This is a genomic window from Runella defluvii (genome assembly GCF_014195535.1).
GTDB lineage: Bacteria > Bacteroidota > Bacteroidia > Cytophagales > Spirosomataceae > Runella > Runella defluvii.
Genome location: NZ_JACIBY010000002.1, coordinates 172,622 through 228,113, shown reverse-complemented (window position 1 = coordinate 228,113; position 55,492 = coordinate 172,622). Strand labels below are relative to the sequence as shown.

The window sequence follows — 55,492 nt, the reverse complement described above, 5'->3', positions numbered from 1 at the left end:
ACCCACACAAAGCGTGCCCGTGGATTCTCAAATCCACGGAAGAGGTTTCTCAAAACCTCGTAAAAGTAAAAACGCATTTCTTTTGGCTTTGGGAAGAAACATTCATCCACTACAAGCCTATGAACCAAAAAGATAGCAAAAACGTCGTTCGCCGCGAGTTTTTGAAAGGTAGCGCAGTAGCAGCCGCCAGTTTCATGATTGTGCCTCGGCACGTATTAGGCAAAGGGTACACCGCCCCCAGCGACAAGCTCAATATCGCGGCCATAGGCTGTGGTGGAAAAGCTGATTACAACATCCAACAAGCCTACAACAACGGCTCGGACAACATCGTGGCGCTTTGCGACGTAGATGACCGTCAAGCCAAAAAATACCGCGAGAAATTCCCCAACGCGCCTTATTACAAAGATTACCGCAAGATGTTGGACAAAGAAGCCAAAAACATCGACGCAGTGATTGTCACAACCCCCGACCACATGCACTACGCCATTGGTAGTGCGGCGATGCAATTGGGCAAACATATTTACCTCGAAAAACCCCTCACCCACGACATTTGGGAGGCACGGATGCTCACACAGCTTGCGCAAGAGAAAAAACTCGTGACCCAAATGGGAAACCAAGGAAGCAGTGGCAAAGGCACGCGCCAAACCGAAGCGATTGTACAATCGGGGATGATTGGGGAAGTACATACCGTGGAGGTGTGGACTGACCGACCCGTTTGGCCACAAGGAGTAAAATCGCCACGTGACAAAAAAGAAACGATGCCCATTCCTGCCGAAGTTGACTGGGATTTATGGCTCGGGACTGCTCCCTACCGCGAATACCACGAAGCCTACATGCCGTTCCGTTGGCGCGGCTACTGGGATTTTGGTACAGGGGCATTGGGCGATATGGGCTGTCACTTTATGGATGTGCCGTTCCGAACCCTAAAATTAGGGTACCCGACATCAGTGGAATGTTCGGCGAGTTCGGTATATAGCGACTTTTTCCGCGAAGCATTTTTTGAAGACATTGGGCCGCAAGCCACTTCGGTTCACCTCAAATTCCCGCATCCAAGCGCTAAGAAGTTTTCAGAGTTGAGCCTTTCTTGGTACGACGGGGGTATCAAGCCCAAACTCCCCGAGGGCTGCGATTACGAAAAAGTATTTGCCGACAACGACGGTGGCGTGATGTTTATCGGAACCAAAGGGGTATTGGCTTGTGAGCTCTTTGGCGAAAACCCTAAATTGTTTGTCAAAGGACAGCTACAAGACGTGAAATTCCCTGCTCCGACTCGCCCACTCGTGGAAGGAGATACCGCAGGCCACCAACAACAGTGGGTTAAAGCGTGCAAAGCAGGCTATGGTACGTACACCAGCTCATCGTTTGCCGAGGCAGGCCCGCTTACTGAAATTGTTTTGATGGGAAATTTGGCCGTTCGTAGCTACCTCTACCGCGAAAATGGCAAGTTTACGGGGCGTAAAAAACTACTTTGGGATGGTCAAAACATGAAAATTACCAACTTCGAACCTGCCAACGCGTTTGTAAAACGTCAGTATCGGGAAGGATGGAAATAGGAATAATGTCGAGGGTAGAGTGCAGAGTGTCGAATTGAATCCACTTATTCGACACTCTACATTCTCCCCTCGACACTCCCTTACACTGCCTCCACAGGCTTGACCCTGCGGGCGATGAAGATACTTAACGTGATGAGAATCATTGCCCCGTAGCCTACCCAGTCGTAATGCAGTAGTTTCCCGTCGGGAGCTTTCTGAATGACAATGCCAGCCAAATACACCGCTACGGCCTGCATTAATAGCTGCAATGAAGAATTAATCGCCATAAAACTCCCCCGATGCTGCGGTAACACCACCGACGACGTCATCGCTTGCGTAGGCACTAAACGTCCGTTTGAAAAAACAAAGAAGATGGCGGCCGTACCCAACACAATCACGAGGCTATTGGTCCACATGTTGGTAATGAGCCACATCGGTAAGGTCGATAACAGCGCAAACACCACAAAAACGGGGTATTTCCCTTTGCGGTCAGCAAGTTTTCCCACTTGGGGAGAAGTAAAGAGTGTCAAGGCTCCGCCTACTGCGTAAATCAAGTACAGTTGGTTTTCACCAAAACCCGCATTGATGGTCAAGTAAGGCGAAATAAACGGAATGATGCTGAAGTGCCCCAGCATAATCACGCTCGTCAACAACAACGCGCGCAACTGATTGGAATCCTGTAAAATATGCGTTACCGCTTCCAACGGGTGGTGTTTCGTTTGGGTACGTTCTTTCAAATGGCCATCCAGTTGTGGTACGTACATCCATATCAATCCAATTACGGCTACTCCAAGTATTCCCACAAACCAAAAAGGGGCATGCCAGCTAAACTCCGTCGCTAGGTATAATCCCAACGGAACTCCCACGACTGATGCGACCGAAAAAGCCGTCATCACGACGCCCATCGCACTCGCACGGCGTTCGTACTCAAACACATCGCCGACAATGGACATCACTTGTGCGCCAAGTACGCCTCCAAATACGCCTGCCAGCGTTCGGGCGGCTATTAATAGCCAAAACGTGGGCGCCATGGCACAAGCCAGCGTCCCGACGACAAACCCGATGTAGGCCGTAAGCATGATTTGTTTGCGCGGGAAACGGTCGGCAATGAATGCTACCATAAAACCCGATAAGCCCGCGCTAAAACTATAGGCAGATACCAACAGCGCAAACTCTTGCGGTGAGATGGAAAAATACCGCATAAGCTGTGGGCCAAGCGGCATCATTATCATAAAGTCCATGATGTGCGTGAAATTCAAACACGCCAACACAAACAGGAGCAATTTTTCTTTTTGAGACACTAGGCTGTTACGTGCTTAGGCACAGTTAATCGTTATTTGTTAACCGTTAATTATACTGGTAGCTATTTACTGGCGAAATTCAATTTAACCCCACACCTAAAGTCGGTTCGCCGATGTGGCATGGGGTTTGAGGGTGGATGCACTTCAGCAATCTATGCTTTTCAATTATTCGGCCAATAGTTTGCTAATCAGTGCATTAAACTCTTCGATAAATTGGTCGTAGTACTTGCCAGTCCCAGGTCCTGAGAAACCCGTATGGATTTCACGAACGCGGCCTTTTTTATCAATAAAAATGGTGGTTGGATACCCAGCCACTTTGTTAAGTGCTGGCAATGCTTGTCCCGCGTTGGCATCGTTGGTCCCTGCCAATACGAGCGGATAGGGTACGCCAAAACGCTTAGCCATAAAGTCGATTTTGGGGCCTGACACTTTCATGTCGGGCGAACGTTCAAACATCAATCCTAAAATTTCGACCCCGCGCGAGGCGTTCTTTTTGTACCAAGGTACCATAAACTTCGTTTCGTCCATGCAGTTGGGGCACCACGTTCCTGACAGTTGCAGTACCACTACTTTGCCTTTGTATTTCTCGTCTTTGAGGGAGATTTTATTCCCTTTGGTATCAGGAAATGAAAAATCGAGGGTTTCGTACCCAGGTTTTAGGTACGTAAGTGCCGTTGGAGGAGGCAAAGCTGCTTTGTCGTCGCGGGTAGAGGTAAACGGCTGATACCCCGAAATACCTGACCACATTCCACCACGGATTTTACCATTAGGCAAAATGGCCGCCCGAAACAAAAACGCGTGCGAACCATCGTAGCACGACATAAACAAGCTATCGCCCACAATGTCGCCCGCTAAATAGCGATAATCACCCGTTGGGGTCAAAAACGTTCCCGCTAATTTGCTCCCTTTTTGTTCTAAAATTCCTACTGCAAACGATGAATCCTTGCGTTCAGGGCGTTGGAAATAAGTAGCGTATTTGCCCGATACGTTGTGCGAAGTCGCTTGTGGTTTTTTGGCAAAATGATACATTTCTCCTTTATCGGCTTTGAAAGGCAACACCGACACCCATACGCCATTTCGGTTTTTCTTCCACGAACCTTTCATTTGATTACCAGCCACTTTTACCACCAAATCCGAATCAAAGATGAGCATCGGAATGTGCAACGAATCGCCTTCTAAATAGGCTTCGTCCATTGGTAGGCGTTCGGCTCCGTTGATAACAACGGCCTCGTAGCGGCCATTGGATTTGGGCGTGATTTCTAGGCCAAATACCACTTCGTTGTGTCCTCGAAGTAGCGCTGCCCGCCACGTACTTTTAGGAATAGAGGTTTGTGAAAAGCTGGAAAGTGCGAGAAAAAAGGCAAAAAGGCCAACTACTGTTTTTTTCATTGTATGAAGCTTGTTAATGTGGGTGTTACAAAAAGGCAACAAATTTCTCTCTCAAAAAGTTGTGCCCAAGAAAAACCCCGTCCCAAAAATTACTTTTGAAGCGGGGTGTTGTGGTTCTCTTCTGGTTGTGAGCAACCAGAAGCACCTGAGGTTGCTCATAACCTCAGTTGAAAAGAGTTTTTTTAATTCTGTTTAATTACTTTTTGTGTTTCGGTGCCTTCGTTGGTTTTGATGTGCAACAAATACGTGCCTTGTGAGAATTGACTCATGTCCACCTGAGCATTATTGCTACGCGGTGTTTGATTGAGCAGGGTCATTCCGTTGGTAGTCGTCATCCGAATGTCCTCAATGACGACATTGCTAGGCACTTTTATCGTCAACAAATTCATCGTTGGGTTCGGATATGCTATGACTTGCGTTGTGGTCGTAGGTACCGATAAAATCACAGGGGCGGGGTTTACGCGGAACGAAATAGTGACGTTGGGGGCGGCATAAAATGCCGAATTTCCCGTTTGGTAGGCCACAATCTGCACGGTTCCCGTTGTTCCTGTCAATATCACCGTACTTCCCGAAAGCTCCGCAGGCCCCGACACCAAGCTAAACCCGACGGGTAGCTGAGAGGTCGCCGTCGCGCTGATACCAAACGGCGTATCTTTGGTCGTCCTATCAGCTACCGACGAAACATTGATTGTCTGGTTTTGTTTTTTCGGTAAAGTACGCGTTCCTACGCCATACCACACCATCCATTTGGCATTTCTGACAAAGGAGGTAGAACTTCCTTTTGGGCTAATTTTGTCGGTATTTAAGTCAATAATTCCCACATCGTCGCGCCCGCTAGTGAGGGTATTAAATATCATTTTGACGTCGGTTTTAGAGTATTCAGGATACCCAATGGTATTATTTTCGACGATACCCGCGAGTTCACCACGGTCGATGTTCGCTCCAATGATGTAATTATTGCCGTCGGGGTCAATGTAGTCAAACGCGACAATGTTTGGGCTATTTTTAGCAAACGTCGGATTCCCGATACTTTCCCCTTTTTCGAGGTTAGAAATAAGCTTATTGATGGTTCCTGGGCCAAAATCGCTTTTGGCATTGTCCCACACTTTGATAATTCCTACGTCCCAATAGCCAATTTTTCCGCTGTTGGTGCCCGCCGCGATACCCGCCGTGGCTAGTTCGTTGTAGGCATCGTAAATGATGTATTCGCCCGTGGCGTCCCACTCAAACGAATCAGCGTATTTTACTTGTGAACTTTGGACGTTTTGGGCGGAAGTGGGGTTGTAAAGGGTAAACTTCTTCCACGCTTTTTTGGTATAGCTGTATATCCAAAGGGATTTGTCTTGGTTTACCGTAATGGCGGCCAATGCTTCTCCATTTTTGGAAACGGCTACGTTTTCCCAAATCGCCTCGTTCGAAATCACCGTTTCTGTTACGGTTCCCTGTAAATTAATGGCTTTGATAAACTTATCGTTGGTGGTTACGTAGTAAGCAAACTTCCCATCGTCGGTTACGCTTGGTTTGTGGGCAATGGCTGCTGTTACCAAAGGAGTAAATTTCGATAAATTGACGGGTGCGTTGTACAGTTTTTTATCGCCCGTAGCATACATCAACAAAAAGTCTTCGCCTGGATTGGTAGGGAGTGTTTGGTTGGTAGGCGTCGATGAATTGCTTCCTGCATCGGTAATCCCTACGGCGTCAAAAGCAGCTTTGGCGGCCGAGACTTCCGCGCTAGAGGCGCCGTACAAATCGGTAGCCGCCTTGACCACCGCCAGACGTAAATCAATAAAACGTGACAAACGAGTCAGGTAGAGCGTGAGGGCACGGTAATAAACCTGTTCAGCTTTTTCGCGCGAGGTAGCGGAGGCAAATTTGAAAAAGGCCCAGTTGGGAATCCCCGAGTTGATGTGTACGCCGCCGTTGTCTTCCGTGCCTGTGTAGTACTCGTTCATGTTTTTGGGCTGGTAGCCGTTGTCACGCGTTCCGCCTTGGTTGGGGTTGGCCAAATCGCGTAAAGCACCTGAGGTATAAACGGTTGTCCGCACTACATCCTCCCCAATCGTCCAGTTGCGGCGATCCACCATCGTGGCAAATACATCGGCCATCGATTCATTGATAGCCCCCGATTGCGACTCGTATTCCAAATTGGCGGAATTTTGAATCACGCCGTGCGTCATTTCGTGCGCCGCTACGTCAAGTCCGCCCGCCAGTGGCTTAAACGCCGATTTTCCGTTGCCATACACCATCAGCTTATCACTCCAAAAGGCATTGTCCATGGCGCCTTTTTCGTCGTTCATGTTGATGATAGAAATAATCGTTCCGCCTTTTCCGTCAATAGAATTTCGTTTATGAACCGTCTTAAAATACTCAAACGCTGTAGCGGCATTGAAATGCGCCGATATCGCCGTTTTGTTATTCCACGAATTGTTGGAAGAAGTAATGTGAGCTAAGTTGAGGTTTTCATTATCGATGGATGAGTTTTGCGCGTCGATGGTCAATATACCTCCAATCGGACTGTCGGGCAAGGACGAAAGTGAGGCTTTAAACATGGCTTTACCGTCGGGGCTAATCCGACTTGCATCCAATAAATAATAACGGTTTTGGTGCAAATATGCATCAATCGACCGACTGACGTTATTAAGGTCAGAAGCGGTCGCTTTTACTGGGCCATCAAGCGAGCATAGGTTATTGTATTTTTTCAAGACTTCTCCCGTGTGCGCATCAACAAAACACACCCAATGTTCCAAGAAGTTGGGGTGGATTTCAATGCGGTAGGTGAGGTGTGTTGTTTGGTCAGCATGATGATAGACAAAAAGCTCAGTTTTGGGCTTGTCGTACTGCAATAGCTTTTTCTCGCCAAAGGTCATGGTGCGCACTACCGTTGTTTTGGCTAGTTCGTCTAAAGCCACTTTTTCGGCGGCTTGCAGGGTTAGGTTTGCCACGGTATTTGCCAAGGTAGGTGTTGGAAAAAACTTACCGTTGAGCGTCGTTACTTCGTCGCGGTTGGTATGAAGCACTACCTCGCCGCCATATACAGGCACACCTTTGTGAAATTGTTGTAAACGAAGGTGGCTTTGTCCCAACTCATCGGTATCAATTTGTTTTAATTCAAATTGTTGGTCAGGATTTTCTATGCGCAATAATCCTTTGACCGACGACAAGTAATCAAACGCTTTGGCTTCGGCCGATGTGCTTGCCTTTCGCGCCGATTTCAGCATCGTTTTCGGGCGGCCTTCGATATAAATGGGCAAACCCGTTGCAGGGTCTTTGACTACCCGAATTCCTTCACGTAGTGCCGTGAACTCATTTAGTTGGCTTGCACTACCGTCGATGACCGCCTTTTCGATGGGGTTAGTATTTCGTAAATACATCGAATTGTCCACATCCTGGGCACCTAGCTTACGCGCCAGCTCGTCGGTGGTTGTCACAGAAGTTCGTGACGGTTGTTTTAAGTTCGTTTGGGCGCTTGCCGAAAAAATCAGCCCTCCCAAACAAGCGAACGTGCATAGATATTTTTTCATGGGGTACGAAGTTTAGGTCGTTTTTATGAGCTGATTATAGAAGCGTTGTACATAGGTTGAAACTTTGCGTTTGGAATCTCCCCACGTCACTTTTTCTTTCAACCTCTTTTTGGGGTTATTGTACTCAATAAAGTAGTAAACATTGCCAGGGCTATTGAACTTATACTTGTCCAACTGGAGCTGGTCAGCCGACTGGAAAAATTGTTTTGTTTGTTTGTCGCTGAGAGTCTTGTGCAATTTGAGCGAATCAGTGGCCCGTTCACGCACCCATAAATCTCCGTTTTCGTGCAGGACGAAGCTGCGCGTTGTTCCCGCAAATCCGCCCCCTGCCCCAAACGTTACCTGACGTTTAAACAAAGTAGAAGGACTCGGAAGACTTTGGGCGGAAGTCTGAACTAAAAGCCCCACAATGAGGCCAAGCGTAGCGACACCCGTGGTAAAAATACGTATCATAAAGCTGGTAGAGAAAGTATTTATATTTACTCAAACTTACTTCATAAGTCGCACAAAACCAAAAACGTAAATTAAACTATCATTCGACAAAAACGACGGTTGGTAACTGTTTTTTTACCATTTACGTAGTAGTTAGTCTGTTTACCCAATTAGATAAGATACCTTTGTGTTTTGTTTCAACAGCCGTTATCTCTATCTATGTATTTCCAAAAATCTACTCTTTATCTCGCAGCTATTCTTCTTTCAAGTTTTGCTAGTAATGCCCAAGAAAAATCCACGGCCATCGGCGGTGCTGCGTATCAAGAAAAATACCAGCACGTCATCCGTAAAGCCAAAGGGGACATAAAAATCGACGGTGATTTATCAGATCCTGCGTGGCAAGGGCTAGAAATTTCCAAAAATTTTGCCCCCCATTGGCCCCAAGACAACGTCCCTATCAAGCGCGACACCGAGGTACGGATGACTTTTGATGACAAGTTTTTGTACGTGGCGGCCGTCTGTCGCGATACCAATAAGCACGTCATTCAAACCCTCAAACGCGACGGTGACTACTGGAGCTCCGATGCTTTTGGTATCATTTTAGATCCCATCAATGAGCGCACCAACGGGTTCTTTTTTGGGGTAAGTGTAGCCAATGCGCAGTTTGAAGACTTATTGGCGTTTCAAACGGAGGAAATGACGGGAAGCTGGGACAATAAATGGTATTCGCAAACCAAAGTCTATCCTACCTACTGGACGGTCGAAATGGCGATTCCTTTCAAAACCCTTCGCTACGACCCTAAAAAGACCAAATGGGGCGTCAATTTTGAGCGTAATGACCTTAAAAACAACCAATTTTCGACTTGGACGTTTATTCCCGTCAATTTCAACGGATACGATTTAGGCTATACTGCGGCGCTTAATTGGGAAACACCTCCGCCTGCGGTCAAAGGTAATGCGTCGATTGTGCCCTACATTACGGGTGGTACTTCCCACGACCACGTGGCAGGCACGCCCACCAAAGGTACTTTCAACGGCGGTTTGGATGCCAAGTTGTCGGTGACGCCTTCGCTCAATCTTGATTTGACGGTCAATCCTGATTTTTCGCAAGTAGAAGTCGATCGACAAGTCACAAATTTGACGCGTTTCAACATTTTCTTTCCCGAACGACGGACGTTTTTTCTCGAAAATGCTGACCTTTTTGGCAATTACGGTATTCCTCCCTTTCGGCCTTTTTTTTCGCGTGCCATCGGGCTCGACCGCAATGCCCAGCCGCTACCGATTTTGGCAGGAGCGCGTTTGAGTGGCAATTTAGATAAAAACTGGCGCGTTGGCCTTATGTCGATGCAAACGGCGGCTAAAGGGGAAGACCCCGCCCAAAATTTTACGGCTTTTTCGTTCAACCGAAAAGTACTAAAACGCTCACTGGTCAAGGGCTACGTGTTGAACCGTCAGGGTTTTATGACCGAAAACGAGCGCTTGCAAAACCCGATGGGGGAGTATGGACGAAATCAAGGGTTGGAATTTAATTACTCCAATACCAAAGGTGATTTGAACGTGTGGACGGGCTACCATTGGTCGCAAAAACCCACCGTTACGAACGACAACACGGCCAAGCAATTTGGGGCAGGATATTTTGGGCGTACGGTTAGTTTTTTTGTCGATTATTTTGGCATTGGGAGCAATTACTACGCCGACATGGGTTTTATCAATCGCCTCGAAAACCCGACTTATATTGTTGACCGCTTTGGAAAAATCCAGTCAGACACGACCATTCGTTTAGGGTTTCACCAAGTGTATAGTGAAACGCAGTTTAATATTCGTCCCAAAGACAGCAAAGTCAATAATCACGCGTTTGGGGCTGAAAATTTCTTTGTGTGGAACCCCAACGGAACGCTCAACGAATACACTTTGGGCTTAACTTACGACGTTCAGTTTCAGAATGCGAGTTCGTTTGGTTTACGTTTTGACCACAACGACGTATGGGCGCTTTTCCCGTTTTCATTTACCGACAGCGACCACGCGCTACCGTCGAGTAGGTACGTATTTAATCAGGTCAATGCCACCTACAGCTCCGATTATCGGAAGAAGTTCTACTTTACGGCGGCAGTACGCGCAGGAGGGTTTTACAACGGCACGCTCCAGCAGTATTCGCTCGAAATGACGTACCGCGCCCAGCCTTGGGGGAATTTTTCGATGAATTTTGAGCAAAACGACATCAAATTGCCCACGTTATACGGTAGCGACCGTTTGTTGTTGGTTAGCCCAAGGGTGGAAATCAATTTCTCTACGAAACTGTTTTGGACAACGTTTTTACAGTTTAACACCCAACGCAACAACTTCAACGTCAACAGTCGTTTGCAGTGGCGGTACAAACCCATGTCCGACTTTTTCTTGGTTTACACCGACAACTACTACACCGACCCGCTTTTCAGGAATAAAAGCCGTGCCATTGTGTTTAAACTCAATTATTGGCTAACACTTTAGGAGGGAAGCCTGAGCCAGTTTAGGCTAGGCTATCCCCTCAGCATTCCACCCAACGCCCTTCTTTCAAGCTCCGAAGGGCGGCAAAAGAGGCTTGGGTAGTATTGACAATTTCGTCAAAAGGAATCAGGGGGGCACCGCCGCTCTGAATTCGTTCCATCAATGCTTGAAACTGCGCTTTGTGCCCTTTGTCTTGCGTAGTTTTGAGTTTTGAAAAGCCTTTAAAGCCGTATCCTTCCAACGTACGAAAGTTGTCCAAAACCAGCGTCCGTTCCTGCGAATACACCTCTACTCGCTCTTTAGAGTAGGCTTTGTTGCCATTGGAAAAATAATTGATGACGCCCGTTGAGCCATTTTCGTACCTCAATAAAATACTGGCGCTATCAGTTGTTTCAGTTGGGTTTGTTCCCATAGCGTTCATACATACGGCTGTAACTCGACTACCTGTTAAGAACGTAATCAGGTCGATAAAATGACAGGCTTCTCCCAAAATCCGTCCTCCGCCCACGGCGCGGTCATGCACCCACGACGAGGCAGGAATAAACCCTGCGTTCATGGTCGCAATCACGTTCATCGGGGCATTGCCTAGCAGCGACTTCATTTTTTGAGCATGAGGCGAAAAGCGGCGGTTGAAGCCCACTGTTACACTCGCAGCAGGTGCAACCGATGTTTTTATCGTGAGTAATTCGTTCAATTCATCCTCAAAAATCGCCAGCGGTTTTTCTACAAACACGTGTTTTCCCGCCTGCAAAGCCTCAATCGTCAGGCGTGCGTGTTGGTGGTGGCGGGTGGTGATAAGTACCAAGTCCACCTCATCGTCGGCCAACATTTCGCGGTAGTCGGTGGTACTGAGGGCAATACCGTGTTTTTGGGCCAACGCTGTCCCCGAAAGTCCATTCGCACTCGCAATGTATTTGATGTTTGATGGACCCGCTCCACCTTTTAGGGCAGGAAGCAAGGTCATTTTGGTAAAGTTACCCGCCCCGATAATCCCAACAACTCCTTTTTTAGCTTCAAAAACCGTGTCATTATAACGAACGGTTCGGGAAAGCGAAGGCTTTTCGGGATACGCCAGTAGCGAAGCAATCGTGCCACCTTTGCTCATATCACCGTAAATAGTGGCATAATTTTCCAGCGGAATTACCTCTGTAATGAGCGGTTTCACGTCCAACTGCCCCGATTCCAGCAATTGAAGGAGGGTTTGAAAGTTTCGATTTTCAGTCCAACGAACAAACGGCAGCGGATAATCAACGCCTTTTTGTTCATAATCGTCATCGTAACGACCTGGCCCGTACGAGCAGGAAACCTGAAACGTCAATTCTTTTTCGTAAAATTCGGCTCGGCTCAGTTGAAGTCCAATAACCCCTACCAAGACAATTCGCCCCCGCTTCCGCGACATACGCGCGGCCTGCGAAATAATCTCGTCGGTTTTGGCAGAAGCCGTTATAATTACGCCATCCGCTCCGATGCCGTGGGTATAGCTTTCCACAAACTTCACGGGGTCGTCGCCCAAGCGTGGATTGCACGGAATGATGCCTTTGCTCGCCGCTATCTTTAACTTTTGTTCGTCCAAATCCACCCCAATTACCCGACAACCATTCAGGCGCAGCAGTTCGGCCGTGAGCAACCCAATCAGCCCCAGCCCAATCACCACCACCGTTTCACCCAGAGTAGGATTCAGCAACCGAACTCCTTGAAGACCAATCGAACCAATGACCGTAAACGCCGCTTCATCGTCGGTGACATTGTCGGGAACTTTGGCTACCAAATGCCTCGGTACGCACACAATTTCGGCATGAGAGCCATTGGACGCCACGCGGTTGCCCACGCGCAAGTCGGTCACTCCTTCTCCAACGGCAATGATTTCTCCTACGTTGCAGTATCCTAACGGCAAAGGCTGCCCCAATTTGTTAAAAACAGCTTCAAGTGTCGGCATTAAGCCATCCGACTTAATTTTGTCCAACACCATTTTGACACGCTCAGGTTGTTGGCGGGCTTTTTCAATCAGGTTGGCTTTGCCAAATTCGACCAACATCCGTTCGGTTCCCAACGAAACGAGACTACGTCGGGTGTGAATCAATACCGCACCGCGTTTCACCTGAGGGGCGGGCACTTCCTCCAAAATCGTCTGTCCGTTTTGGAGGTTTTGAATTAGTTGCTTCATGGGGCAAAAATACAAAAGCTACCTTATTCTAAAATTTGTAACCCTATCAATTACAAATACTCCTCACAAAAAGCGCCGAATTGCGCATAAAATCGCGTTGGGTGGCAAAGGCCGCTAGTATGTTCCCCAAATCAAAGAGTAGTATCGGCAACAAACCCTCTTTTTTTGAAATTTACCGTAAAAAACGCCATTTTCGCCACTTCAATAGTAAAACCCTAAAAAACTAACTATGAAATCTTCGGTTCGGATACAACTGATGCTCATGATGTTCCTCCAATTCTTTACGTGGGGATCTTGGTACGGACAAATGAGCGTTTATCTTGGTAAACAGCTCAACGCCACGGGCGACCAAATCGGGAATGCCTACACTGCATTCTCAATTGCTATGATTATTTCGCCTTTTATTGGTGCTGTAGCCGACCGATATTTCGCGGCTCAAAAAGTACTTGGCGTGCTCAACCTTATCGGCGCTGGGTTGCTATTTGTGCTTTCGCAAGTGACTGACGCAAGTAATTTTTTCTGGTATATTTTGTTGTACTGCTTGTGTTTTGCGCCCTGCATTGCGCTTACCACGTCCATTTCGATGCGTCAAATCGAATCGCCCGAAAGAGATTTTCCTACCATTCGAGTGATGGGAACCGTGGCTTGGATTGCGGTTACTAACCTCATCGGTTTTTTGAACGTGGGCGATAAAGCTACTATTTTCCAAATTTCGATGGGAACGTCGTTGGTGCTTGGTCTATTGGCTTTTACGCTTCCTAACACTCCACCTCGCGCTACAGGGCCTGTTAACATTGGTCAAATCATCGGAGCAGATGCCTTTTCATTGTTCAAAGACCGTTCGTTTACCATTTTCTTTATTTCCTCGGTCGCTATCTGTATTCCATTGTCGTTTTATTATGCCTTTGCGAACCCCTCGTTGCGGGCATCGGGCATGGAGTTTGTCGAAAATAAAATGTCATTGGGTCAAGTATCGGAAGTAGGTTTTATGCTTCTTATTCCGTTGGCATTTAGCCGTTTGGGCGTCAAATGGATGCTTGCCGTTGGACTTATTTCTTGGATTATTCGCTTCCTTTGCTTTGGCTATGGCGATGCTTCTACCAGCGAATGGATGCTCTACGCGGCTATTTTGCTCCACGGCGTTTGTTTCGACTTTTTCTTTGTGACAGGTCAAATTTATACCGATACCAAAGCAGGTGAGCGTATCAAATCACAGGCGCAGGGGCTTATCACCTTGGCGACCTACGGCATCGGGATGGGTATTGGCTCATGGTTGGGCGGACAAGTACTTGCCAACAACACCAATGCCGAAAATATCACCAACTGGCTGAGCGTCTGGACGGTTCCTGCGGGTATCGCAGCGGGCGTACTTGTGTTGTTCCTAATTTTCTTTAGTGACAAAACCGACAAGAAAGCTGCCATCACTCACTAAATAAACGACGAGGGGTAGCTCATTTCCCCAAAAGAATCTAGTAAAGAGCGCATCTCGTTGAGGTGCGCTCTTTATATTTGCGACCAATTTTTATCCCTCTTATGCAAATTCTTACCTACAACGTCAATGGCATTCGTGCTGCCATGCGCAATGGCCTTACCGAATGGCTCGCCGACAAATCGTTTGACATTCTTTGTTTTCAAGAAGTAAAAGCTACCCTCGACCAAGTGAGCCTACTTGAGTTTGAAGCCCTTGGTTATCAGCTCGTAGGCTGGAACGCCGCTCAAAAAAAAGGCTACAGCGGAGTGGCTATTTTTGCTAAAACTCCCGCCGACCGCTGCGTACATGGCTGTGGAATGGAGCTGTACGATTACGAAGGACGCGTCGTTCGGGCTGATTTTGGCGGCTTGACCGTCGTTAATGCTTATTTCCCGTCGGGAACAAGCGGCGATGAGCGGCAAGATGTCAAAATGCGTTTTTTAGAGGATTTTTACGAGTGGATACACACCATCCGACAAACAGGTCAGCACCTAGTTATTGTGGGAGATTATAACATTGCTCACCAAGAAATCGACATTCATGACCCTGTTCGCAACAAAAACACCACAGGGTTCTTACCCGAAGAGCGTGCTTGGATGACCAAATGGTTTGAAAGTGGTTTTACGGATGCCTTCCGCCACGCCAACCCCGACTTGGTCGAATACAGTTGGTGGAGTTATCGGGCAGGAGCACGGGGCAACAACAAAGGGTGGCGCATTGACTATCAGTCCATTAGTAGCGACCTAAAAGACAAAATCGTAGCCTGTCGCCAATTGGCTGATGCAGTACACTCTGACCATTGTCCCGTTTGGTTAGAAATCGCTTACCCCTAAAACACCTATTTTGGGGTAGGTTTTTCATAAATTTTGGTAAAACGGCTAAATTCTTCCAATTTTGCTTCGTTTATCTCGTTTTTTATGATAGATTGAGCCTTAAACAGCACCAGCCAACGAGATTCTCTTAATCAATGAAAAATCCATCCCTTCTCTGGGTATTCCTTTTTTTGAGCCAATTTGTGATGGCTCAAAAAAATAAACCTGTCGGTGAAACCGACGCCCAAAAATCGCAAAGATATGAGTTAGAATCTTTGCTTGCCGACGGCATGAAATACGCTACGATGGAGGAATACCAGCGGGCTGATAGCGTGCTTCGGACTGCCCTCAAAATGAGCCCTAACGTACCTGCGATTAACTACGAGTTGGCGCGTGTTCTTCTCAAACGCGAACGCTTGGACGAAGCCGCTATTTATGCCCAAAAAGCAACCCAGCTGTCACCAGATAATACGTTTTACACCATACAGTTAGCCGAAATTTACAGTCAACAACGTAAATACAGCAAGGCTGCCGAACTGTACAAAGACATTATCCGAAAAGATACTGAAAATGCCGAGTATGGACTTGAGCTTGCGGCGGTGTATATTTTGGATGAAAAGTACGAAGAAGCCCTCAAGGCTTACGACGAAGTCGAAAAATCGCTGGGCATCGACGAAGACCTTATTCACCAAAAACAACGGATTTATCTCAAACTAGATAAGCCCAACAAAGCCATTGACGAGGCCAATAAACTCATCAATGCCGAGCCTACTGAAGCACAATATGTAGTGGAATTGGCGCAGTTGCTCATCATGGGCAAACGCCCCAAAGAGGCACAAGAACAACTTGAAAAAGCCCTCAAAATTAACCCCGACCAAGGCGATGCCCGCATCATGTTGGCGGAACTTTTTAGACAAAGTGGGGATAACAAGGCTGCCGACCAGCAAATGGGGCAAATGTTTAACAACCCCAATGCCGACATCGACACCAAGATGCAGGCGTTAGTAGGACTGCTGCGGGAAGCCAAAGACGAGGCAACGCGCCAAGAAGTGCTCAATCGTGCGGCCGAAATCGTCAAAGCCCATCCCAAAGACATGCGGGCATATGTGGTGTATGCCGACCTCCTAGCCAAAGCTGACCGCAAAGCCGAAGCGCGCAATGCTTACATGAAAGCGGCTCGTATCAACCCATCAATGTATGAAGTGTGGGGAGCCGTATTGCAACTTGATAGTGATTTGAATCAACTGGATAGCCTCATTGCGCATTCGGAACAAGCCATCGAAACGTTCCCGAATCAAGGGCTTTTTTGGTATTCCAACGGCTCGGCACATCTTGTAAAAAAACACTACCAACAGGCTGTGGATGCCTTGGAGGAAGCGCAAAAATTAACGAGCGAAAATAAAGACTTGCAAGGCGCTATTTTGGCCCAACTTGGAGATGCCTACCACGGACTTAGCGAGTACGCCAAATCGGACGATTCGTACGAAGCTGCCCTCAAAATTGACCCTAAAAACGACCACGTACTCAATAATTACAGCTATTTCTTATCGCTTCGTAAAGATAAGCTCGGGCGCGCCAAAGAAATGGCAGCAAGCGTGGTGGAGCGTCATCCCACCAATGCTACTTACTTAGATACCTATGCTTGGGTACTCTACGTGATGAAAGATTACAAAAATGCCCGTACTTACCTCGAAAAAGCCATTGAAAGCAACAATAAGGTAAGCGGTACAATTGTAGAGCATTATGGTGATGTGTTGTACCAACTCGGGGAAAAAGAAAAGGCCGTGGAGCAATGGAAAAAGGCCAAAAGCATGGGAGAAAACAGCCAACAAATAGATAAAAAAATTGCAACAGGACAGTTGATAGAATAAAAACAAAGGAATGAAGCTCAATTGGTTGTTTTTTGTGGGAATTACGCTCTTTGCAGGCTTGTCGTCGTGCCACCGCCAACGACAAAAAAGCCAGCAACGTGTCCCCACCGACAGCATGGCTGTCGTAAAAGTAGATACCATCGTTCAACCTAAGAAGGATACTGCAATTGCCGTTAAGCCAGTCGTTGAACATGAAGACATTAAAGTCAGCATCGAAAATGTTGATTTTCGTTATTTGAGTGCCAAATCGAAAATCTCGTTTAAGAGTAAAGACCAAGAAATTGACGATGCCAGCGTGACCATGCGGATGCGCAAAGACAGTTTGCTTTGGTTGCAGGTTTCTAAAGGCCCCATTGAAGTTGTACGGGGCATCATTACTAGAGACTCCATCAAAATTGTGGATCGTTACAACAAAAAAGTGTATTTGTATGACTTTGCAGGACTGAGTCAGCAGTTTAATTTTCAGCTAAGTTTTGACCTCATTCAGTCGATTTTGGTGGGAAATATGCCCATTCCGAAGAAACCAGGCCAGCGCTTCAAAAAAGAAAAAGACTATTTTATGCTTCGCCAAGACGAAGGTAAAATTTCTCTTGAAAATTACATTGGTGAGCAAAACCGCCGCTTGAAAAAGCTGTTGGTGACTGAGCAGCCCACCAAAAACTCACTGACGCTCGACTACGAAGATTTTACCCAGCTCAATAATTATTTATTTCCTTACACCAGCTTGATTGAGTTAGATTACGAGTCAAAAAAAGACCAACAACGCTACCAAACGGTGTTTCGTATCAAACATCAAAAAGTTGAGTTGAGCGAAAAACCCTTGAGCTTTCCGTTCAGTATTCCTGCCAAATACGAACGAAACTAATCCTAAAATTACTGTATGAATGCCATTTATCGAATACGCTTTATTTCTTTTTTGATTGTTGGGTTACTCACAGCAAGTCTTCAGGGATTTGCCCAAAAAAGCCGTCAACAACTAGAGAAAGAAAAACGCGAAAACCTCGAACGCTTGCAAGAACTTCAGGGGGTATTGAAAAAAACAACGGAGCAAAAACGTGCTAGTTTGGGGCAGCTCAAGGCCATCAAGCAGCAAATCAATGCCCAAAATCGTAAGGTGGAACTCATCAACGAAGACCTCAAATTGATGGACAATGAATTGAGCGAGTTGCAAAAAGCAAAATTGGAGCTTGATAAAGACCTCTCAAAGCTTCGTGAAGAGTATGCAAAGATGATTTATAACGCCGCCAAACGCAACAATAGCCTCAGTGAGCTTAGTTTCTTGTTTTCGGCACCTACTTTTAATCAGTTTTTGATTCGTTATAAATACTTAAAACAATACACTGATGAGCGGGAAAAGCAGGTCAATGAAATGAAAAAAGTGCAATCGTTGATGATTTCTAAATCAACGAGCATTTCTAACAAAAAGAAAGACCAAGAAAACGCCCTCCAATCACGAATTGCAGAAGGTAAAAATTTGGAACAATTAAAAGGCGAGCAAGACAAAGTTGTAAAAGAATTGAGCGGTCGCGAAAAAGAAATTATTGCCGAAGTATCGGAAGTTCGGAAAGCCAACAAACAACTTGAAAATGCCTTAACCCGCATCATTCAGCGCGAAATCGAAGAACGCCGCGAGCGAGCCCGTGTTGCTGCTCGCGAACGGGCAAACCGCGAAAAAGCCGAACGCACTGAGCGCGAACGGGCCGAACGAGAAGCCGCTCGTAATAAACCTACTGAAAAACCCCGCGAAAACAACGAGGTAGCCAAAGCCGAACCAGAAAACAAACCCGAGCCGAAAAAAGAGAGAGAGGTTGAAGAAGTGAATGAAAGCGGGATGAATGAAGCCGAAGTAAAACTTGCTTCCTCGTTTGCTGCCAACCGCGGTCGCCTACCTTGGCCCGTACCAGGGTTTATTTCTGATGGTTTTGGGACCAAAGAAGTAATGAAAAATGTCAACCAAGAAAACCACGGAATCGACATTCAAACAAAAGCAGGGGAGGCCGTTAAATCCGTATTTGATGGGGTCGTTTTAGGAATAGAGAACCAATACTTGATGAAAAACGTGGTGCTCGTTCAGCACGGCGACTTTTACACCGTTTATGCAAAGCTCAAAAGTGTCAATGTTCAACCTGGGCAGCGTTTAAAAGCGCGTGACGTTATTGGGGTGGTTGCCACGGATGGTGAAGGAATTTCAGAAGTTAACTTTCAGATTTGGAAATTAAATAACAACAAAGCCAATCGCCTCAACCCCGAACCTTGGCTTCGTCCTCGTTAGTAGTACTCCCAAAAATCGTATAATAATTTGCTATGTCAACACAGTTATCTTCTGTCGAAGTAAAACGAATAACGACCCACATCATTCAGGAAATGAAGCACCGGGGCGAGAAAATATCGGCCCTTACTGCGTACGATTATTCGATGGCTCGCATCGTTGATGCTGCTGGTATTGACATTATTTTGGTAGGCGACTCCGCCTCCAATGTCATCGCAGGCCACGAAACGACCTTGCCGATTACCCTCGACCAAATGATTTATCACGCCCAAGCCGTAGTCAGGGCGGTAAAACGGGCTTTTGTCGTTGTCGATTTGCCTTTTGGCTCCTACCAAGGAAACTCCCGCGCTGCGCTTGACTCCGCCATTCGGATTATGAAAGAGTCGGGGGCCCATGCCGTTAAGGTTGAAGGAGGCATCGAAATCAAAGATTCTATTACGCGTATCCTCAGTGCGGGGGTGCCTGTGATGGGGCATTTGGGACTTACACCGCAGTCTATTTATAAATTTGGAACCTATACCGTGCGGGCCAAAGAAGAGGCTGAAGCCGAAAAGCTTTTGCAAGATGCCCAAATGCTTGATGAAATTGGGTGTTTTGGCATGGTGTTGGAAAAAATTCCCGCGTCGCTGACCCAAAAAGTGTCGCAAAGCGTGAGTATCCCCACCATCGGGATTGGAGCAGGGCCTCATGCCGACGGCCAAATCCTCGTTTTGCACGATTTGCTGGGGATTACAAAGGAGTTTAAACCGCGTTTTTTGCGCCGATACGCCGATTTGCACGGTATCATGACCGACGCCGTTCAGAACTACGTGAAGGACGTCAAATCCAACGATTTCCCCAACGAAAAGGAATCGTATTGAAACTATCCCCCGCTCGTATCCGTTACCGTTAATTAACACAAACGCTTTATCTCAATGGCCAAGCCATTTCATGTCATATACGAAGACAACCACCTCATTGTTGTCAACAAAGCTCCGGGTATCCTTGTCCAAGGCGACGCCACGGGCGATATACCTCTATTGGAATTAGTGAAAGACTACATCAAGGAAAAGTACGAAAAACCTGGTGAAGTATTTTTAGGAACCGTTCATCGGCTCGACCGCCCCGTGAGCGGGTTAGTTGTTTTTGCACGCACGTCCAAAGGGCTTGAGCGCATGAACGAAATTTTCCGTAAGCGCGAAGTTCAAAAAACCTATTGGGCCGTAGTTCGCCGTCGTCCTCCCAAAAACCAGGATAAATTGACCAATTGGTTGGTGAAAGACGAAGCCAAAAATTTTGTCACAGCCCACGACATGCCCGTACCCAACGCGCAAAAAGCCGAGCTTCATTACCGTGTTTTGGGCGAAATCAATAAGCACTTTTTGTTGGAAGTAACGCCTATCACGGGCCGACCGCATCAAATTAGGGTACAATTGGCCGCAATTGGATGTCCGATTCGTGGAGATTTGAAATACGGCTATGCCCGCGCCAACAACGACGGTAGCATCAACCTACACGCCCGTCGGTTGTTTTTTGTTCATCCCGTCAAAAAGGAGTCAATTCTTTGCCGAGCTGCTCTGCCCAATGATCCATTCTGGGAAGAGTTTTTATCACTTGACCCCGAGGAAATTGGCATTGAGCACCTACCGTTTTTGTACGAGTAGTCACTCTGGGTCTTTTTTCCCAAAAACCAAAAACAAGTCACAACCCTCCATCACCCAATACGTGGGCGTTCAATGAATTGGATAGAAAAACTAAAGAAACGGTGGAATGTTAAAAGTGGATGGCAAGTGATGATCATCCTGCTTGTATTTGCATGTACTGGCTTTACGGTCATGTACACCAAGCGTTGGATGGTCAAATGGTTAGGGATTGAAGCAACATGGGCGGTCTGGTGCTTCAACATTTTTGTTATTTTGCCTTTATACCAAATTATCTTATTGATATACGGCTGGGTATTTGGTCAGTATCTATTTTTTTTACAATTCGAGAAAAAAATGTTCCAAAGGATTGGAAGCTTATTTTCTCAAAAAAAATCATAAATCGGACGTTTCAACTTTATCAGTGGTCGATACATCAGTCCACATTTGGTGGGCCATCTGCTCAACCGTGTTGACAACTCCTTGGATAGCTCCAAACACAATGCACAAAGGCAAGATAACTGGCAGAAAAATAAGCCATTGAAAAACTAAGTGTAGGTTAGGCTTTTTCATTTCGAAGGGTTATTAATGTTTAACAACTGTTTAACGTAGAGGTCATTAGGCGTCTATTTAAGCCCTCTTACAAACAGCGTGCCAAACTTTTTTTACGGGGTGTTTTTTTGTTAAAGTACGGTAAATTCACAGGTTGTTATCTATGCAAAGTTCAAATATTTGTTTTTTTAATGATAAAAACCAGTTTTTTTTCGATTTGTTTTTAGGATATATTTTTTTTCAACAAAATGGCATCTGGTAAACGTTTTTCTTGTGTTATTTTGTTATCTATTCTTGAAAGTCAACGCTCGATATGCAAGATATAATTCGCCTGCTTCCTGATGCCATCGCCAACCAAATTGCTGCGGGAGAGGTAGTTCAACGGCCTGCTTCTGTGGTAAAAGAATTGTTGGAAAATGCCATCGATGCACAGGCTAAAAATATACAGGTAATTATTCGTGATGCGGGCCGTACGCTCATTCAAATCATCGATGATGGGGTTGGCATGTCTGAAACCGACGCCCGCATGAGTTTTGAACGACATGCTACTTCCAAAATTCGCACTGCCGACGACCTGTTCCGTATTCGGACGATGGGGTTTCGCGGAGAAGCGTTGGCGTCTATTGCGGCGGTAGCTCAAGTGGAAATGCGTACACGCCGTGCTGCCGATGAAGTAGGGGTGCTATTGCGTATCGAGGGGTCTGACTTAAAATCGCAAGAGTCGGTGGCGTGTTTGCCAGGAACAAATATTTTGGTTAAAAACCTATTTTTCAACGTACCAGCTCGCCGCAATTTCCTCAAAACCAACTCGGTAGAAATGCGTCACATCCTCGACGAGTTTCAGCGAGTTTCCCTTGCCCACCCAGAAGTAAGCTTGTCGCTCTACCACAACGACACCGAGATTTATAACTTATATTCGGGTAAAATTAGTCGCCGCATCGTGGATATGTTTGGTAAAAACTACCGCGAGAATATCATTAATTGCCAAGAAGAAACCCCTTTTGTGACCGTAAAAGGTTACATTGGGAAACCCGAATTTGCCCGAAAAACGCGGGGCGAGCAGTTCTTTTTTGTCAACGACCGATATGTAAAACATAATTATTTGCACCACGCGGTGTTGTCGGCCTACGAAGGTACCATCAATGAGGGCAGTCACCCTTTTTATGTACTTCACCTCGACCTCGACCCGTCGCACATTGACATCAACATTCACCCAACCAAAACCGAAATAAAATTTGACGATGAGCGCTCGGTCTATGCCCTGTTGATGGCCGCAGTCCGAAAAGCAATCAGCGTCAATCACCTTTCTCACTCCATTGATTTTGACTCAAACGTCAATTTCTTGAGTCCGTTGCCATCGCGGACTACTCCCACCAAACCGCTGTCTATGCCCTCTTCCCGAGAGAGTAATCCAAGCGTTGGTAGTGACAATGGTGGTAGTTCTTTCGCTTCTTCTTACTCACCTCCGAGCAAAACGCCCAGGGAAGAGTCAAACCTAGCCAATTGGGATAAATTGTTTGAAGGATTTCAGAAAACAGACCCCACGCCAGTGCAGGCCACGCTCGATTTGGGAGAAGAAGACGAATTTATCCCAACGCCGCCGTCTGCGTCAAGCCCAACGCTGGGCAGCCGCGCCAACGACGTCCAAATCAAAGAAGACGAAGAACTCCAAAATCGTCGTTTGGCCGTTCAAATCCAGAATCGTTACATTGTGTCATCGGTCAAATCGGGCATGATGCTCATCGACCAACGCGCGGCTTACGAGCGAGTGCTTTACGACCGCTATTTGAAACAACTAGAATCGCAAACAGCCGTTTCGCAACAACTTTTGTTTCCGATTACGGTTCGGTTACCGCTAGCCGACGTGCCGCTTGTCCTCGAAATGCGTGACGAAATTTTAGCCCTTGGGTTTGATTTTGACTCCTTAGGCCCCGATACGCTCGTGGTGAGAAGTATGCCAACCGATTTTCCTGCCGAAGATGCGCAAAAGATTTTTGAAGAACTGACCGAGCAACTCCGCCAAAGCTACGCTGACCTTCAGCTGAACCGCGCCGAAACAACCGCTCGAAGTTTGGCCAAACGCTTTGCGTCGCGGCATTTGATTCGCCTTTCTTCCGATGAAATGGAGCGACTTATCAACCAACTTTTTGTCTCATCTAATCCTAATTATACCCCAACTGGCGAACCGATTTTCTCCATTTTGGCGTTAGATAAAATAGCTAATTTATTAAAATAAGCCCAGAAAGCCATGTTTAACATCACCCCTACCGTTAGAAATTTACTTATTCTAAACGTACTCATTTATTTCTTACAAAGCCTTAATCCCCTCATTGAGAATTTGTTTGCGCTTTACCCCGTCACTGGGCCTAGTTTTAAGCCGCACCAATTTGTCACATACATGTTTTTGCACGGAAACGTGGGGCACTTGTTTAGTAATATGCTTGGGTTGTTTTTCTTTGGTCCATTACTCGAACAACACGTTCTTGGCCCCAAACGCTTTGTGATGTTTTACTTTATTACGGGTATTGGCGCAGGCTTTCTTTACTCAGCGATTAATTTTTATGAGATGTATGAGTTAAAACAAGCGGTGGATTTGTACAGCCAATATCCTTCTCCCGAAGCATTCTTGGATTTTTTGACTCGTTTTGCACCCAATGTGAAGCACTCAGCCCTTGATTTTCTCAATAGTTTTGAAGATCAGCCTAAGAATATTTCGTATATCAACGACAGTATTGCTTTTGTAAAAAGTACCATTGACAACCGAGTCAATATCCCAATGCTAGGAGCATCGGGTGCTATCTTTGGTATTATTGCCGCTTTTGGACTCATTTTCCCAAACATGGAAATGATGTTGTTGTTTTTTCCCATTCCTATCAAAGCCAAATATTTTGTTACTTTTTACGCCTTGTACGAACTTTATGCAGGAATTAACATCCAAGATTCGGGCGTTGCTCACTTTGCCCATCTCGGAGGCATGATTTTTGCGTATATACTATTGAAAATCTGGAAAATTAGACGAATGTATTAATTTGGCTTTTTGTATCTTTTTCTCTAATTTTCAGTCACAAACCAAAACTAGTTTGTCAATAAACGGGTTATTTTGTAAAACCTACTTGAACTGAAGAGAGCGATGAGCAGCATTTTTGATGATGTTAGAGGCGAATTTTCAAAGACGAACAACGCGGTCATCAAGCTTATTTTGACCAATGTCATCGTCTTTGTGGCGATTATCATTTTGTACATCGTTTTCACGATTGCTCAATACCCCCATTATTACCAGTGGGTGATGGATCAGCTTAGTTTACCCGCGAGCTTCGGCGCTTTTTTATACAAGCCTTGGACGCTTTTGACCAACTTTTTTGTTCATCAAGGACCTTTTCATGTTTTCTTTAACATGCTATCGCTCTATTGGTTTGGGCAAGTATTGGAAGAATACCTCGGTAGCCGACGTTTGATAGCGATTTTTTTACTGGGCGGTTTGGCAGGCGGTGTCTTGTTTTTGACCATGTACAACCTAGTGCCCTATTTCCAACCTGAACTTGCCAATACCAGTTTAATTGGGGCTTCGGGTGCGGTATTTGCCGTGATTTTAGGAGCAGCCACGTTACTGCCCGAACACACCTTTTTTGTGTTTCTCATTGGCCCCGTTCGCCTCAAATATATTGCAGCCCTGTGTATTATCATTACGATGGCACAGTTGGTAGGCCCCAATGCAGGCGGGAATTTGGCCCACTTAGCGGGAGCGATGGTTGGGTTTGGATTTATTAAATCACTCCAAAATGGGTACGATTGGGGAAAACCTATCTACACTATTGGAGAATTTTTTCAGAAAATTTTCACCTCAAAACCACGCATTCAAGTGCCTCAGCGAGCGCGTGCTACCACCTCCACTACTGCTCGTCATTTTAGTCAAAAAAGTGAGAATGCTTCGGTAATAATCCCTAATCAGGACGAAATTGACGCGATTCTGGATAAAATTTCAAAATCTGGCTACGAAAGCCTCACCCGAGAAGAGAAGCAAAAACTCTACAAAGCAAGCCAACAATAAGCCATTATCTATGTTGCTTTACCACCAATGCACCGCACAAAGTGTGGGTAGCGATTGGCATTTTTCATAACTTTGCAAAACACTTTTATCAGCAAGCAAGTTATATTTCTACGTTTAGTTTCAAGCCGTTAAACGATGCTCATAACTCCCGGTAAATTACTTTCGCAAATCAACACGCCCGATGACTTGCGAAAATTTGACTCAGCAGACCTCCCCCAAGTTTCTCAAGAACTTCGGCAGTATATCATTGATTTAGTTTCGGTGTATGGAGGACATTTTGGCGCGAGTCTGGGTGTAGTAGAACTGACTGTTGCGCTACACTATGTGTTTAACACGCCTACCGACCAGCTTATATGGGACGTAGGTCACCAAGCCTATGGTCATAAAATCTTGACGGGACGTCGGGAAGTATTTCATACAAATCGACTCTACGGTGGGATTTCTGGATTTCCTAAACGTAAAGAAAGTCCGTATGATGCCTTTGGCGTTGGACACTCTTCTACGTCTATTTCTGGGGCATTGGGTATGGCGGTGGGCGCTCAGCTAAAAGGGCTCAAAAACCAACATTCGATTGCAGTAATCGGCGACGGTGCCATGACGGGCGGTATGGCGTTTGAAGCAATGAACCACGCAGGGTCATTGGCAAATACCAACATGCTGATTATCCTCAATGACAATTGCATGAGTATCGACCCCAACGTAGGGGCATTGAAAGAATATTTGACCGACATCACTACTTCTCATACCTACAACCGTGTCAAAGAAGAAGTGTGGAATTTGTTGGGTAAAATGAGCCAATTTGGGAAAAGCGCTCGCGAGATTGTCTCAAGAGTGGAAGATGGGCTCAAAGCCACCTTGTTGCGCCAAAGTAACTTATTTGAATCGCTCAATTTGCGTTATTTTGGCCCCATCGACGGGCATGATGTTGATCATCTTGTACACGTTCTCAACGATCTTAAAGATATTCCTGGGCCTAAATTGCTCCACTGCGTTACGGTCAAAGGAAAAGGTTTTGCACCTGCCGAAAAAGACCAAACAAAATGGCACGCTCCTGGAAAATTTGATAAAATAACGGGCGAAATTTTCAAGAAAATCCCCGATACGCCACAGCCACCTAGATACCAAGAGGTATTTGGTCATACATTGGTAGAATTGGCCGAACAAAACCCCAAAGTAGTGGGTGTAACCCCTGCGATGCCGTCGGGTTCGTCCATGAACCTGTTGATGAAAGCCATGCCTGAACGTGCCTTCGACGTTGGTATTGCCGAACAGCATGCCGTTACGTTCTCAGCAGGGATGGCTACGCAAGGCTCTGTAGTGTTCTGCAACATTTACAGTACGTTTATGCAGCGCGCCTACGACCAAGTGGTGCATGACGTGTGTATTCAAGAGCTGCCAGTGGTATTTTGCCTCGACCGTGCAGGTTTTGCGGGCGCCGATGGCCCTACGCACCACGGCGCGTATGACATTGCTTATATGCGTTGTATTCCTAACATGATTGTGGCCTCGCCGATGAATGAGCAGGAGCTTCGCAATATGATGTACACGGCACAGCTCGACGAAACTCAAAACGGCAAACAAGCTTTTACGATTCGCTACCCACGTGGCGAAGGCATGATGCCGCAGTGGCGAACTCCGTTTGAAAAGTTGGAAATTGGCAAAGGAAGAAAAGTAAAAGACGGAGAAGATGTGGCGATTCTGACCATTGGCCACATCGGAAATTACGCCGTTAAAAGTTGCCAATTGCTCGAAAACGCAGGTATCAGTGCCGCTCATTACGACTTACGCTTTGTAAAACCGCTGGACGAAGAACTGTTGCACGAGGTATTCCAGAAATTCGACAAAGTGATTACTGTGGAAGACGGTTGCTTACAAGGTGGAATGGGAAGTGCAGTATTGGAATTTATGGTTGACCACGGTTATACTTCCAAACTCAAACGTTTGGGTATTCCTGACCGAATCGTAGAACACGGCGAACAAATAGAGCTTCATCGCGAATGCGGTTTTGATCCCGAAGGAATTGCCAAAACGGCTCGCGAAATGGTACATGCCGTTGTTTATTCCTAAGTCAGACGATAGTCAGACTTAAAAATTATAGCAAGTAATCAAAAGCCGTCTGACGATAGTCTGACGGCTTTTTCATAACCTCTCAGGCGATAATAACTTCAGGCACTAGGGGTCTGACTGCCGTCTGACCCCTACTTTAGCCACTTATCAAACCACGCAAACGCTTCGGCTTGCATCTTTTTATCGAACTTATGTGGGCCAGGGTAAAATGAGCACTTGTAGCGCTCAGAAGCCCCTGCTTTGGCATAGACATCGCCCACAATTTTGTCGGCGTGTTTCATTTCGGGAAGCGTATATAAATCATCGTCTTCGTCGTTGAGTACCATTGTCGGAAGGGGAGCTCGCAATGCAAAGATTTCTGGAAAATCAAGCTCGTTGGGCAAAATAGGCACGTAGGTCATCCACGTGTGCGTGTACGATTTATGGAGTATGAGGTCTTTCCAAGTAGTCATAAAACCAACGCACACGGCGCATTTGATACGTTCGTCCAGTCCACCCATAAACACCGTACGCATACCACCGCCCGATAATCCTGCACAGCCCACCCGCGTAGCGTCCACATCCTGACGGGCACAAAGAACATCCAACGCCTTTTTATCTTCCGCATAAAATACCCCCGCCCAAGTCGTACCTGCACTTAAAAGCGACTTAGACATTACGTGCTCGTGTTCCCCTGCCCATTCGTTATACTTACGAATATTCTCCGAATTTTCGGGGTCGTTGTCGTTCAAGCCACGACGAAGATGCGCAGGAACGTCTTGCATCCATACGCGTCGGCTGGCAAATGGAAACGCATCCGACACTAGCACCACGTAACCGCGCTTGGCGATTTCGTTTGCCCAAGCCATTCCTTCGTAGTATTCCTGTTGATGTTCTTTCATCAACGGATGCTGTTGGTTCGATGTCTTGGTAATTTTTCGAGTCCCAAAATACTTATTTCCGCCGTGGTCATGGAAAGCCAAAATAGCAGGCAGAGGCCCTTTTGCATTGGCTGGTTTTAGCAAAATACCTTCCGTAGGGCGTCCGTAGGGAAGCTGCCACGTAAGTTCCTCAATATGAAGCCCGTCGTATTCATACTGTTTTTTCAGCGTCACTTGGGGCATTCCTCCAATGTCAGGAACTCCCAAACGCTCAACCAAACGCTGCTTGGCCATCTCACGCCATTGAGCGAGATTCGTCCACTCGTTGCGCCGAAAAGAAAGCGATGGAAGTTTGCTCTCAATGAGCGATACGGCCCAAGGCCCGTACAGTCCGATGAGGTTCTCCGTAGTTTCGTTGGAATTCATGAGGGTTAGTGGGGAAAAAATATCGTTTACAAACGGATTGAGCACGTCCAACCCCGCCATTCCAATGCTTGCTACACTGCTCTTTTTAAGAAACTTACGACGGCTTGGCATAGGGGTTAGTAATTTGTTTTAAGATAAATACTTGCTCGATGCTTGGTCCAAATACATCCCACAATGGGGGTGGTTTTGCAAAATACTAGCGGGAAAAAGCGGACTGACTTCGCCTTTCAAGCAGTTTTTTACGGCTTCGGCTTTACGCTCATCGGGCACCGAACAAATAAGGGCTGCTGATTTCATAATTTGACGAATCGACATGCTAATCGCCTGTTTGGGCACATCATCTAAGGTGGCAAACCAGCCTTCCCCCAACTGCTGACGGCGGCAGGCTTCGTCGAGATTCACGACGAGGTAGGGGCTTTCGGTTTCAAAATCAGCAGGAGGGTCGTTGAAAGCCAAGTGACCATTTTCACCGATTCCGACCAAAGCCACGTCAATGGGGTGTTGTAAAATAAGCCGTCCCAATCGTTCACATTCTGTTTCGGGTTGCGTTTCTCCGTCAATAAGATGGCTTATTTTCATTGTTACTTTCGTCAATACTCTTTCTTTCAAATACTTACGAAAACTAGCGGGGTGTGATTCTGACAAAGCAATGTATTCGTCCAAATGAAACATCGTTACCTTCGTCCAGTCGATGTCAGGTTCGTGAAGTAATTGATTTAATGTTTCAAATTGGCTGGTTCCTGTCGCTAAAATTACGTTTGCTTCACCTCTTGCGGTGATAGCTTTACGGATGTAGTCAGCAGCGGCGGCGCCTGCTACTTGGCCAAGGGCTTTGGGGTTTTCGGAAATATGAATAAACATCGGGTTGTATCGCTAGTTGGGTTTGTTAGACTTTCCAAGTTTTACTTTTGTAGCAATCAAACTTGGAAAGTCATTATTTGGGTTTGACAGACTTTCCAAGTTTTACCTTTGCAGCAATCAAACTTGGAAAGTCATTATTGTTGGGTTTGTTAGACATTCCAAGTTTGATTCTAACTTGGAATGTCTTTATTTGGGTTTAACGGGGGTATTTCCTCCTTGGGTAAGGGAAATGTCAACGGGGCGGTTGTTTTTCCATGCACCCGCCGTAAAATCAGGAATATCAATGGAATTGGAGCGGTTGGCTACCGATTTTTCACTCAACGGCCCAATCACACTCCATGAAGCCGCATCATAGACGTCTTGATCGAGCGGGAGACCATTGCGAAGGCAATCAATCAAACGCCAATCCATCAAGAAATCCATTCCCCCGTGGCCGCCTACTTGCTTGGCCAATTCGCCAATTTTTTTGACAAGTGCGGGCTGGTATTTTTCCTCCAACGCCTTCATTTCAGTCTCCGATACCCAATCGTGTCCCGTAGAAATCTTCCCTGGTAGGGGGTATTTGAGAGCCGTTGCTTTGGTACCGCTTACGAGATGTATGCGTGAGTACGGACGTGGTGAGCTTACGTCGTGTTGCAACATAATCGTTTTGCCTTTGTTCGTCCGAATTGTCGTAGTGTTCATGTTCCCGCGAAAAGTTTTCTTGGCCAACGGCTGGAACGTCGCGTCGGTTTTGGCCAATTCTTTCACCTTAGCTTCCAACATAAAATCGTTGCTCGACATCGACACCAAATACTCCATTTTATCGCCGCGATTGATGTCCAGCACTTGGCAAATAGGCCCCAAACCGTGCGTCGGGTAGAGGTTCCCGTTTCGGGTATTTTCCTTTAAGCGCCACATATCGTAGCGTTTGCCTTTGTCAAAAAAAGAGTCAAAAATATCGTGAATATACGCCCCTTCGACGTGCACTACTTCCCCAAAAAAGCCCTGACGCGCCATGTTGAGCGTGAGCAATTCAAAGAAATCATAGCAGCAGTTTTCGAGCATCATGCAATGCTTCCGCGTCCGTTCGGACGTTTCGACCAGCTTCCAGCACTCATCCACCGTCGTAGCGGCGGGGATTTCTACCGCTACGTGTTTGCCCTGTTCCATGGCATACAGCGCCATCGGAGCATGAAGATTCCACGGGGTACAAATGTAAATAAGGTCGAGGTCGGGGCGTTCGCAGAGTTTTTTCCAGTCATCGGCCTTCCCCGCATAGACTTGAGGGGCGTGGGAAGTTCCTTGGAGTTTTTTCTTGGCCAAATCGGTACGCTCCGTCCGAATATCGCAGAGAGCTTTGATTTCTACGTTATCTATGTACACAATTCGGTCGAGTGCGCCCAAGCCACGGTTACCCAGCCCAATGTAGCCAATCCGTACGGTATCGATTTTGGGAGCGCCGTACCCGCACATATTGAAGGTTTGGGTGAGAGGAGGGGTTTGTGACTCTTGCGCGATTACTGAAGCAGGCAAACTACTTCCTGCAACGCCTGTTCCTACCAATTTTATAAAGTCTCTTTTTTTCATAGAAGGCTCTGGTTACATGCAATATACTAAGACATCTAATTTACCTGAAAAACAGAAAAAAGGCTATTAATACCCATTTTCTTTCTATAAATCTACGCTTGAAGCAATCTTCTCTGGCATTGTAGAAGTAGAGTTTTTGTACCAAAAGCGTTCGTTTCTATCGTTTTTTTCCTAATTTGTGCCACAAACAGGCTTCTTTTGCCCTAAACCTGAAATCCTTATGTTTCCTATTCCTAAAATACTACATCCGTAGTAGGCACTTTGAGTGTTTTACTTCCTTTGAAAATCTCTAAATCATCATATCCGCAAAACCTAACTTTCATCAAAACCAACACTTCATGAAACTAAACATTACTACCAAAATCGTCATTGGCTTTATTCTAGGGGTCGTTATCGGGCAAATTTTGCACAGCACGATGGACGCCGAGCAGGCTGCCGAAATATCAAAAAAATTCCAGATTCTGAGCAAAGTCTTCCTCAAACTGATCAAAATGATCGTGGGGCCGCTGGTGTTTTGTACACTTGCAGTGGGGGTAGCCAAACTCGGCGATTTTAAAGTCGTGGGTCGTATTGGTATCAAAACCTTGCTTTATTTTTACTTTGCTACCATCTTATCCCTGCTTGTAGGTCTATTGGTTGTGAATGTAACTCGTCCTGGCGAAGTACAACAGTGGCCTCGCCCTGCTGCGGGTACCGACACGGGAGTGACGGGCAAGTCGATGAAAACCGTCGAAGATTTTATTTTGCACATCTTCCCTGATAGCTTCTTTAAAGCCCTTTCCGAAAACGAAATCCTCCAAATTGTGGTGTTTTCGTTGTTTTTTGGGATTGCTTTGGGCGCTGTAGGAGAACACGGCAAAAAACTCATCAAAGCCATTGAAAGCCTTTCGGAGGTAGTATTTAAAATTGTTGGGTACGTGATGGAGTTGGCTCCTTTTGCCGTCTTAGGGGCAATGACAGGCGTAGTGGCCATGAAGGGACTTGGCATTTTGATTTCGTATGCCTACCTAATGGTATGTTTTTTCGGAGGACTACTTTTCTTTATTTTCGGGGTATTGTGGGCTATTTGCCTTGTCATGAAAATCCCGTATCTCAAACTGTTGGCGCACGTCAAAGATTCGATGATTCTGACGTTCAGTACGGCTAGTTCAGAGGCTTCTTTGCCGCAACAAATCACTGCTTTGGAAAAATTTGGTTGTAGTCAGCGTATCATTGGGTTTGTGTTGCCATTGGGTTATTCTTTCAACCTTGATGGCTCGATGATGTACATGACTTTTGCAACGGGTTTTATTGCCCAAGCTTACGGCATTCCGCTCACTATTCAGCAACAAATAGCCATGCTCCTTACGCTGATGATTACTTCCAAAGGAATTGCGGGTGTACCACGTGCCTCGTTGGTGGTAATTGCGGGAACGTTGGCGCAATTTAACCTACCTGTCGAAGGGCTGGCACTACTACTTGGTATTGACCCCTTCTTAGACATGGGGCGTTCGGCCACTTCGGTAGCTGGAAATGCCGTGGCAACAGCAGTTATTTCAAAACTTGAAGGAGAATATACCGAAAGCTAATAAAAATAGCTGTAACTCCTTGACACTTTGGTTGAAAAGGATTAGGTTAGATAAATTTTTCCCTATACCTAAAATCTATCACCTCATCCTTTTCAATCACATGGCACAATCACTTCCCCTCGAAAACGAAATCGCAGGCGTATTTGCAAAATTTCCGCAACTGCCTGACAACGTCAAAGAAATTCTGGTTAAAATCTCTCCGTTCCTCTGCATCATTGGGCTCATTTTTGGTGGACTTGGCCTCCTTGCCGTTCTAGGCATTGGCGCTGGTGCAACCGCCATCGGTTTAGCGGCTTTTGGTAGTATGGGACTCTACTGGGTTTCAATGGCAATTTTAGCCGTGATGGTACTTTTAGAAGGTCTGGCTATTTCGCCACTGATGAAACGCCAAAAGAAAGGCTGGGATTATATGTACTATATTTTCTTGTTGAGCCTCGTTAGCGGAGTAGTCAACCTAGCGGGAATTGGAGGTTTGTTTAGCAACCTTATTAGTCTTGCTTTTTCGTTTCTGCTTGGAGGGTGGTTATTATTCCAAATTCGAGAAAAATACGCATAAAAGCCTTCAAAAAGCCATAGTTCACCACTATGGCTTTTTTTATTTTGCCGCTTCTACCATTGCCAACAACCCATCCAAACCCGTTTCTCGCTCATTGAGGAACAAGGGTTTATGAAAAAAGTGTAGTTTTTGAAGTAAGTGCAACAACTGCATTTTTTCCGCTTCATTGAGCGTTCCTGCAATAATCAAGCTTGCTTTTCGCATTTCTTCAAATGTCCCGAAAAGTACCCCCATTCCTTTTCCTGTAATCAATAAGCGTTTGCTTCGGCGGTCTTTGGGGTCATCGGTTTGTTCGATGAGGCCATTGTTCAATAACCGCTTGATGACTTCCATCCCCGTTGTTTTTTCGTGGATGTTCATGTCAATAATCTCCGTTTTGGTACAGCCGCCCGTCTGCCAAATGCCCGCCAAATACGAAAAATCATCAATCGTAATCAGGTGAGCAGAGTCCAGTGCTTTTTTGATGTACCCTTTGGCATAGCGATACAAAAACGCCACCAACTGCGACAACAGTACTTCTACCGTTTCTCCATTTTCAAATTTTAATTCGGGGTCCGACGATTTTGCGAAAACTTGTTGATTGAGGTACGCCACAAACCCCTCCATGTCCTTCCGTTGAAGCGGCGAGCGCTGCGCTTCGTAGTTGGCCAAGTGCCCAATCAACTCTTGTAATAGTGCGTAGTTCATTTTTTTAGTAGTGAAAACATTCTAAAAATTGAAAAATATTTTGTTTTCGTACAAACAATAATTCATTTGGAATGTTATCGTAGTAATTAACACAAATCAAATCATAAATGTTTTTTACTGCTCATTTTAAAATTCGCATGAAAACACACCTATTCGCTCTACTACTCATCGTTAGTGTCACTAATGCGTTTGCCCAAAACTCAGGAACCATTTTGGGGTCTGTGCGCGACAAACGTACCCAAGAAACGCTTATTGGGGTGACGGTACAGATTGAAGGCACGACCCAAGGCACCACCACCGACGTGGATGGGAAATTTAAACTCACTCTACCCGTAGGAAGCTACAACCTCAAAGCATCTTTTGTAGGCTACAAAACCGCTAGTAAATTCAACGTCGTACTCACGTCGGGAAATGCCCAACAAATTACGTTTGACCTCGAAGAAGAAGCGGTACAATTGACCGAAGCCAAGGTTGTCTATAACCGTTCTATTTCGGTAGCTTCGGTCGAAACGCCCAATTCCATTCAAAAACTGACTACCGAAGAAATCAAAAACAACCCAGGCGGGAACTTTGATATTTCGCGCGTGATTCAGGTACTTCCAGGTGTAGGAGGAACGGCAGGTTCGGTAGGAGGTTTTCGTAACGACCTCATCATCCGTGGCGGTGGCCCCAACGAAAACGTTTTTTACCTAGATGGCATCGAAATACCCGTTATCAACCACTTTGCCACTCAGGGGAGTTCGGGTGGCCCTACGGGGATTCTTAACGTATCGTTTATTGAAGACGCCACGTTAAGTTCGAGTAGCTTCAATGCTCGTTACGACAACGCCCTTTCGTCGGTGTTGCAATTCCGTCAGCGCGAAGGAAACCCCGAACGCCTCCAAGGTAACTTTCGTGTCAGCTCTACCGAAGTAGCAGGTACCTTTGAAGGACCACTTTCGCCCAAAACCACCTTTTTGGCATCGGTTCGTCGCTCGTATTTGCAGTTTTTATTCAAAGCCATTGACCTCCCTATTCGTCCCAATTACTGGGATTTTCAATACAAAGTCACGCACAAACTCAACAAAAAAACTACATTAACAGCCATTGGAGTGGGAGCCATCGACGAATTTTCGTTTGCGGTTCCTAAAGAATCTTCCCCCGAAAAAGAGTATGTGCTTCGTTCTAACCCCACCATCAATCAGTGGAATTATACAACAGGGTTTTCGCTCAAACGGTTGTTGGAAAACGGCTACCTCAACGTTTCACTCAGCCGAAATATGTTCAACAATCGCCTCGACCGCTTTGAGGACAATCGCCAAGGGGACGAAAATTATCGCGCGCTCAAAAGCGTATCTCAAGAAATTGAGAACAAACTCCGCCTTGATGTGAATAAGTTTGTGGGTAAGTGGGAATATAGCTACGGCGCCATGCTTCAATACGTTAAGTACAACAACGACTTCTTCAACGTACTGCGTCGCGAAGTCAAAAATACCCAAGGGCAAGTGATTCAACCTGCCGTGAACATTGCGTTCAACACGGCCATTGATTTCTTCAAATTCGGGGCTTTTGCCCAAGTAAACCGCAAGCTATTGGACGACCGCTTGAATCTTTCGGCAGGTTTACGTACCGACATGAATTCGTTTACCTCGGATGGTAACAACCCGCTCGAGACCCTTAGTCCGCGCGTTTCGGCGAGTTATCAGTTGAGCGACAAATGGCGTTTAAACGCGTCGGTGGGGCGGTATTTCAAAACACCGATTTATACGGTTTTGGGGTATAAGCAAGACGGCAATTTTGTCAATAAATCAAGCAAATACATCCGTTCCGACCATTTGGTAGCAGGCTTAGAATTTATCCCAACACCTACTACGCGCATTACGCTCGAAGGTTTTGTGAAGCAATACGACAATTACCCCGTTTCGGTACGTGATGGCATTTCGTTGGCCAACCAAGGCGGTAATTTCGGTGCCATTGGTAACGAAGCAGTCATCAGCACGGGCCAAGGACGTAGCCGTGGACTTGAGTTTTTCTTCCAACAAAAGTTGGCCAAAAACTTCTTTGGGGTCTTTAGCTACACACTCTTCCGTTCGGAGTTTTCGGGAAAAGATGGGAAGTACGTGGCTTCTGCGTGGGATACGCGTAACCTAATTTCAACACAATTGGGGTATAAGTTTAAAAAAGGCTGGGAGTTGGGGCTTAAATGGCTCTATCAAGGGGGCGCACCTTACACACCTTACGACTTGGCCGCTTCGCAGCGTAACTACCTCACCACGGGCGTAGGTACCGAAGATTACACTCGACTCAATAGCCTGCGGTTGAAGTCATTTAGTCGCGTGGACTTCCGCATTGACAAAAAATGGAATTACAAAAAAACCTCTATTGACTTGTTTTTTGACTTGCAAAACGCGCTGCTTACTACCAATCCCGCTTTGCCACAATACACCTTTGAGCGGTTAGCTGATAATTCTGGATTTAGAACTACGGATGGATTAGCGTTACGAAGCGACGGCAGCAATGGAGTTCCGCTCATTTTGGCCAACGAAGACGCTAACTTTACCCCTGCGCTGGGTTTTGTAATTGAGTTTTAGGCACCATGCCTAATGCTCGTATTCGGTCGAAATTTCGTCTTGTTTTTTATCGCTTTCAAAATCGTAGCGATAAATGGGCGAAATTTCGGCCCCAGGCAGAATCTCCACCGTTGGGTTGATAAGCCCCGTATGTAGGTCAAATACCCATCCGTGGAGTTGGGGATAGTTCCTTTGGTGCCAAGAGCGCTGCACAATGGTCGTTTTGGCTAAATTATTGACCTGCTCAATTACATTCAGTTCTACCAATCGGTCAAAACGTTTTTGTTCCTCTGCAATGCCATTGAGTTCGGTTTCGTGCTTTTCATACACATCTTTGATGTTGCGCAACCACTTGTTAATCAGTCCGTAATCTTTGTTGGTCATTGAAGCTTTTACCCCACCACAGCCGTAGTGGCCCACCACCAAAATATGTTTTACCTTGAGTACTTCGACGGCATACTGCAACACACTGAGCATGTTGATGTCGGTATGAAGGACCAAATTGGCCACGTTTCGGTGAACAAACAATTCGCCAGGGGCAGTACCTGTCACTTCGTTGGCGGGCACGCGGCTGTCGGCACAGCCAATCCACAAAAACTCAGGCTTTTGATCAGCGGCCAGCTCCTCAAAATAGTGTTCGTCGAGCATGAGTTTTTCAGCCGCCCACGCTTTATTTGCTAATAAGAGTTTTTTGTATGCTTGCATCGAGTTTTCGTTTTGTTATTTTCCGACGTGTAATTCCTTTAAAGTCCACCTGAATGCCGCGCAGTGGCGCATCTTTTTTGAATTCTTTGAGGGTAGTATAAATGTCATGGTCAATAAAATGTGCCCTTGCTCCGTCAATAAAGACCGTGTCTCCTGCTTGCAGTGCCGCCAATTCTTCTTTTAACCGGGCTTTATTGAGAAACGAAATGTCTTTTCTAAACCAAATCAGCACGGTTTCTTTGTCGCGGACCACACTCATGGCGGACTGATTGTTGGTATAGATTACATACGCGATTCCGACAATCCATCCTAAGGCTATTCCTACCAACAAATCGGTCAAAATAATCCCCAGTATAGTCACAATAAATGGGACAAATTGGTCTTGCCCTTCGAGGTACATTTTGCGAAAGATGTCAATTCTCGCCAGTTTATAACCGACCAATATGAGCAGTGCTGCCAGACTAGCCAAGGGAATATGGTTGAGGATTTCGGGAAAAATCACCATCGCTAACAGCAACAAAATACCCTGGATAAAGGCAGAAAGGCGCGTTTGGCTATCGCTATATACGTTCAATGAGGTACGAACTACAACCACTGTCATCGGTAGGCCGCCAAGCAATCCTGAAAGAAGATTGCCAATCCCTTGGGCTTTGAGCTCCTGATTGGGCGACGAAATCCGCCGTTGTTTGTCCAACTTGTCGGCGGCTTCTAGTCCAAACAATGACTCAACGCTCGCAATGATCGCCAAAGTAAAAGCGGTTAAATATACCGCAGGCTTGGTTAGTGCGTCGAGGGATGGAAAATGAAGGGCCGATTTGAAGTCGGACAAGGTATGAAAACTGGGCATTCGCACCATGTGGTCGTTAGATTCGCCTAGGTAAAAGGCGGGTGCCAACCATCTAAATGCTTGATTAATAACAACTCCCACCACAACCACGACCAAGGCCGTCGGAACGGTTTTGAAGAATTTGATACCTTGCTCGGCTTTTTTATCCCACCAAAGTATCAGAAGCAAACACACCGCGCTGATGATGCCTGCGCCCCAAGTTGGATGTAACACCGCTTGGACAATTTCACTAAAGGTGTTTCGCTGGTCGTTTTGGAAAAATTCAAATTCGCCTTCGTAGTCGGCGTCCCAGCCAAGGGCGTGGGGGATTTGCTTGAGAACGATGACAATGCCGATGGCAACGAGCATTCCGCTGATGACACTCGACGGCACAAAACCACTTAGACGCCCTGCCTTGAACCAGCCCAGCAACCATTGGAGGAGACCCGCCAAGACGACCGCCGTCAGAAAATGGGAGTAGTCACCTAACCCATGAATGGCATCAAACACAATGACAACCAACCCAGCGGCGGGGCCACTAATGGCGATTTCAGACCCTGAAAGCAAGGCTACCACCAACCCACCGATTACTCCCGAAACTAAGCCAGAAAAAAGCGGCGCTCCCGATGCCAAGGCAATGCCTAAACACAGTGGGAGCGCCACTAAAAATACCGAAAAACCTGCTGAAAAATCTTTGTTGAGGTACTTAAAGGTCATTACGGTTCGATTTTATGAGTTCTACAAAAATAGCGAAACGCTTTTACACCTTTCACCCAACGGGGGATTTTCACTAAGCCAAGGTCAAATCACGCAGGTTTGCTACCGTAAAATCGGGGTTTTGGGTATCACGGATGTACATCACATCGTCATAAAACTCTACTTCACCCGTTTCGATATTGTACATAGCACCTACCACGCCAATTTCTCCGTTTTCTACCATTTGTTCTAAAATGAAGCTTCGCTCAATGATATTTTTTACATTCCGCTTTACGTTGATTTGAGCTACGTTTTCGACAAATTCTTTATTCTTAGACGTGCGGTCTGATTTTGTCTCTTTTTCTTGGTAAACCGAGGGCTGAAGCTTTGCCAAAAGCTCCGTTAAGTTACCCATTTCTACGTGGTCGCAAGCTCCTTTGACGGCGCCGCATTTGGTATGTCCAAGTACAACAATGAGCTTGGAACCCGCAATTTTACAGGCAAACTCCATGCTTCCCAAAATGTCAGTATTGACGATGTTTCCTGCAATACGAATGGAGAAAATATCACCTAAACCTTGGTCAAAAATCAATTCGGATGACGTACGGCTATCAATACAGCTCAAAATGGTGGCAAATGGCCATTGTCCTTCGCGCGTATCGTTTACCTGTTCCAACAAATCACGTTGCACTTTCAGGTTTTTGATAAAGCGCAAATTTCCTTCTTGTAGTATTTCAAGCGCCTTTCTTGGCGTTAAGTTAGCTTGGGTTTCTTTTGTGTGTGCTTTCATTTGCTTGGGTTAAAATATTGGATTGAGATGATGCCTTAAACTAATGTCCTGCTACTCCTTGGAACTCAGGGATTCCTTTTAGTTCAAGCTGAATGCCCTTCAAAAGGGCGGTTTCTTTAAAATTGTGGATAATCTCAAGAACATCAATGTCGATAAAACGTGATTTGCTGCCGTCGATGACCACTTTGGCATCATTGGGCAATTTATCGAGGGTAAGTGTAATCGCTCCTTTGTTGATAAAAGTCACATCTTCTACCAACTGAATCGTAATCTGCCGTTTGTCGGGCGTTCCTGCTTCGTTGAAATGATACGCTTGTTTGTAGTTGTTGCGCAAAATAAAAAAGATAGAAACGGCCATCCCGATGCCGATACCTTTGAGCAAATCGGTCAATAAAATGGCAATAACTGTAATGACGAAAGGCAAAAATTGGCTCCAACCAAGCTTGTACATGGATTTAAATAACGAAATTTTGGCTAGTTTGTATCCTACGACCAACAACACCGCCGCCAAACACGCCAATGGGATTTTGTTTAACAAGCCCGCAAAAGCAACTACACTTATCAATAAAAACAGGCCATGTATGAAAGCCGAAAGTTTGGTTCTTCCACCCGCATTGACATTGGCGGAGCTTCGCACAATCACGGCCGTCAATGGCAATCCACCCAATAAACCTGCGACCACATTTCCTGCTCCTTGGGCAATAAGTTCTTGATTCGTAGGTGTATTACGCTTAAAAGGGTCGAGCTTGTCGGTGGCTTCGACACTTAGTAACGATTCCAAACTTGCCACTATCCCAATCGTGAAAGCGGTAATAATCACCTGTGGATTTGAAATGGCTTGAAAGTTGGGGAAGGTAAAATGCCCAATAAACGCTTCCACTGAACCCGATACAGGCAGGCTCACCAAGTGGTCGTTTTTTAGGGCGAGCAAGGGAGAAAATACCTCAAAATAGCTGTTGATAAGTACCCCCGCAATAACGGCCACAAGTGCCGCAGGGACTAACCGAAAAATAGCGTACTTTTTTAGAAAAGGCTTGTCCCAAAAAATGATAATCAGCAGCGATATGGTTGAGATAATCACTGCGCCTGGATGTAAAAAGTTAATGGCGTTTAGAAGCTCCGAGAATGTATTCTCACCATCGACTTGGACAAATGAGAAATCTCCTTCGCTGTCTTTGTCATACCCAAATGCGTGCGGAATTTGTTTGAAAACCAAAATCAAACCAATCGCTGCGAGCATTCCTTTAATGACACTCGATGGGAAATAATGGCCGATGATGCCCGCTTTCATTACCCCCAATACAATTTGAATTACTCCAGCAAGCACAACTGCTAGTAAGAAGGCTTCAAATGAGCCAATTTGCTGGATAGCGTTGAGGACGATAACGGTTAAACCCGCGGCTGGCCCGCTCACGCTTAGTGCCGAACCACTGAGCAGCGACACGACCAAGCCTCCTACAATCCCCGTAATAATTCCTGAAAAAAGTGGCGCTCCCGACGCAAGTGCAATCCCAAGGCACAGCGGTAATGCGACCAAAAATACCACCAAACCCGCAGGTAGGTCGTACTTTATATCTTTAAATAAACCCTTCATTTTCTTTTACTTACATTTAACCTGATTGACCCACAGCTCATGTAGTATTTTTTCTCGCCCCATGAGCGAAAGCAAGAAATAAAAAAATTAAACAGAAGGGAAAAACTCGGGAGGGGGGAGGCTAATGGCAGCTACGTGTTCGGAGAAATGAACCAAATATAAAAAACTGCTCGATGCTTTTGAAGGTAATGAAATGGAAAAGCCTACGACGGAAGGAGTCCAAAATTCGTCGTTCCATTCGGCATTTTCTTCAATATTTTCTTTGGCTGTTTCTTTACAGCCTTCTTCGTCAGATGATTCAGGGCAAGAGGTTTCTTGCTGTTCTTGTTGCTCAGTAAGGTTATTTTTTTTGGGAGAATTAACCAAAGGTTTGACCACTGCCATGAAACAAATCATGACACTAAAAAAGGCCAACACAAGGGTTCTATAGTAATTCACAGCGCCTTTGAATGGTTGAATACTCCCGAAATTTATACTAATTTAATTATAAATAAAATGATACTCACAAATTATGCTCTTCACAAAGCAGTATCTGATGGACGATTTAGCCGTTTTTTAATTCGTTCTCAATACTTGATTTGGCCAATTCAACAATCTCATCTATTGTTTTTCCTTTGGGTTCGATGGGCTCAAGCACCGTCCACGAGAGACTTTCAAAGCTACTAAGCGGAAAAATGCCTTTTGGGTTCAATTTTCCCGTATTTTTTATGGCGATGGGTACAACGAGTGCGTTGGGTGCTTTCTTTACCAGAATAGCTACGCCTCCTGTGGCAAAGGCTTTTAGCACGCCAGTTCTTGAGCGAGTACCCTCTGGAAAAATAGCCGCCGAAAATTTCGTTTCTTCAATCAACTTAGCCAATCGCGCTATTTCCATAATGGCTTGCTTCCCATCTTGGCGGTCGATGAGGGCTGCGCCGCTTTTCTGAAGGTTATACGAAATACTAGGGATGCCTTTTGCCAACTCCTTTTTTGACACAAACAGGGGGAAGTTCTGGCGTAAATACCAAATCATTCCGACGATGTCGAACATACTTTGGTGATTGGCAATAAAAATAACGGGGCGGTCGGTGGGTAACGTAGCTTTTGCCTTAAACCCCAAACGCGTTCCTAAAATATAAAGCCCATGCAACAAAAAACCATTCAGTACGTGTACCGATTTTTGATGAACACGTCGCCCAAACAAATGAAAACATACCATCTGAATGGGGTGGAAAATCACTAGAACTAACCCAAAGTACAACAGGTAAAGGCTACCTAAAACGTAATCGATTATTTTTTTCATGCCACGCTAACGGGGATTTTGAGCGCCAAAATTACGCAAACATTTGCCCGTTTTAGCAACCCAAGGCCAACATCTCACCAACTTTCCTAAAATTCTTGCTACCTTCGGGAAATTTTCTCAGACACTTATTTCATAATCTTAGTTTTATGCAACTTCCCTCCACTCGGATAGAGGTAATGAAGTTTATCGGTCAAAAGATTGATTCCATCTACGACGAATTTCTGAAGCCTGTCGAGACTTTGTGGCAGCCTGCGGATTTTTTGCCTGATTCGACCAAAGAGAGCTTTTTTACCGAAGTAAAGCTTCTTCAAGAGGCTGCTCGCGAATTATCGTACGATTATATTGCTGTATTGGTAGGTGATACCATCACCGAAGAGGCATTGCCCACGTATGAGTCGTGGTTGATGACCGTTGAAGGAATTAACCAGCAAGAGCCTGAACAAAGCTGGACAAAATGGGTACGGGCCTGGACCGCCGAAGAAAATCGCCACGGGGATCTTCTCAACAAATATTTGTACTTGTCGGGGCGTGTCAATATGCGCGCCATGGAAGTTTCTACGCAGTATTTGATTTCGGATGGCTTCGATATTGAAACAGGAACGGATCCTTACCGTAACTTCATTTATACTTCGTTTCAAGAACTAGCGACCAACATATCGCACCGACGCACGGCTACGTTGGCCAAACAATGCGGTAATCATTTGCTTTCTAAAATGTGTGGCGTAATTGCCGCCGACGAGATGCGCCATGCCAAGGCATACAAGTCGTTTGTAAACCGCATTTTTGAAGTCGATTCTTCAGAAATGATGTTGGCGTTTGAAGACATGATGCGCAAAAAAATTGTCATGCCTGCGCACTTCTTGCGTGAAACGGGGGTCAAACTTAGCGAGACATTTAGCCATTATTCGGATGCCGCCCAGCGGTTGGGTGTTTATACAACCCACGATTACATCGAAATTATGGAATCGCTTTTGGATGAATGGAAAATCGACAAAGTGCCTGATCTTAATGATGCTGGCGAACGCGCGCGCGACTACCTCATGGCACTTCCTGCGCGGCTTCGACGCGTGGCTGACCGCACAAAAGTACCTGAGTTAGCGTATAATTTTAGCTGGATTTCGGCCTAAACATGGTTAATTGTTAACTAACCGTTAGCTGTTAATTGTGCTAAATCTCAGTAACTTAGAGCTAACTACACGGTTAACAAATAACAGATAACAAATAACGGTGCGCAAGCACTCGTAAACCAATGAAAAAGGGAGGTAAAACCTCCCTTTTTCACTCTAAAATATACTAACTTAACTAAACTTATTGTTTATTAAACATTAAGCCATTTCTACAAGCGTTTTGCGCAAATGCTTGGGCAAACGACGCGCTGCCAATGGATGCTCCGATAAACTTTCGTGCAAATCCAATCCTTTGAGCGACAACACTCCTCCTGCGGCCTCAAACTCTCTTCTAAAATTATTCAGGTTGTCGGCTACTGTGTGGTCAACGTACGCTGCCTTTGAGAAGTCAATAATCAATGAACTTCCTTGCGGTACTTTCGCTAATTGTGCTTTGAGTTTGAGATAATTGGCAAACACCGCTGCATTTTTGACGCTAAGGTGATACACGCCTAACTCTTGCTCTGTTAATTCAAAACGAGACTTAATTATATCTTTAATCTGTACTCCAAAAGCCAACTGAATAATAAATTTGGTCAAAATACCCGCCGCAATACCCACTAACAAGTCGGTAGCGATGGTGGCGATAATGGTAATCAAGAAAATGGTTAATTGCTCTTTACCAATGTGATAGACGTGCGCAAACTCTTTGGGAGAAGCCAAACGGAAGCCTACAAAAATCAACATTGCGGCCAAAGAAGCAACGGGCACCATTTTGATTACGGGAACGAGCATTACTACAAACAACAACAAGAAAATGCCGTGGAAGAAGTTGGCCCAGCGACTTTTGGCGCCGTTGTTGATATTGGCCGAACTACGGGCTACTTCCGAAATCATAGGCAAACCACCCAAAAGACCTGATATTGTGTTACCGATACCTACCGCTGTAAGGTCTCTGCTTAAATCTGACTTCCGTTTTTCAGGGTCAATCAAATCAATGGCACGGCCCGTCAAAAGTGATTCTAATGAACCAATCAATACAAACATCAAAAGGTATTTCAAAAAGATAGGAAGTAGCTCGCTGTTGGTAAGTACCGAAAAGTCGGCGTTGAGGTTAATCGAGAAATCACCAGGGTTTACCAACGGTTTTAGGTTTTTGTAAGAAGGTTCTGTTAAGTGAAAATATTGACCTAACAATACCCCTACAATCAGTACTACCAATGCTGGTGGGACTTTTTTGAGAGCCTTGATTTGAAGATAAGGCCAACCAAACAAAATCAACAAGCTGATACCGCCAATGATGGCGATGTGGTATTCCATGTGCATGAGGCTATGAGGGACCATTTCGAGCAACTCAAGCGGCTCTTTACCTTTCATTTCTGAAGGGGCAATGCCTACGGCCAAGTGCAACTGCTTCGACATGATAATGATACCAATGGCGGCGAGCATTCCGTGGACGGCCGAAAGAGGGAAAAAATCGGCGAGCTTGGCTACTTTCAATAACCCCAACACGATTTGGATTAACCCTGCTACAACCACTACACCCAGTGCTAGTTTCCAGCCTACTTCGTTGTCTCCTTTTCCTAGTTCCTCAACCGCACCTGCAACAATGACAATCAGACCTGCGGCGGGGCCTTTGATGGTCAATTCTGAACCCGCAAAAAACGCCACCACAATCCCTCCAACAATGGCGGTCATTACGCCCATGATTGGTGGGAAATTACTGGCACCTGCGATACCCAAACACAATGGTAGGGCAATCAAAGACACCAAAAAACCTGACAATAAATCTTTTGCCCAATGCGCTTGAAGACTGTCAAAAATGTTATTCTTCGATTTCATAAGTCTTGTTTATTAACTTGAGAAATAATAGTGAAAAGGAGACGATTAACTGTTGGCAAAAGTCTTACAGTCGAATTAAAGGGGAGTTAAGGCGGTATTAAAAACGCGTTAAAACCGTTTTTTACGAAGAACGATAGGCTGTTTCGTGGTAATGTTTGGTGTGTGGGCCAAGGAAGACACGCCCGTAAATGCGTACAATCGCAATCCCCTCAAAGACGAAACCAATGGAACATAAAAACGCAAGCACAATCTGGTCTTCGTGGATGTGACTAAACACCAAGTCTTCGCCAATAAACGTGGGCGTAATAGGAAAACCCATGAGCCCCATCGCGGCCAGCAAAAACACCAAAGTCAGCTTGGGATGCTCATATACGTGCCCCGCAAATTGGTTTAAATCCACCTTGGGTTCGAGCAGCTTGAGCCGCCGCAAGCAAGCATAACCGACCGCGCCCGCAATCACGACACCACTGAGGTAGAAAAGTACTTCTTCAAGCGTAAAGTGCTCATTGAATGAAATCGCTAAGGCTACCCAAAAGTGGTTCATAATCAGTAACAACCAGCTCATTTGTGGGCTTTTGCGCTCCGAATAAGATTTTAATACCATCAACAACCCAATGGAGGCGAACAAAATCGGGAAGTATACGTGGCTTTGGGCCGAAAGTTTGTCTTGAAAATTATAGGCAATAAGTGCCAATAAAAAGGTAGGCACAAACAGCATAAGCAGACGATTGTGGGTCAAAAAGTCTAGTTTACGACCTACGCGGCGGAGTGGTTTCCACACAATGTGGTTCATAAACGAGTCGAGATTCCATTCTTTGAGGCTTAACAAATACACGGTATATTCCAACTTTTTAGGAAGAGAGTCTTCAAACGTATGTTGGCGTGGCACGTAATTGTAAAACTGTTCGCGAATCAAATAACTCACTACCGAAGGGGAGACCAACAGCTGATAGGTGCGTAAAAAGGCGTTTCCAGCAAAGTGAATGAGGGCAATTACTTCAAGCCCCGCCGCAATTTCAACGAAAATCAGTCCAATCTGGGCAATAGAGGCGTAAGCTATTTGGCTCTTGACCGACGACTGTACCCGAGCAATGGGCGTAGCAATGGCACTGGTGATGATTCCCAAAAGTGCAATCAAAATCCGAACGGAAGTTTGTTCTTCCCAAAAGGGGAAAGTGCGTAACAACAAAAATGCGCCAAAATGTACCGACAACGAACCGTAAAAAATAGCACTAGAGGGAGTGGGGCCTTCCATGGCACGGGGCAACCAAGCCGAAAAGGGCAATTGGGCTGATTTGGCCGCTGCTGCCAACAAGATCATCAACGAAATAAAAATGCCTACCCAACTGTGGTTTTGGAGGTGTTCGTGTACCAATTCGTGGTTGCTTAATTTGAGAAATGTAATGTTCTCGTGCCACAAATGGTGACTTGCCCACATCGCCAAAATAAGCCCTAAATCGCCAATACGATAGACAGAAAACACTTTAATGGCGTTTTTAACGGGCAGATAACGGTCGCGATAGAAGGCAATTAATAGAAAGGAAGAAATTCCTAAAATTTCCCAGCCGACAAACAGCGTCTCGAAGTTGCCCGAGAAAATGACGACGTTGTACCCTAAATAAAAAAAGAGGATGGTATTGAAAAAGCGTTTGTAACCTGCTTCGCGGTGGAGATACGCACGGCTATAAATGGTCACTAAAAATGATAAAAATGCACCTACCAACAGATAAACGGCGGTGATACCGTCAAAATAAAAGGTAATAAAAAACTCATAGCCTGGCGAACTAAAGAGCGAAAAGTCTTTGACTTCAATCGTTGGGGTGTGTTGAAAGAGCCAGTAGGCACAAAAAACAACGGCGGTTAGCAGCTGAAGCCCCACCGTGAAGATAGCCGAACGCGAAATGACGACTTCGTTTTTGGGAGGCAATAACAAACTAACTAGAAAGCCTAAAAGCGGAATTAGTATGAAAAAATGAAGGATGGATGTCATGAAAATAATGGTTTATCGACTACTGAAGAAGGTAAATGGGGAGGTTTTCCTCGTGGGCTTCGACCAAGGAGGGGACATTTTGTACCACTTCTATGGCTTGTTTGATAGGGTGATATTCGACAAATTCGCCGTTCTTGAAAAGATAGAAGGCTTGAGTTGTAGGTTCTACCACTATTAAATGAATCCACTGGTTCATGAACCATTCATAGGTAGCGGCCGATTTCTGGATAGAGCGCAGTACTACCGATGGAAAATGCTCCACAATCACCATGAGCCGAACTGGATCATGGACTTCAATCATTTGGCTCGGAAGTCCTGGGCGTAAGTCACCGTCGATACCGTTGGCCACCCCAAACAGCCCCATTACGTTGTGGGCAAGTTTGGTTCCTGCACCTAGTTTTTGGTTGTCAACCCGTGAAAAATAATATTCCAAATTGATACCTCCTGCTACGGGAGCCACCGCGTTGAGAATGGTCGTTAGGTAATTGCCTTCTGGGTCAACGCGGTAGTCGAACGAATTCATAAACGAACGACGGTCGAGAAACAAGTGCTTAGAAATATCACGACGCCCAACAATACAAAGGGCATTGGTGGCGTGGTTGAGCTCGGGACGTGGTTCAAATAAAGAAACCGAGCGACGGCGGATTTTTTCGTGTACTTTTTCAACGGGCAAGTGAGAATCAATCGACTCAAAACGACGCGAGCGTTCTTTGGCGTTGAAATCCAAGGCTTTGTTAAAATTCGCTTCGTTTTGTTGGTGCAAAGCTGCATTGGTTGCCGAAAGCGACGTGGTATCGTAAAAAGCAATTTCGTCGCGGGTGGTATCGTGCAATGCTCCTAAAAACTGAGTCGTTTCGGGAATATCAATGCCCCTTTCTCGCAGCAACAAACGCACTTTAGGGTGGTTGGCCATGTAGCTAATAACGCGTGCATTGACCGACCCTGGCCGTCCCGAACACGCGCCGCAGTCGTATCCTGCATAGTGCGTATTGTTGACGCTCGTGGAGCCGTGTCCTACGGCATACACCAGCGGGGCAAACTGCTCGACCAAGCCAATGCTACGCAGCAGGTTTTCGACCCGAGTGGCCATTTCCTCAATCGTAAACCCAATTTGCAACCCATTTTCTTTTTCGTCAGGGTTGGTGTTTTCAATGGTTAACTCCGAAAATTCGTCCATGTGCTTGAACGAAGAACTGGTGGCGGGGCTCAAAGAAGGTTTAAAAATCGTAAGCGCCAAACGTAGTGCCGACCAAAAACCCAACGTTTGTGAAATCAGCCAACCCCGCAAAAGCGTATGTGAATATTTGGTAAAATGGAGGTCACGTTCACGCTTTTCCTTTTCGTTGGTTAGCTCTTTTATCAAATAAGTGGGCGTAACTGGCGCGGGGCACTGTTTGGTAATCGAATTGGCGTGTTTGGGTTTGTAATAAAACTCAACGCCAAAAAAGCCAGGGGTGCCAAACGTCTGACAATGAGGGTCGTGTTGCTCTACATAACGGCGAATAGAGCACTCCCGGTCATCCATACAAAACATTGCCTGAAACGTCTTAGACGCAGGAACGTTGGTGGGCGAAGTGCCCTGCTTCATTCCTGCCAGCACTTGGTCGTAAAAACTCCACTCAAACGCCTCTTGCCAAATCTCAATCACTTCGTGAAATTCAGTGTAGGGTACTTTGGCAAAAATCGGGGTTGGGGGAGTTTCTAAGCGAGATGCTAAGGGTGCCCAGTTACCCTGATACTTGTCGTCGAGTGCGTCTATTTCTAGTAGTAACTCAAAGATAATCAATTCCCTAAGGCTGATTTTTTTGCGGTCAAGCAACAGTTGGGGCTGATCTTCCAAGACCGACACGATTCCCGACCATCCTTGGTGGGCAAACTGTAGGTCGTAGAGGTATTGTTTGTACAATGATTCATCACCGATAAGCAACTTCAACAAATCGCTGATTTGACAGTTTTCGTTGAAGAGCAATTTTTTCGCCCGTTCTGCTTTAAAAAAACTGGCGAACGTATTCCGTTCCATTTCGCGTATCGACGAAAGGAATCCTTTGTGTGCCACTGGAAACCCCCAAATCGAAATACCTTGGTCTAAATAACTACAAACCACCCGAAAGAAAAGCGGGTGTACCAGCAAGTCTAAGTCGATGCGGTACTGTTTTTTCCAGTTGTCGCGGAGAAGTCCAATTCTTCCCGAAATGGTGGGGTCGTAGTTGCCTGTGAGGGCTTTGCGTTTCCAAACACCTACTTCTTCTTTTCCTTTTCTTTCTGCAATAACCCGTTCAAGGACTTCCTCGCTAATGCGATTTTGCCTATACCGTTCACGGTATTCGTCCAGCGTCAGCGTTACTTTATATCCAAAAAATGCCGACGCATTTCTCAATGCTTGATAAAAATTCTGGTGCTGAAATGCGTGAAGTGTATTGTGGTGGATAAAATCTTTGAGCGGAGCTTGGGCTGGCAAAAAGTGTTTTAGTTCGTGAAGGACTTCATGCTCATCGAAGAGGGGATGATGCGTTTTGGCTTTCATACAAAGGAGGTAGCGTTTATGTCTCACAAAGCTCCCTTTCTTCGATTAAAAGCAGGTTAATTGCCTATTAAAACAAGATTAAAAAGGCAGTGTAACAATAAAATGCGTGCCGACACCCAGTTGCGAACGCACCCGAATATCGCCTTTGTGTAGTTTGATGATGCGCTCTGTTAAGGCAAGACCCACGCCGTGCCCTTTGATGGATTGGGTAGCTTCGGCGCGGTAAAAGGGCTCAAAAATATGGGGGAGGTCTTTTTCAGCTATTCCTACTCCGCGATCAACAAAGACAATCCGTATTGCTTTTTCTTGAATATAAAGCGTTACGTTTACCCGATTATCTTGGGAATATTTACAACCATTTCCCATCAAATTCATAAACGCAGTTTGCAGTAAAGACGCATCTCCTTCAATTTCTAAGGCTTCTTCTTCTTCGGGAAACTGGTCAAACTCAATGTGAACGTTGTAGTTGGGCATGTGGGTCAGTAATATTTCGCGCGCTTGCCAAAGGAGCTCATCCACCCGCAGGGGATGCACAAAAAACTGAGAAGAGTCGTCGTTGAGGCGGGCGAGTTCTAACAAACCGTTGACCAAATCCCGCATTTTTTTTACTTCTTCAATCGTTTCTTTGATGGTCTCGCGGTAGGCTTCTGCCGTTCGTTCCTGCATGAGCGACACGCCCAATTGTCCCATCATAATTGCCAAAGGGGTTCGTAATTCGTGGGAAGCGTGCGAGACAAAACTACGCTGGGAAGTGAAAGCAATTTCTAAGCGGCTTAGGAGTTCGTTGAAAGTAATGGCCAATTGTGCCAACTCATCTTTTTCTCGACCAATCGTAAGCCGCTCATGGATGTTACGGGCCGAGATATTTTTTACTTGTTCTATAATTTCGGAAACGGGCCGAAGGGCATCGCCTGCAAACAACCATCCAGAAAATAGTACCACAAACAAACTGATGGCCCAACCCGTTACGAGGATACTTCGGAGTCGTTCTAGTTTGCTAAATCCATATAAATCAACGGCATAGGCGATAACGACGAGTACCTCTTTGCGTCGGTCAATGTAGCGTATTCCAATGATTTCTTTTTCGCCCTCCTGCTCTCTAAACGACTTGCCATCTCGGATGCTTTGCAGTACTGCGGGGCTTACTGGAAAGGGCTCTTTGCCGCTGTCATAAATAATTTTATTCTGGACGTCGTAAATAGTCACCTCTTCTTTGTGCATGGCCGTAAGGTTATTACGGTCGATGGCATGGAGCAAAGGTTCAGTGATTCCACTGACATCTTCCAAGAGGCGAACTGTTGTTTTTGCTTTTTCTTGGAGTCGTTTGTTAAATTCTTGTTCTCGAAATTGGTCGTACAAATAATAGACCGACAACGAAAACACAAGCATAATGGAGGCTACCAATATGGCAAAAAGAAGGGTCAGCCTCAGACGGATGTTCATGATTCTTTTGGTTCTTTCATGATATAACCCATTCCTACCACGGTATGAATAAGTTTTGCAGGGAAATTTTTATCTACTTTTTTGCGGAGGAAATTCACATACACGTCTATTGTATTGGTGCCCGTATCGAAATGAATATCCCAAACTTTCTCCGCAATGTCCACTCGCGAAACCACCCTTCCTCGGTTACGCATCAAGTATTCCAACAGGCCAAATTCCTTGGCCGTCAATTCAATGCGGCTTCCAGCTCGGCGGGCTATTCGCTCATTGAGGTCTAATTCCAAATCAGCAATTCGCAGTACATTTTGCGTTTGCTTATGGTCGCTGGTACGTTTTTGAAGTGCCCTCAGCCGAACAATAAGTTCTTGAAATTCAAATGGTTTTACCAAATAATCATCAGCTCCTGAATCAAACCCACTTATTTTGTCTTTGAGCGTGCCAAGTGCCGTGAGCATCAAAATGGGGGTCGTTACGTTTTCTTTGCGCAACAAAGCAGCGAGCTCAAACCCGTTTATTTTGGGTAAGTTGACGTCGAGCACAATCACATCATAATGATTTGACAAGGCAAAACTGCTGCCTACTTGTCCATCATACGCTACTTCTACTTCCCAAGACTGTTCCTCAAGACCTTTCTTGATAAACCCTGCGAGCTTAGGCTCATCTTCAACGACTAAAACTTTCATAGACAATGTATTGCGTGGAATTACTCACTTGATTGATGCTCAATGTTAAAGATAAGTATTTTTTTATTGAAATATCCTCAATGATTTTAACTAGGATTTAATTCGTATTCTTCGGTAATAAAACGCCACTCGTCGGCAACTTAGTGTTTTTTATCTATTGTACCCCGTTGATACAAAGAATGAAAAGTATATTTGATGGTATAAGTTCAACTTTCTATAAAAATAATTATAAGACTAACCTTTTTCAATGAAGCAACTTTCCTACCTATCCCGTCTCTCTGCCGTGGGGTTGATTGCGAGTGCCGTTGTCATCACTTCACAAGCTCAACAGCCTACTCCTCCCGACGAAAATCGTTTCACCAAAAGCGTACTGACCGAAAAGCTCGACGAGCCAATGGAAATAACGTTTCTGCCCGACAAGCGGATTTTGTTTGTGGAGCGAAAAGGGAATTTAAAAGCGTATGACCCTAAAACAAAGGAAGTGAGTGTCTTGGCTACGATTCCTGTCAATACCAAATATACCAATCGACAAGGACAAGTACGTGAGGCAGAAGAAGGGTTAATGGGGCTGATTGCCGACCCAAATTATGCCAAAAACAACTGGATTTACATGTATTATGCTGATCCTAGTGAGAAAAAACACGTGTTGGCGCGCTGGGAATTGAAAGGTAATGAACTGGTGGAGGCGTCTAAAAAGATAGTGTTGGAAGTACCTACGCAGCGCGAAGAATGCTGCCATACGGGTGGGGGAATGGTGTTTGACAAAGCTGGGAATTTATACTTAACGACAGGAAATAACACAAGCAATAGCAATTCTGATGGCTATGCGCCCATTGATGAACGCCCCAACCAAAGTACTTGGGATGACCAACGAGGCGCGGCTAGTACCAACGATTTTCGCGGAAAAATCCTAAGAATTAAACCGCAAGCCGACGGAAAATATACGATTCCAGAAGGTAATTTGTTTCCCAAAGGTACCCCTCAGGCCCGTCCCGAGATTTATACAATGGGACACCGCAACCCTTGGCGTCCAACGCTCGATAGTAAAACGGGCTTTTTGTATTGGGGAGAAGTAGGCCCCGATGCCTCCAAAGACTCGGAACGTGGGCCGCGTGGTTACGATGAACTCAACCAAGCCAAAGGGCCAGGATTCTTCGGCTGGCCCTATTTTATTGGAGATAATAAAGTATATGGTGATTGGGATTTTGAAACTAATAAACTGAAAGCCGATTCAAAATTTGATCCAGCCAAACCCATCAACGACTCGCCCAACAACACGGGTTTACGTGAGTTGCCACCTGCCCAAAAAGCATTTATTTGGTATCCTTATGCCAACTCGCCCGAATTTCCGCTGGTAGGTAGCTCGGGACGAAGTGCCACGGGTGGGCCTGTATTTCGCAAGGCTGATTTCAAAAATGCGCCCCGTCCTTTCCCCGATTATTACGAAGGAAAATGGCTCGCGGTTGACTTCATGCGCGGCTGGATTATGGCGATTACGATGGACGAAAAAGGCGACTATAAATCAATGGAGCGTTTTATGCCCAGCGAAAACTTCAGCAGCGCCATCGATATGGACTTTAGCCCCGACGGAGATTTGTACGTACTCGAATACGGAAGTGCTTGGTTTAGAGGAAATGACAACGCACGGCTAGTAAAAGTACAGTACAACGCAGGAAACCGCACGCCCGTTGTTCAGGCAGCTGCCGACCGCAAAGCAGGCGCGGTACCATTCAAAGTAGCGTTCTCATCCGAAGGTACCAAAGATGCCGACAATGATAAACTCAACTACGAATGGAAAATTACTTCAAAAGCGGGCGTATTGAAAACCCTAACTGAAGCTAATCCTACCGTTACGTTTGACAAGCCTGGTACGTACAAAGCGACCTTGACGGTGACGGATGCCAAAGGAGCAAAAAATACCCGTTCGATTGAAATCAAGGCTGGAAACGAAGCCCCAGAAGTGGTGTTTGAAGTAACAAAAGGCAATAAATCGTTTTTCTTTCCCAACGAACCCATCGAATACCAAGTAAAGGTTAATGATAAAGAGGATGGTAGCTTGGAAAACGGAAAGATTTCCCCCAATCAAGTAGCGGTAAATCTGGATTATATGCCAGACACTTTTGACCCCGTGGAAATAGCAGCCAACTACCATACCACCGACGCGTCGGTTCGATTTAACACAGGTTATAAACTGATGAACGCCAGCGATTGTAAGTCGTGCCATATTGTGGATAAAAAATCGGTGGGGCCAAGCTACCGTGACATTGCCCAAAAATACAAAGGCGATGCGGCTGCCGTAGAGAAGTTGGCCCAGAAAGTTATATCGGGTGGGGGAGGCGTATGGGGAGATCACGCCATGAGTGCGCACCCACAAATTTCGCCAAATGATGCCACAACGATGGTGAATTATATCATGAGTTTAGGCGAAAAACCGCTACAAGCTCCATCGTTTGCGACCAAAGGAGCGCACACACCAGCCGTTCCCAAAGGAGAAAATGGCCGTGGTAGCTATGTATTACGGGCTGCTTACACCGATAGGGGCACAAAGCTGCTTTCACCGTTGATGTCAGAAGACATTGTTCATTTACGCAATTCGTCGCTCGACCCTGCCAAGGCCGACAAAACCAAAGGTTCTGAACTTTTAATTACGCCCAATAAGTCGTTTAACCTCATTGGGACGGATTCGTACATTGCCTACAACCACCTCGATTTGACGGGTATCAAGCAAATCGAAGTTTTGGCCCAAGCAACCACCCGCGTAGGGGCAGTAGGCGGAACGATAGAAGTGCGTTTGGGCTCACCTACGGGGAAGCTAATTGGAAAATCTACGCCAGTTGTGGTAAAAGACCCAGTGACGGGGCCACCACCTGCCGCCACCAATAATGCCACGACTGCGGCGGGTGGAGCCAATGCCCAACGCCGTCAAGCACAAGGAGCAGGCGGTTTTGATATGAGTGCCATGATTCGTCGAGGTGCTCAACAGGCTGTAGCCAAAATTGAGCCCACTGAAGGGTTTCAAGATGTGTATTTTGTCTTCAAAAATCCTGACGCAATGCCCCATCAAATGCTGATGTCGGTCATTATGATTCAATTTCAAAACGCAATACCTAACCAATAACCCCTCATCGTTAAGCATTTCTCACGCTACCTATGAATTTTGTTTGTCAAGCGCTTCGGCGTTGAATCGGTACACAAAAGGAGGTTTATGGGCTTTGCCTGTAAACTTCTTTTTGACCCGTTCCAAAATTCCCAAGTTCAGCATCTTACGCTGAAAATTTGCCCGCAACAACTTCTTATCAAGCACGGTTTCGTACAACGACTGTAACTCGTTCATGGTAAATGTCTCCGAAAGCAAGTTGAATCCGACCAACTTATGGTCGATGGTGAGTCGTAACGTTTCGAG

Annotated in this window: 41 protein-coding genes (1 of these 41 only partly in view); 19 read left to right on the top strand and 22 right to left on the bottom strand. The window is 45.8% G+C overall.

All coding sequences use genetic code 11. The features are described from left to right. Nucleotides 1-119: 119 nt before the first annotated feature. Entirely contained in the window at nucleotides 120-1,553 is a 1,434-nt protein-coding gene (locus FHS57_RS05715; RefSeq protein ID WP_183971929.1) for a Gfo/Idh/MocA family protein, read from the top strand. Between the two features lie 80 nt (nucleotides 1,554-1,633). Here the strand turns inward: FHS57_RS05715 and FHS57_RS05710 are convergent, their stop codons facing one another. The 4 genes from FHS57_RS05710 to FHS57_RS05695 form a co-directional block, all read right to left on the bottom strand. Continuing rightward, complete coding sequence (locus tag FHS57_RS05710; RefSeq protein WP_183971928.1) at nucleotides 1,634-2,833, bottom strand: MFS transporter; 1,200 nt, start codon at nucleotides 2,831-2,833, stop codon at nucleotides 1,634-1,636. A gap of 165 nt (nucleotides 2,834-2,998) precedes the next feature. Then, the gene (locus tag FHS57_RS05705; RefSeq protein ID WP_183971927.1) at nucleotides 2,999-4,222 is read right to left on the bottom strand and encodes a peroxiredoxin family protein; all 1,224 of its coding nucleotides are present in this window, start codon (nucleotides 4,220-4,222) and stop codon (nucleotides 2,999-3,001) included. 182 nt (nucleotides 4,223-4,404) lie between these two features. Further along, nucleotides 4,405-7,743 carry a M4 family metallopeptidase gene (locus FHS57_RS05700; protein WP_183971926.1) on the bottom strand — a complete coding sequence of 1,113 codons (3,339 nt, stop codon included), beginning with the start codon at nucleotides 7,741-7,743 and terminating at the stop codon, nucleotides 4,405-4,407. Nucleotides 7,744-7,755: 12 nt separating this feature from the next. Continuing rightward, nucleotides 7,756-8,196 (bottom strand): hypothetical protein, encoded by a 441-nt coding sequence (locus FHS57_RS05695; protein WP_183971925.1) that lies wholly within the window; start codon nucleotides 8,194-8,196, stop codon nucleotides 7,756-7,758. Between the two features lie 198 nt (nucleotides 8,197-8,394). On the opposite strand from FHS57_RS05695, the gene FHS57_RS05690 reads away from it, so the two are divergent. Then, nucleotides 8,395-10,662 carry a carbohydrate binding family 9 domain-containing protein gene (locus FHS57_RS05690; RefSeq protein WP_183971924.1) on the top strand — a complete coding sequence of 756 codons (2,268 nt, stop codon included), beginning with the start codon at nucleotides 8,395-8,397 and terminating at the stop codon, nucleotides 10,660-10,662. A 37-nt stretch (nucleotides 10,663-10,699) separates the two neighbouring features. On the opposite strand, the gene FHS57_RS05685 is transcribed toward FHS57_RS05690, so the two are convergent. After that, complete coding sequence (locus FHS57_RS05685; protein WP_183971923.1) at nucleotides 10,700-12,823, bottom strand: bi-domain-containing oxidoreductase; 2,124 nt, start codon at nucleotides 12,821-12,823, stop codon at nucleotides 10,700-10,702. Between the two features lie 229 nt (nucleotides 12,824-13,052). On the opposite strand from FHS57_RS05685, the gene FHS57_RS05680 reads away from it, so the two are divergent. The 8 genes from FHS57_RS05680 to FHS57_RS05645 all read left to right on the top strand — a co-directional run bounded on the left by FHS57_RS05680 (nucleotide 13,053) and on the right by FHS57_RS05645 (nucleotide 21,267). Then, a complete protein-coding gene (locus FHS57_RS05680) occupies nucleotides 13,053-14,255 on the top strand; it encodes an MFS transporter (RefSeq protein WP_122932110.1) in 1,203 nt (400 codons plus the stop codon). Nucleotides 14,256-14,356: 101 nt separating this feature from the next. Beyond that, nucleotides 14,357-15,127 (top strand): exodeoxyribonuclease III, encoded by a 771-nt coding sequence (locus FHS57_RS05675; RefSeq protein ID WP_183971922.1) that lies wholly within the window; start codon nucleotides 14,357-14,359, stop codon nucleotides 15,125-15,127. Nucleotides 15,128-15,261: 134 nt separating this feature from the next. Further along, the gene (locus FHS57_RS05670) at nucleotides 15,262-16,977 is read left to right on the top strand and encodes a tetratricopeptide repeat protein (protein ID WP_183971921.1); all 1,716 of its coding nucleotides are present in this window, start codon (nucleotides 15,262-15,264) and stop codon (nucleotides 16,975-16,977) included. A gap of 10 nt (nucleotides 16,978-16,987) precedes the next feature. Further along, nucleotides 16,988-17,842 (top strand): lipoprotein insertase outer membrane protein LolB1, encoded by an 855-nt coding sequence (lolB1, locus tag FHS57_RS05665; RefSeq protein ID WP_183971920.1) that lies wholly within the window; start codon nucleotides 16,988-16,990, stop codon nucleotides 17,840-17,842. Between the two features lie 15 nt (nucleotides 17,843-17,857). Further along, complete coding sequence (locus FHS57_RS05660) at nucleotides 17,858-19,249, top strand: murein hydrolase activator EnvC family protein (RefSeq protein WP_183971919.1); 1,392 nt, start codon at nucleotides 17,858-17,860, stop codon at nucleotides 19,247-19,249. Nucleotides 19,250-19,281: 32 nt separating this feature from the next. Then, the gene (gene panB / locus FHS57_RS05655) at nucleotides 19,282-20,106 is read left to right on the top strand and encodes a 3-methyl-2-oxobutanoate hydroxymethyltransferase (protein WP_122932105.1); all 825 of its coding nucleotides are present in this window, start codon (nucleotides 19,282-19,284) and stop codon (nucleotides 20,104-20,106) included. Between the two features lie 54 nt (nucleotides 20,107-20,160). Next, nucleotides 20,161-20,889 carry an RluA family pseudouridine synthase gene (locus FHS57_RS05650; RefSeq protein WP_183971918.1) on the top strand — a complete coding sequence of 243 codons (729 nt, stop codon included), beginning with the start codon at nucleotides 20,161-20,163 and terminating at the stop codon, nucleotides 20,887-20,889. 72 nt (nucleotides 20,890-20,961) lie between these two features. Further along, nucleotides 20,962-21,267: a DUF6787 family protein gene (locus FHS57_RS05645; protein WP_183971917.1), complete on the top strand. Its 306-nt coding sequence runs from the start codon at nucleotides 20,962-20,964 to the stop codon at nucleotides 21,265-21,267. Here the strand turns inward: FHS57_RS05645 and FHS57_RS05640 are convergent. Next, nucleotides 21,262-21,438, bottom strand: a complete 177-nt coding sequence (locus FHS57_RS05640) for a hypothetical protein (RefSeq protein WP_164490095.1) — start codon at nucleotides 21,436-21,438, stop codon at nucleotides 21,262-21,264. The two genes, FHS57_RS05645 and FHS57_RS05640, sit on opposite strands and share 6 nt — an antisense overlap. A gap of 292 nt (nucleotides 21,439-21,730) precedes the next feature. Here FHS57_RS05640 and mutL point away from each other — a divergent pair, with 292 nt between their 5' ends. From mutL to dxs, 4 genes are all read left to right on the top strand, one after another. After that, nucleotides 21,731-23,653 carry a DNA mismatch repair endonuclease MutL gene (mutL, locus tag FHS57_RS05635; protein WP_183971916.1) on the top strand — a complete coding sequence of 641 codons (1,923 nt, stop codon included), beginning with the start codon at nucleotides 21,731-21,733 and terminating at the stop codon, nucleotides 23,651-23,653. 12 nt (nucleotides 23,654-23,665) lie between these two features. Next, the gene (locus FHS57_RS05630) at nucleotides 23,666-24,445 is read left to right on the top strand and encodes a rhomboid family intramembrane serine protease (RefSeq protein ID WP_122932101.1); all 780 of its coding nucleotides are present in this window, start codon (nucleotides 23,666-23,668) and stop codon (nucleotides 24,443-24,445) included. 102 nt (nucleotides 24,446-24,547) lie between these two features. Further along, nucleotides 24,548-25,465 carry a rhomboid family intramembrane serine protease gene (locus FHS57_RS05625; RefSeq protein ID WP_183971915.1) on the top strand — a complete coding sequence of 306 codons (918 nt, stop codon included), beginning with the start codon at nucleotides 24,548-24,550 and terminating at the stop codon, nucleotides 25,463-25,465. Between the two features lie 135 nt (nucleotides 25,466-25,600). Further along, the gene (dxs, locus tag FHS57_RS05620; protein ID WP_183971914.1) at nucleotides 25,601-27,532 is read left to right on the top strand and encodes a 1-deoxy-D-xylulose-5-phosphate synthase; all 1,932 of its coding nucleotides are present in this window, start codon (nucleotides 25,601-25,603) and stop codon (nucleotides 27,530-27,532) included. Between the two features lie 131 nt (nucleotides 27,533-27,663). On the opposite strand, the gene FHS57_RS05615 is transcribed toward dxs, so the two are convergent. The 3 genes from FHS57_RS05615 to FHS57_RS05605 form a co-directional block, all read right to left on the bottom strand. Beyond that, nucleotides 27,664-28,929 carry an alpha/beta hydrolase family protein gene (locus FHS57_RS05615; protein ID WP_183971913.1) on the bottom strand — a complete coding sequence of 422 codons (1,266 nt, stop codon included), beginning with the start codon at nucleotides 28,927-28,929 and terminating at the stop codon, nucleotides 27,664-27,666. 18 nt (nucleotides 28,930-28,947) lie between these two features. Further along, the gene (locus tag FHS57_RS05610) at nucleotides 28,948-29,679 is read right to left on the bottom strand and encodes a glucosamine-6-phosphate deaminase (protein ID WP_183971912.1); all 732 of its coding nucleotides are present in this window, start codon (nucleotides 29,677-29,679) and stop codon (nucleotides 28,948-28,950) included. Between the two features lie 186 nt (nucleotides 29,680-29,865). Then, nucleotides 29,866-31,248, bottom strand: coding sequence for a Gfo/Idh/MocA family protein (locus tag FHS57_RS05605; RefSeq protein WP_183971911.1), 1,383 nt, complete (start codon nucleotides 31,246-31,248; stop codon nucleotides 29,866-29,868). 338 nt (nucleotides 31,249-31,586) lie between these two features. Here FHS57_RS05605 and FHS57_RS05600 point away from each other — a divergent pair, with 338 nt between their 5' ends. Next, nucleotides 31,587-32,816, top strand: a complete 1,230-nt coding sequence (locus FHS57_RS05600) for a dicarboxylate/amino acid:cation symporter (protein ID WP_122932095.1) — start codon at nucleotides 31,587-31,589, stop codon at nucleotides 32,814-32,816. Nucleotides 32,817-32,916: 100 nt separating this feature from the next. Further along, on the top strand, nucleotides 32,917-33,372 hold the full coding sequence (locus tag FHS57_RS05595; protein ID WP_183971910.1) for a hypothetical protein: 456 nt from the start codon (nucleotides 32,917-32,919) through the stop codon (nucleotides 33,370-33,372). Nucleotides 33,373-33,411: 39 nt separating this feature from the next. On the opposite strand, the gene FHS57_RS05590 is transcribed toward FHS57_RS05595, so the two are convergent. Further along, nucleotides 33,412-34,059 carry a MarR family winged helix-turn-helix transcriptional regulator gene (locus FHS57_RS05590; RefSeq protein WP_183971909.1) on the bottom strand — a complete coding sequence of 216 codons (648 nt, stop codon included), beginning with the start codon at nucleotides 34,057-34,059 and terminating at the stop codon, nucleotides 33,412-33,414. Between the two features lie 137 nt (nucleotides 34,060-34,196). On the opposite strand from FHS57_RS05590, the gene FHS57_RS05585 reads away from it, so the two are divergent. After that, complete coding sequence (locus FHS57_RS05585) at nucleotides 34,197-36,629, top strand: TonB-dependent receptor (RefSeq protein WP_229601268.1); 2,433 nt, start codon at nucleotides 34,197-34,199, stop codon at nucleotides 36,627-36,629. Between the two features lie 9 nt (nucleotides 36,630-36,638). Here FHS57_RS05585 and FHS57_RS05580 read toward each other — a convergent pair whose 3' ends face one another. From FHS57_RS05580 to FHS57_RS05555, 6 genes are all read right to left on the bottom strand, one after another. Then, a complete protein-coding gene (locus tag FHS57_RS05580) occupies nucleotides 36,639-37,313 on the bottom strand; it encodes a carbonic anhydrase (protein ID WP_183971907.1) in 675 nt (224 codons plus the stop codon). After that, nucleotides 37,279-38,856 (bottom strand): SulP family inorganic anion transporter, encoded by a 1,578-nt coding sequence (locus tag FHS57_RS05575; RefSeq protein ID WP_183971906.1) that lies wholly within the window; start codon nucleotides 38,854-38,856, stop codon nucleotides 37,279-37,281. The genes FHS57_RS05580 and FHS57_RS05575 overlap by 35 nt, the downstream gene beginning before the upstream one ends. Before the next feature lie 73 nt (nucleotides 38,857-38,929). Further along, nucleotides 38,930-39,625, bottom strand: coding sequence for a carbonic anhydrase family protein (locus FHS57_RS05570; RefSeq protein ID WP_183971905.1), 696 nt, complete (start codon nucleotides 39,623-39,625; stop codon nucleotides 38,930-38,932). A gap of 40 nt (nucleotides 39,626-39,665) precedes the next feature. Then, on the bottom strand, nucleotides 39,666-41,219 hold the full coding sequence (locus tag FHS57_RS05565) for a SulP family inorganic anion transporter (RefSeq protein ID WP_183971904.1): 1,554 nt from the start codon (nucleotides 41,217-41,219) through the stop codon (nucleotides 39,666-39,668). An 87-nt stretch (nucleotides 41,220-41,306) separates the two neighbouring features. Continuing rightward, entirely contained in the window at nucleotides 41,307-41,657 is a 351-nt protein-coding gene (locus FHS57_RS05560; RefSeq protein WP_183971903.1) for a hypothetical protein, read from the bottom strand. A gap of 106 nt (nucleotides 41,658-41,763) precedes the next feature. Further along, on the bottom strand, nucleotides 41,764-42,501 hold the full coding sequence (locus FHS57_RS05555) for a lysophospholipid acyltransferase family protein (protein WP_183971902.1): 738 nt from the start codon (nucleotides 42,499-42,501) through the stop codon (nucleotides 41,764-41,766). Nucleotides 42,502-42,647: 146 nt separating this feature from the next. Here FHS57_RS05555 and FHS57_RS05550 point away from each other — a divergent pair, with 146 nt between their 5' ends. Next, the gene (locus tag FHS57_RS05550) at nucleotides 42,648-43,628 is read left to right on the top strand and encodes an acyl-ACP desaturase (protein ID WP_183971901.1); all 981 of its coding nucleotides are present in this window, start codon (nucleotides 42,648-42,650) and stop codon (nucleotides 43,626-43,628) included. A 198-nt stretch (nucleotides 43,629-43,826) separates the two neighbouring features. Here the strand turns inward: FHS57_RS05550 and FHS57_RS05545 are convergent, their stop codons facing one another. The 5 genes from FHS57_RS05545 to FHS57_RS05525 all read right to left on the bottom strand — a co-directional run bounded on the left by FHS57_RS05545 (nucleotide 43,827) and on the right by FHS57_RS05525 (nucleotide 52,089). After that, a complete protein-coding gene (locus FHS57_RS05545) occupies nucleotides 43,827-45,449 on the bottom strand; it encodes a SulP family inorganic anion transporter (RefSeq protein WP_183971900.1) in 1,623 nt (540 codons plus the stop codon). Nucleotides 45,450-45,570: 121 nt separating this feature from the next. Continuing rightward, nucleotides 45,571-47,439, bottom strand: a complete 1,869-nt coding sequence (locus FHS57_RS05540) for a proton-conducting transporter transmembrane domain-containing protein (protein ID WP_183971899.1) — start codon at nucleotides 47,437-47,439, stop codon at nucleotides 45,571-45,573. Between the two features lie 19 nt (nucleotides 47,440-47,458). Beyond that, a complete protein-coding gene (locus tag FHS57_RS05535; RefSeq protein ID WP_183971898.1) occupies nucleotides 47,459-49,963 on the bottom strand; it encodes a YbcC family protein in 2,505 nt (834 codons plus the stop codon). 78 nt (nucleotides 49,964-50,041) lie between these two features. Next, nucleotides 50,042-51,406: a sensor histidine kinase gene (locus FHS57_RS05530; RefSeq protein ID WP_183971897.1), complete on the bottom strand. Its 1,365-nt coding sequence runs from the start codon at nucleotides 51,404-51,406 to the stop codon at nucleotides 50,042-50,044. Continuing rightward, nucleotides 51,403-52,089 (bottom strand): response regulator, encoded by a 687-nt coding sequence (locus tag FHS57_RS05525; protein WP_183971896.1) that lies wholly within the window; start codon nucleotides 52,087-52,089, stop codon nucleotides 51,403-51,405. The genes FHS57_RS05530 and FHS57_RS05525 overlap by 4 nt, the downstream gene beginning before the upstream one ends. A 247-nt stretch (nucleotides 52,090-52,336) precedes the next feature. On the opposite strand from FHS57_RS05525, the gene FHS57_RS05520 reads away from it, so the two are divergent. Next, nucleotides 52,337-55,207 carry a PQQ-dependent sugar dehydrogenase gene (locus FHS57_RS05520; RefSeq protein WP_183971895.1) on the top strand — a complete coding sequence of 957 codons (2,871 nt, stop codon included), beginning with the start codon at nucleotides 52,337-52,339 and terminating at the stop codon, nucleotides 55,205-55,207. Nucleotides 55,208-55,237: 30 nt separating this feature from the next. On the opposite strand, the gene FHS57_RS05515 is transcribed toward FHS57_RS05520, so the two are convergent. Beyond that, nucleotides 55,238-55,492, bottom strand: partial view of an NUDIX hydrolase gene (locus FHS57_RS05515; protein WP_183971894.1) — the final stretch only. Its footprint extends 495 nt past the window's final position; 255 of the gene's 750 nt are visible here — the last part of the coding sequence; its start codon lies off the right edge, out of view — the gene reads right to left on this strand; the stop codon is at nucleotides 55,238-55,240.

What these genes read in the sequence shown, in the direction of transcription:
- FHS57_RS05690 (WP_183971924.1), top strand. Translation starts at nt 8,395, where the DNA reads ATGTATTTCCAAAAATCTACTCTTTATCTCGCAGCTATTCTTCTTTCA.
- FHS57_RS05535 (WP_183971898.1), bottom strand. Translation starts at nt 49,963, where the DNA reads ATGAAAGCCAAAACGCATCATCCCCTCTTCGATGAGCATGAAGTCCTT.
- FHS57_RS05555 (WP_183971902.1), bottom strand. Translation starts at nt 42,501, where the DNA reads ATGAAAAAAATAATCGATTACGTTTTAGGTAGCCTTTACCTGTTGTAC.
- FHS57_RS05700 (WP_183971926.1), bottom strand. Translation starts at nt 7,743, where the DNA reads ATGAAAAAATATCTATGCACGTTCGCTTGTTTGGGAGGGCTGATTTTT.
- FHS57_RS05675 (WP_183971922.1), top strand. Translation starts at nt 14,357, where the DNA reads ATGCAAATTCTTACCTACAACGTCAATGGCATTCGTGCTGCCATGCGC.
- FHS57_RS05545 (WP_183971900.1), bottom strand. Translation starts at nt 45,449, where the DNA reads ATGAAATCGAAGAATAACATTTTTGACAGTCTTCAAGCGCATTGGGCA.
- FHS57_RS05540 (WP_183971899.1), bottom strand. Translation starts at nt 47,439, where the DNA reads ATGACATCCATCCTTCATTTTTTCATACTAATTCCGCTTTTAGGCTTT.
- dxs (WP_183971914.1), top strand. Translation starts at nt 25,601, where the DNA reads ATGCTCATAACTCCCGGTAAATTACTTTCGCAAATCAACACGCCCGAT.
- FHS57_RS05580 (WP_183971907.1), bottom strand. Translation starts at nt 37,313, where the DNA reads ATGCAAGCATACAAAAAACTCTTATTAGCAAATAAAGCGTGGGCGGCT.
- FHS57_RS05685 (WP_183971923.1), bottom strand. Translation starts at nt 12,823, where the DNA reads ATGAAGCAACTAATTCAAAACCTCCAAAACGGACAGACGATTTTGGAG.
- FHS57_RS05680 (WP_122932110.1), top strand. Translation starts at nt 13,053, where the DNA reads ATGAAATCTTCGGTTCGGATACAACTGATGCTCATGATGTTCCTCCAA.
- FHS57_RS05695 (WP_183971925.1), bottom strand. Translation starts at nt 8,196, where the DNA reads ATGATACGTATTTTTACCACGGGTGTCGCTACGCTTGGCCTCATTGTG.
- mutL (WP_183971916.1), top strand. Translation starts at nt 21,731, where the DNA reads ATGCAAGATATAATTCGCCTGCTTCCTGATGCCATCGCCAACCAAATT.
- FHS57_RS05575 (WP_183971906.1), bottom strand. Translation starts at nt 38,856, where the DNA reads ATGACCTTTAAGTACCTCAACAAAGATTTTTCAGCAGGTTTTTCGGTA.
- panB (WP_122932105.1), top strand. Translation starts at nt 19,282, where the DNA reads ATGTCAACACAGTTATCTTCTGTCGAAGTAAAACGAATAACGACCCAC.
- FHS57_RS05650 (WP_183971918.1), top strand. Translation starts at nt 20,161, where the DNA reads ATGGCCAAGCCATTTCATGTCATATACGAAGACAACCACCTCATTGTT.
- FHS57_RS05615 (WP_183971913.1), bottom strand. Translation starts at nt 28,929, where the DNA reads ATGCCAAGCCGTCGTAAGTTTCTTAAAAAGAGCAGTGTAGCAAGCATT.
- FHS57_RS05660 (WP_183971919.1), top strand. Translation starts at nt 17,858, where the DNA reads ATGAATGCCATTTATCGAATACGCTTTATTTCTTTTTTGATTGTTGGG.
- FHS57_RS05610 (WP_183971912.1), bottom strand. Translation starts at nt 29,679, where the DNA reads ATGTTTATTCATATTTCCGAAAACCCCAAAGCCCTTGGCCAAGTAGCA.
- FHS57_RS05570 (WP_183971905.1), bottom strand. Translation starts at nt 39,625, where the DNA reads ATGAAAGCACACACAAAAGAAACCCAAGCTAACTTAACGCCAAGAAAG.
- FHS57_RS05585 (WP_229601268.1), top strand. Translation starts at nt 34,197, where the DNA reads ATGAAAACACACCTATTCGCTCTACTACTCATCGTTAGTGTCACTAAT.
- FHS57_RS05600 (WP_122932095.1), top strand. Translation starts at nt 31,587, where the DNA reads ATGAAACTAAACATTACTACCAAAATCGTCATTGGCTTTATTCTAGGG.
- lolB1 (WP_183971920.1), top strand. Translation starts at nt 16,988, where the DNA reads ATGAAGCTCAATTGGTTGTTTTTTGTGGGAATTACGCTCTTTGCAGGC.
- FHS57_RS05625 (WP_183971915.1), top strand. Translation starts at nt 24,548, where the DNA reads ATGAGCAGCATTTTTGATGATGTTAGAGGCGAATTTTCAAAGACGAAC.
- FHS57_RS05530 (WP_183971897.1), bottom strand. Translation starts at nt 51,406, where the DNA reads ATGAACATCCGTCTGAGGCTGACCCTTCTTTTTGCCATATTGGTAGCC.
- FHS57_RS05630 (WP_122932101.1), top strand. Translation starts at nt 23,666, where the DNA reads ATGTTTAACATCACCCCTACCGTTAGAAATTTACTTATTCTAAACGTA.
- FHS57_RS05705 (WP_183971927.1), bottom strand. Translation starts at nt 4,222, where the DNA reads ATGAAAAAAACAGTAGTTGGCCTTTTTGCCTTTTTTCTCGCACTTTCC.
- FHS57_RS05670 (WP_183971921.1), top strand. Translation starts at nt 15,262, where the DNA reads ATGAAAAATCCATCCCTTCTCTGGGTATTCCTTTTTTTGAGCCAATTT.
- FHS57_RS05605 (WP_183971911.1), bottom strand. Translation starts at nt 31,248, where the DNA reads ATGAAAAAAAGAGACTTTATAAAATTGGTAGGAACAGGCGTTGCAGGA.
- FHS57_RS05550 (WP_183971901.1), top strand. Translation starts at nt 42,648, where the DNA reads ATGCAACTTCCCTCCACTCGGATAGAGGTAATGAAGTTTATCGGTCAA.
- FHS57_RS05715 (WP_183971929.1), top strand. Translation starts at nt 120, where the DNA reads ATGAACCAAAAAGATAGCAAAAACGTCGTTCGCCGCGAGTTTTTGAAA.
- FHS57_RS05565 (WP_183971904.1), bottom strand. Translation starts at nt 41,219, where the DNA reads ATGAAGGGTTTATTTAAAGATATAAAGTACGACCTACCTGCGGGTTTG.
- FHS57_RS05640 (WP_164490095.1), bottom strand. Translation starts at nt 21,438, where the DNA reads ATGAAAAAGCCTAACCTACACTTAGTTTTTCAATGGCTTATTTTTCTG.
- FHS57_RS05645 (WP_183971917.1), top strand. Translation starts at nt 20,962, where the DNA reads ATGAATTGGATAGAAAAACTAAAGAAACGGTGGAATGTTAAAAGTGGA.
- FHS57_RS05590 (WP_183971909.1), bottom strand. Translation starts at nt 34,059, where the DNA reads ATGAACTACGCACTATTACAAGAGTTGATTGGGCACTTGGCCAACTAC.
- FHS57_RS05520 (WP_183971895.1), top strand. Translation starts at nt 52,337, where the DNA reads ATGAAGCAACTTTCCTACCTATCCCGTCTCTCTGCCGTGGGGTTGATT.
- FHS57_RS05595 (WP_183971910.1), top strand. Translation starts at nt 32,917, where the DNA reads ATGGCACAATCACTTCCCCTCGAAAACGAAATCGCAGGCGTATTTGCA.
- FHS57_RS05525 (WP_183971896.1), bottom strand. Translation starts at nt 52,089, where the DNA reads ATGAAAGTTTTAGTCGTTGAAGATGAGCCTAAGCTCGCAGGGTTTATC.